We start from the raw sequence: 56,681 nt of genomic DNA on the forward strand, positions 1-56,681 counted from the left end.
CTGGTACTCGCAGAAGCTGCTCGACTCGCTCGACGCGAAGTACCCCGAGACCTGGGACGAGATGCTGGCCGTCTGCGAGAAGGCCAAGAAGAAGGGCATCGCGGGCTGGACGTACGCGGGCAAGCACCCGTACTACCTCCCCTTCTCGCTCTACCCGATGATCGGCAAGGTCGGCGGCCGCGAGGTCCTGGACGCCATCGACAACCTGGAGCCCAAGGCCTGGGAGCACCCCGCGGTCAAGGCCTGTTTCGAGGCCTACTACGAGCTCGTCCAGAAGGGCTACATCCTCAAGGGCACCCCCGGCCTCGACCACATCCAGTCGCAGACCGCCTGGACCGAGGGCAAGGCGCTGTTCATCCCGAACGGCTCCTGGGTCGAGAACGAGGCGGCGAAGACCATGCCGGCCGACTTCAACCTGGCCGTCTCCGCCCCGAGCGGCATCGACGCCTCCGACAAGATGCCCTTCGGCACGATGTGGGCGTCCGGCGGCGAGCCGTTCATCGTCCCGGCCAAGGCGGCGAACCCCGAGGGCGGCATGGAGCAGCTGCGCATCATGCTCAGCGAGGCCTCGTCCAAGAACTTCACGCAGTCCGTGAAGTCCCTCTCCGCGTACAACGGCGGCACCAGCGGCATCGAGCTGACGCCGGGCCTCAAGTCCGGTGTCGCGGCTCTGGAGAAGGCCGGCCAGAACGTCGTCAACCCGCGCCTCCAGGACTGGTACGTCGCCCTCCAGAAGGAGAAGATCGGCGTGGCGGGCATCGGCGAGATGATGGCCGGCCGTGCGACCCCGGCCGAGACGATCAAGAAGATCCAGAAGTACGCCGACGAAGCGGCCAAGGACTCCTCGATCAAGCACTACAAGCACCAGTGAGCAGTGCCGGGGCCCCTTCCCGCCGACCGGGAGCGGGCCCCGGCCCCTTGGCGCGCGGCACCCGCGGCGCGCCTCCGCGGGAAGATCGGGGTCGGTAGGAATGCAGCACGGCAAGTACCGTTTCATCGTGGGGTTCCTGGCGGCGCCCCTCGCGCTCTACGCGCTCTTCGTCATCTGGCCGTTCATCCAGTCCATCTACTACTCGCTCACGGACTGGACCGGGCTGAGCCCCGAATTCGGCTTCGTCGGATTCGACAATTACAGCAGAATGCTGGACGACGAGATCTTCTGGAAATCGCTCCAGCACAGTCTGACCCTCGCGGTGGTGCTGCCGCTGGTGACCGTCGGACTCGCGCTGTTCTTCGCGTTCATGCTCAATGTCGGCGGTCGGCGCCGTCGCGGAGCGGCCATCGCCGGCGTGCGCGGATCAGCCTTCTACAAGATCGTGTACTTCTTCCCGCAGGTGCTGTCGATCGCCATCGTCGCGCTGCTCTTCCAGTTCGCCTACAACCCGAATAGCGGAGCCATCAATTCCGCTCTGAAGCTCGTGGGTCTCGGCAGTATTCAGCCGGACTGGCTGGGCGATCCGGACCTCGCCCTCCTCTGCGTGATGGCGGTTCTCGTCTGGTCCACGGTCGGCTTCTTCGTCGTCCTCTTCTCGGCCGGCATGGCGTCCATTCCGAGGGACTTCTACGAGGCCGCCCTGCTCGACGGCGCCAACCGCTTCACGACCTTCTTCAAGATCACCCTGCCGCTGCTCTGGGACACCGTGCAGTCAGGCTGGATCTACATGGGCATCCTGGCGCTCGGCGCGGAGTCCTTCGCCGTCGTCCAGATCATGACCGTCGGCCCCAACGGCGGCGGGCCCGACTACTCCACCGTCGTCCTTCCGCTGTACGTGTACCAGAAGGCGTTCCGGGACGGTCAGGCCGCCTACGCAACGACCATCGGTGTCGCGCTCCTCCTCGTCACACTGGCCTTCGCGGCCATCGTGATGAAGCTGGGCCGGCGCGAGCGGCTGGAGTTCTGATGAAGACGACCGACACTGCCACCCCCGGCGTCGAGAGCTCCGGCTCCCCGGGCGGCTCGGGTCCCACGGTCATCAAGACGGTGGCGCCCGCGGCCCGCAAGGAGTCCAAGAGCGAGGGCGCGGTCCTCAACGTCTTCTCGCACGGTGTCCTGATCATCTGGGCGATCATGGTCGTCATGCCGCTGCTCTGGGCGGTCATGACCTCGTTCAAGACCGACCGGGCGATCTTCACCTCCCCGTGGTCGCTGCCCGACGGTCTGCACTTCGAGAACTGGTCGCGCGCCTGGTCCCAGGCACACATGAGCGACTACTTCCTGAACACGATCGTGGTCGTCGGCGGTTCCCTCATCGGCACGCTGCTCTTCGGCTCGATGGCGGCCTACGTGCTGGCCCGCTTCGACTTCCCCGGGAACCGCTTCATCTACTTCCTCTTCATCGGAGGGATGAGCTTCCCGATCATCCTGGCGCTCGTGCCGCTCTTCTACGTGATGCAGAACCTGGCCCTGCTCAACACCCCGCACGGTCTGATCCTCGTCTACATCGCGTACTCGCTGCCCTTCACCGTCTTCTTCCTCACGGCCTTCTTCCGCACGCTGCCGACCTCGGTGGCGGAAGCGGCCTTCGTGGACGGCGCGTCGCACACCAGGACCTTCTTCCAGGTGATGCTGCCGATGGCCAAGCCGGGCCTCATCAGCGTCGGCATCTTCAACTTCCTCGGCCAGTGGAACCAGTACCTGCTGCCCACCGTGCTCAACACCGAGCAGGACCAGAAGGTGCTCTCCCAGGGCCTGGTCCAGCTCGCCACGAGCCAGGGCTACAAGGGCGACTGGTCAGGTCTCTTCGCCGGTCTCGTGATGGCGATGCTCCCGGTGCTCGCCGCGTACATCATCTTCCAGCGGCAGGTGGTGGCCGGTCTGACCGCCGGCGCCGTGAAGTGACCCCCGGAGCCGTCGTCGGCTCCTCCCGCAGAGCCCGAAGGGCCCCCGGCGCGCACCACGCGCGGGGGCCCTTCGGCGCTCATCCACGCCGTGTGACGCGTACCTCCGCCACTCAAGGTCTTGACGGGGAGCAAGCCGAAAGCGTCCCCTTAGAGTTCACATGTTGGAGAAAACGGTGGGAGTGAGTGAGTCGATGGAGACTCCGGGGTCGCAGACGTCTCTGCACAGGGCCAATCTCGAACGGGTCGTCCGGGCGGTGCGCATGGCCGGCTCGCTCACCCAGGCGGAGATCGCCCGGGCGACGGGCCTGTCCGCCGCGACGGTCTCCAACATCGTCAGGGAGCTGAAGGACGGCGGCACCGTCGACGTCACGCCGACCTCCGCGGGCGGCCGCCGGGCCCGCAGCGTCTCCCTCTCCGGGGACGCCGGCATCGTGATCGGCGTGGATTTCGGCCACACCCATCTGCGGGTCGCCGTCGGCAACCTCGCCCACCAGGTGCTCGCCGAGGAGGCCGAGCCGCTCGATGTGGACGCCTCCGCCGCGGAGGGCTTCGACCGGGCGGAACAGCTGGTCAAGCGGCTGATCCGGGCCACCGGGATCGGCCCGGACAAGGTGATCGGCGTCGGGCTCGGCGTACCGGGCCCGATCGACGTCTCCTCCGGGACCCTCGGCTCGACCTCGATCCTGCCGGGCTGGAGCGGGATCAACCCCGCCGAGGAGCTCTCCGGGCGCCTCGGCGTCCCCGTGCACGTCGACAACGACGCCAACCTCGGCGCGCTCGGCGAACTGGTCTGGGGCAGCGGGCGGGGTGTCAAGGACCTGGCGTACATCAAGGTGGCGAGCGGCGTCGGCGCCGGTCTCGTCATCGACGGGCGGGTCTACCGGGGCCCGGGAGGCACCGCGGGCGAGATCGGGCACATCACGCTCGACGAGTCGGGCCCGGTCTGCCGCTGCGGCAACCGCGGCTGCCTGGAGACCTTCACGGCCGCCCGGTACGTGCTGCCGCTGCTGCAGCCCAGCCACGGCCCCGATCTGACCATGGAGCGGGTCGTCCAGCTGGCCCGGGAGGGCGATCCCGGCTGCCGCCGGGTGATCGCCGACGTCGGGCGTCACATCGGCAGTGGCATCGCCAACCTCTGCAACCTTCTGAACCCGAGCCGGGTGGTGCTCGGCGGCGACCTCGCGGAGGCCGGGGAGCTGGTCCTTGCGCCCATCAGGGACTCCGTGTCGCGGTACGCGATCCCCAGTGCCGCCCGGCAGCTCTCGCTGGCCCAGGGGGCCCTGGGAGGCCGCGCCGAGGTGCTCGGCGCCCTCGCTCTCGTCCTGAGTGAAATGGGCGATTCGACCCTGTTGGAGAGTGCGCTGCCTGCAGCTGCTCCGGTCTCCCGGCTTGCCTTCACTTAGATAACGAACACCACCGTTGTCATCTCGTTAAGAATTTACTTCTTGACGGCAACGTTGCGGCCGAGTTGACTTCGGGACACCTCGGCCGCAACGTCGCGGCCTCGTCAGGGAGGCAACCCCACATGAACGCAGTGACGCGTCGTGCCGTCATAGCAACGGCCGCGGTTTCGATGGCTCTCTCGCTCGCCGCCTGCGGCCAGGCCGGCGGCGGAGACAAGGAAGACAAGGGCAGCTCGACCAAGATCGGTCTGCTCCTTCCCGAGAACAAGACCTCGCGCTACGAGGCCCTCGACAAGCCCCAGTTCGAGAAGGCCGTCAAGGCCGCGTGCGGCGACTGCGAGGTCGTGTACAACAACGCCGTCTCCGACGTCGTCAAGCAGAAGCAGCAGTTCGACCAGCTGATCGCCGACGGCATCAAGGTCATCGCGCTCGACCCGGTGGACGCGACCAAGGCCGAGGGCTGGGTTGCGGAGGCCAAGGCCAAGGGCGTCAAGGTCGTCGCGTACGACCGCGCCGTCAAGGGTGCCGACGCCTACGTCAGCCACGACAACAACAAGGTCGGCGAGCTCCAGGGCCAGGCCCTCCTCGCCGCCCTCGGCGCCAAGGCCGCCACCGCCCAGGTCGTGATGATCAACGGCGACGAGAAGGACCCGAACGCCGGTCTGTTCAAGAAGGGCGCCCACGCCGCCCTCGACGGCAAGGTCGGCAAGATCGCCTACGAGGCGTCCGGCGAGTGGGACCCGAAGGTCGCCGGCGAGAAGATGTCCGCCGCGATCTCCTCGGTCGGCAAGGACAAGATCGGCGCCGTCTACTCCGCCAACGACGGCATGGCGGGCGGCATCATCACCTCCCTCGAGAACGCCGGCATCAAGAGCATCCCGGTCGGCGGTCAGGACGCCGAGGTCGCGGGCATCCAGCGCATCATCGCCGGTTCGCAGACCTTCACGATCTACAAGTCGCCGCTCCAGCTGGCCCCCGAGGCCGCCAAGTTCGCGGTGAACCTGCTCCAGGGCAAGGAGCTCGGCGCCCAGGGTGCGACCGACGGCGTGCCGTCGACGCTGTTCCCGCCGGTCGTCGTCGACAAGACCAACATCCAGACCACGGTGATCAAGGACGGCATCTACAAGGCCGCCGACCTCTGCACCTCGGACCTGGCCGCCAAGTGCACGGCCCTGGGCGTCAAGTAACCCCTGAGCCGAGCCCGCCGGGCCCCCCGAGGGCCCGGCACCACGGATCCCGCCACCGGCCCGCGTACAGAGAGTGAAGACCCCGCCGGAGTGTGACCCCCCGAGACGGAGGGTCCCCCCGACGGAGAGTTCGCCCCCGTACGACCCCGGCCCACCACCGCCGGATCCGTCCCCCCTGCCCGTCCGGCCCCCGGCCGACCCAGACCCCGCTGTCGGTCCGGGGGCCGGACGAGCTCAGCCCCCCCTCGAACTTTGGCGCTGCACCGGCGGCGCGACATGCCGCCGCCCGCGCGCGGCGAAGGAGTTGGTTCACGTGTCCCAGACGCCCGTGCTGGCGTTGCGCGGGATCTTCAAGCGATTCGGAGCGGTTCAGGTCCTCTCCGGTGTCGATCTCGAAGTCCACGCAGGAGAGGTCGTCGCGCTTGTCGGCGACAACGGAGCGGGAAAGTCCACGCTGGTCAAGACGATCGCCGGTGTGCACCCCATCGACGAGGGCGTCATCGAGTGGGAGGGCGAGCAGGTCGAGATCCAGCGCCCGCACGACTCCCAGAACCTCGGTGTCGCGACCGTCTACCAGGACCTCGCGCTCTGCGACAACCTCGACGTCGTCGCCAACCTGTTCCTCGGCCGCGAGATCAAGAAGGGCGGCGTCCTCGACGAGGTCGCCATGGAGAAGCGGGCCAAGGACCTGCTCTCCACCCTCTCCATCCGCATCCCCAGCGTCCGCATTCCCGTCGCCGCCCTCTCCGGCGGCCAGCGGCAGGTCGTCGCCATCGCGCGCGCCCTGGTCGGCGACCCCAAGATCGTGATCCTGGACGAGCCGACCGCCGCCCTCGGCGTCGAGCAGACCGCCCAGGTCCTCGACCTGGTCGAGCGGCTGCGCGAGCAGGGCCTCGGCGTCATCCTCATCAGCCACAACATGGCCGATGTGAAGGCCGTCGCCGACACCGTGGCCGTGCTCCGTCTGGGCCGCAACAACGGCACCTTCCCGGTGGCCACCACCACGCACGAAGAGATCATCGCCGCGATCACCGGTGCCACGGACAACGCCGTGACCCGCCGTCAGGCCCGCAACGCGGAGGTAGCGAAGTGAGCAACACCCCTCCCACCGCGAGCGAAGAGGCAGCGGTGCCCGAGCCCCGTACCACCGAAGAGACGACCCCGGTGAGCGAGGTCCCGGCCGCCGCCGCGATCCCCGCCGTCGACCCCCGCCTCCTCGTGCGCGAGCAGGGCTTCAAGGGTTACGTCGAGGAGTTCAAGCGCAAGATCCGCTCCGGTGAGATCGGCTCGCTGCCCGTCGTCGTCGGCCTGATCGTCATCGGCATCGTCTTCCAGGCCCTCACCGGCAACTTCATCACCTCGTACAACCTCGACCAGATCACGCTGTACGCGGTCGGCCCCGGCATCATGGCCGTCGGCATCGTCTTCGTGCTGCTGCTCGGCGAGATCGACCTCGCCGTCGGTTCCGTGGCGGGTCTGGCCGGCTCGGTCTGGGGCGTCCTCGGCACCGACATGCCCGACGGCCTCGCCATCCTCCTCGGCATCCTGTCCGGCACCCTGCTCGGCGCCTTCCACGGCCTGGTCTTCGCCAAGATCGGCGTGCCCGCCTTCGTCGTCACCCTGGCCGGCTTCCTCGGCTGGGCCGGCCTGCAGACCTGGGTGATGGGGGACAAGTCCACCATCCCCACCCCGATCGGCAGCTTCGTCGCCGACCTCACGAAGTACTACTTCTCCGACGTCGCCGCCGCCTACGGCCTCGCCGTGGTCGTCGTCGCCGCCTTCTACCTCGCCCAGCTGCGCGACTCCCGCCGCCGCAAGGCCGCCGAGCTGCCGCACCGCCCGCAGAGCGAGATCATCCTGCGCACCGCGATCCTCGCGGTCCTGGTCCTCGTCGCCGCCTACGGCTTCAACCAGGAGCAGGGCCTCCCGCTCTCCCTGGTGATCTTCCTGGTGATCCTGCTCGTCACCGACTTCGTGCTCCGCCGCACCACGTACGGCCGCCAGGTCTTCGCCGTCGGCGGTGGCATCGAGGCCGCCCGCCGCGCCGGCATCAACGTCTCGTGGATCCGGATCTCGGTGTTCATGATCTCCGGCACGATGGGCGCGATCGGCGGTCTGTTCCTCGCCTCCGCGACCGGCGGCGCCGACCGCTCCCTCGGCGGCGGCAACCAGCTCATGATGTGCATCGCCGCAGCGGTCATCGGCGGTACGTCCCTGTTCGGCGGACGCGGCAAGGTCTGGTCGGCGCTCCTCGGCATCCTGGTCATCCAGTCGATCGTCCAGGGCCTCAACCAGATGAACCTGTCCTCCAACGCGATCCAGTACATGATCACCGGAGCGGTCCTGCTCATCGCCGTGATCATCGACTCGGTCTCCCGCAAGACGCAGAAGACGGCAGGACGTGCCTAGGGACCCCGTCCCGCGCGCGTAACGCTCGCCACACCGCCCGGCGCCGTGAAACCGGCGCCGGGCACTGCTGCGTCCGGAGCAGTGCCCCGGCCCGTACAGAGCCGTACAGATCAGCGGCATGTAGGCCGTGAGGGTGACGCCTCACCCCCCGGCCCGATGCCCACGATCCAAGACGGAACATTAGACTCGACAAATCGGCAAGCTCGACCAGCTCAAACGCAAGGAGGCACGGGTGGCTCTGCTGACCCGTATCAGGGGACCGCGAGATCTGGACCGGCTCTCCCCGGAACAGCTGGACCAGCTGGCCGACGAGATCAGGACGTTCCTCGTGGACGCCGTCTCCAAGACCGGCGGGCACCTCGGGCCCAACCTCGGCGTGGTCGAGCTGACCATCGCCCTGCACCGCGTGTTCGACTCCCCGAAGGACAAGGTCCTCTGGGACACCGGCCACCAGAGCTACGTCCACAAGCTGCTCACGGGCCGCCAGGACTTCTCCAAGCTCAAGATGAAGGGCGGCCTGTCCGGCTACCCCTCGCAGGCCGAGTCCGAGCACGACGTCATCGAGAACTCGCACGCCTCGACGGTCCTCGGCTGGGCCGACGGCCTCGCCAAGGCCAACGAGGTCCTGCGCAAGGACGACCACGTCGTCGCCGTCATCGGCGACGGAGCCCTCACCGGCGGCATGGCCTGGGAGGCGCTGAACAACATCGCCGCCGCCAAGGACCGCCCGCTCGTCATCGTCGTCAACGACAACGAGCGCTCCTACGCGCCCACCATCGGCGGCCTCGCCAACCACCTGGCGACCCTGCGCACCACCGACGGCTACGAGCGCTTCCTCGCCCGCGGCAAGGACATCCTGGAGCGCACCCCCGTCGTCGGGAAGCCGCTCTACGAGACCCTGCACGGAGCCAAGAAGGGCCTCAAGGACTTCATCGCCCCGCAGGGCATGTTCGAGGACCTCGGCCTCAAGTACGTCGGCCCCATCGACGGCCACGACATCGAGGCCCTGGAGTCCGCCCTCACGCGCGCCAAGCGCTTCGGCGGCCCCGTGATCGTCCACTGCCTCACCGAGAAGGGCCGCGGCTACCAGCCGGCCCTCCAGGACGAGGCCGACCGCTTCCACGCCGTCGGCAAGATCCACCCCGACACGGGCCTGCCCATCGCCTCCTCCGGCGCCGACTGGACCTCGGTCTTCGGTGAGGAGATGGTGAAGCTCGGCAAGGAGCGCGCGGACATCGTCGCCATCACGGCGGCCATGCTGCAGCCCGTCGGCCTCGACAAGTTCGCCAAGGCCTTCCCCGAGCGGGTCTTCGACGTCGGCATCGCCGAGCAGCACGCCGCGGTCTCCGCGGCCGGCCTCGCCACCGGCGGCCTCCACCCGGTCTTCGCGGTCTACGCGACCTTCCTCAACCGTGCCTTCGACCAGGTCCTGATGGACGTGGCCCTGCACAAGTGTGGCGTCACCTTCGTCCTGGACCGGGCCGGCGTCACCGGCACCGACGGCGCCTCCCACAACGGCATGTGGGACATGTCGATCCTCCAGGTCGTCCCCGGCCTGCGGCTCGCCGCCCCGCGCGACGCCGACCAGGTCCGCGCCCAGCTGCGCGAGGCCGTCGAGGTCACCGACGCCCCCACCGTGGTCCGCTTCTCCAAGGGCGCGGTCGGCCCCGCCGTACCCGCCCTGCGCCGCGTCGGCGGCATGGACGTGCTCCGCGAGCCCGGCTCCGACCGGCCCGACGTCCTCCTGGTGTCCGTCGGCGCGCTCGCCCCGATGTGCCTGGAGATCGCCGACCTGCTCGACCGGCACGGCATCTCCACCACCGTCGTCGACCCCCGCTGGGTCAAGCCGGTCGACGAGGCCCTCGCCCCGCTCGCCGAGCAGCACCGGGTCGTCGTCACCGTCGAGGACAACAGCCGCGTCGGCGGCGTCGGTTCGGCCGTCGCCCAGGCGCTCCGCGACGCCGGCGTGGACGTGCCGCTGCGTGACTTCGGCATCCCGCCGCGCTTCCTGGACCACGCCTCCCGCGGCGAGGTCATGGCGGAGATCGGTCTGACCGCCCCGGACATCGCCCGCCAGGTCACCGGTCTGGTCTCGCGTCTGGACGGACGGTTCGAGAGCAGCGCGCAGGCCGTGGAGCCCGCCCGCGACTGACCCCCGACCCGGGGCAACGGTCACCTAGCGTCACCTTTGGGCCGGTCGGCTCACCCTCCCGGGTGCCGACCGGCCCTTTCGCGTGCATTCTGACTCTGTGTGGGCAGGCGTAACACAGCCACCCGACCGAGGTGGTCGAGAGCGACCGAGGTTCAAGCACGGCGCGGAGGTACCAGGGTGAGTACGGACCAACAGCCACGGGCCAACTCCGGAATGTTCCGGACCAAGTCGGTCGAGCAGTCGATCCGCGACACGGAGGAACCGGAGCACGCACTCCGGAAGTCCCTGTCCGCCTGGGATCTGATGGTGTTCGGCGTCGGCGTCATCATCGGAACCGGCATCTTCGTCCTCACGGGCAAGGTCGCCAAGGAGAACGCGGGCCCGGCCACGGCCCTCGCCTTCGTCGCGGCGGGCATCGTCTGCGCCCTCGCCGCCCTGTGCTACGCCGAGTTCGCCTCGACGGTGCCGGTGGCGGGATCGGCGTACACCTTCGCGTACGCCTCGATCGGCGAGCTGCCCGCCTGGATCATCGGCTGGGACCTCGTCCTGGAGTTCGCCCTCGGTACGGCGGTGGTCGCCGTCGGCTGGTCGGGCTACGTCCGCTCGCTCATGGACAACATCGACTGGCACCTACCCGCGGCGCTCGAAGGCCCGGACGTGCCGGGCGGCACCTTCGACATCCTGGCCTTCCTCCTCGTCCTGGTGCTGACCGTCGTCCTCGTCCTGGGCATGAAGCTCTCCGCCCGGATCACCGCGGTCGTCGTGGCGATCAAGGTGACCGTGGTGATGATCGTGATCATCGCCGGTCTGTTCTTCATCGTCGGCGACAACTACAAGCCCTTCATCCCGCCGGCCGTGACCCCCGAGGGCGGCGGCTCCAACTGGGACTCGCCGCTCGTCCAGCTGATCTTCGGGTACGAGCCGACCAACTTCGGCGTCATGGGCATCTTCACCGCCGCCTCCGTCGTGTTCTTCGCCTTCATCGGCTTCGACGTGGTGGCCACCGCCGCCGAGGAGACCAAGCTGCCGCAGCGGGACATGCCCCGGGGCATCCTCGGTTCGCTCTTCATCTGCACCGTGCTCTACGTGGCCGTCGCGCTGGTCGTCACCGGCATGCAGCACTACACGGAGCTGTCCGTCAGCGCCCCGCTCGCCGACGCCTTCAAGGCCGCCGGGCATCCCTTCTACGCGGGCGTGATCAGCTTCGGCGCCGCCGTCGGCCTCACCACGGTCTGTCTGATCCTGCTCCTCGGCCAGACCCGCGTGTTCTTCGCGATGAGCCGCGACGGCCTGCTGCCGCGCTTCTTCTCCGTGACGCACCCGCGGTTCAAGACCCCGTACCGCCCGACGATCCTGCTCGGTGTGATCATTGCCATCGTCGCCGGCTTCACCAGCATCAACGAGCTCGCGACCCTGGTGAACATCGGCACGCTCTTCGCCTTCGTCGTGGTGGCCGTCGGCGTCATGGTGCTCCGCCGCACCCGCCCCGACCTGCCGCGCGCCTTCCGCACCCCCTGGGTGCCGGTGCTGCCGATCCTCTCCATCGCCGCCTCGTTCTGGCTGATGCTCAACCTGCCCCTGGAGACCTGGTTCCGCTTCGGCGTGTGGATGGTGATCGGCATCGTCGTGTACTTCCTGTACGGGCGCAGTCACAGCCGGCTCGGGCAGGTAGGCCAGGACGCGAAGTACTGAGCGGGTCGATACGGCGGCCGATTCCGCAGGCGCGGAAGGGACCGTTCGGGAGGGCGACTACAGTCGGTTCGTACCCGAACTCCTTCCGACGACCGGAGTGCTGGATCCCCCCATGGCTAATCGATCCCAGGCCCCCACCGCCCCTTCCCACGGCTCCTCCACCGCCCCCCTGCTCCAGGGAGCCTGGCTGACCAGAGGGGCGGAGGGCCGGTTCAGCGCCTACCTGCCCAGGGACGGAGAGGTGGTGCGCTGGACCGAGCAGCCGGACGGGAGCTGGAGCGGACCCGTCTCGCTCGGCGGCGACGGCCTGACCCCGTTCCTCGCGGTCGGCCAGGGCGCCGACCGCTACGTCCACCTCGTCGGTCTGCGGCCCACGGACAGCGGCGACGACCACGTCGAACTGGTCCACAGCGTCCAGTTCCAGACGGGCCGCCCCGCGGTGGCCTGGCGCTCGATCGGGCACTCCAACGGCAAGGGGCCGTGGACCGGCAACCCGGCCGTCGCGGTGGACGGCCAGGGCCGCGTGTACGCCTTCATGCGCAACGGCGGCGGCGGGCTGAGCGTGCGGGCCCAGAAGGACGCCGGCGGCTGGCACCCCTGGTGGGACCTGATGGGTTCGAAGACCGACCCCTCGCCGGTCGCGGTCACCAACGGCTCCGGCTTCGTCGAGCTGTACAGCTCGCACGCCAAGGGCCTCGTCCGCTACGTGCAGCGCGAGTCCGGGGCCAAGCCGATCCGCGAGGAGCTGCTGCCCGCGTCGGTGACCATGGGCACCCTGGCGGCCACGACCGGCCCCTCCGGGCACGTCACCCTCTTCTACCTCGACCTGGACGGCCAGGTCCGCGCCTGGTCGCCGGAGCGCTCCCTGGAGCCGACGGTCCTCGGCAAGGCCGTCGGCACCGGGAGGCTCGCCGCCACCCGCTGCCTCATCGACGGCTTCGACTGCACGGTCCTCGCCCAGCAGTCCGCCGACGGCCGGCTCGCCCTCGCCGCCTACCCGAGCGAGCAGGAGACGGAGGGCATCCACTGGTCGGAGACCGGGGAGCGGCACGGCGAGCTCGCCACCGTCCTGACCCGCGGGCTCGACGGGCGCCTGGTCGCGATGGCCCGGATCGGCGCGGGCGCGCCGATCACCACCCGCCAGAAGGCGGCGGCGGAGGGTCTGCTCCTGGAGGGCTGGCGCTCCATAGGGTGACGCCCCGAGGAAGCTCGCAAGAGGCCGGTGGTCGTCACGGCGGGGGTGGAAGACACCCCGACAGGCTTCGGGCGGAAGACGGCGCGGCATGGTCTCACCAGGGAATCGGCCCGTCCTCGGCCAGAAGGGCGCCCGTCGGGCCGTCCTCGCCCGCCGTCGCCAGGTCGACCGCCACGGCCGCGCCCTCCTCCGCCGTGCGCATCCCGGTGTGGCGGTTGAGGTCGGTCGCGCAGTAGCCGGGACTCACCGCGTTGACCAGGATCCCTTCGGCGCGCAGTTCATTGGCGTAGAGCACGGTGATCGCGTTCAGCGCGCTCTTCGAGGTGCAGTAAGGGAGGAGGATCGAGGTGTAGGCGGACCACGGGCTGCCCGGGTCGGCCAGGTGGGTGAGGGAGCCCAGTTCGCTGGACATGTTGACGATGCGTGCGGCGGCGGAGCGGCGGAGCAGGGGGAGCATGGCGTGGGTCACCGCGATGACGCCGAACACGTTGGTCTCGTAGACCTGCCGGACGGCGGCGGCGGGGGTTTCACTCGGCTTTTGCGGTCCGGCGGCGATCGCGGCGTTGTTGACGAGGATGTCGAGGCGGCCGAACGTGGCGTCGATGTGCTGGGCGGCGGCCTGGACCGAGGTCTCGTCGGTGACGTCCAGTGGTACGAACCGTACGTCGGCGCCGTCCGCGCGAAGCTCCTCGGCCGCCGCCTCGCCACGCTCGGCGTTGCGGGCGCCGATCAGCACGGTGATGCCGAGGGCTGCGAGCCTGCGCGCCGTTTCCTTGCCGATGCCCTTGTTCGCGCCGGTGATCAGAGCAGTCTTCTGCGAAGTCGTCATGGCACCCAGCCTCCCCTCACCCACGGGCGGCAGGGAAAGACCAGAAGGCTCTGGATCTATAGTCCACAGATATGAGTGAGCTAGAGGTGCGGGAGCTGAGGTACTTCATCGCGGTCGCCGAGGAACTGAACTTCAGCCGGGCCGCGCAACGCCTGGGGATGGCGCAGCCCCCGCTGTCGAAGGCGATCGCTCAGATGGAGTCCCGGCTCGGGGTACGCCTGCTGGAGCGCACCACCCGGCAGGTGAGGCTGACCAACGCCGGTCAGGTGCTGATCGACCAGGCCCGGATCGCGGTCGACGCGGTGCACGCGGCGGCCCGGCGTGCACGCCGGGCCGGTCAGCCGACACCCCAGCTCGTCGTGGCGGTCAAACCGGGAGGCGATGCCGGGCTGCTGCGGGAGATCCTCGCCGCCTACCGGGGAACGGGTTCGCATCTGCCGCCGCCCGAAGTCGTCGTCGGCGGCAGCGGAGAGCCGGTCGCCATGCTGCGGGACGGCCGTGCCGACGTAGCGCTGCTGCGCAGCCCGTTCGACGGTCGAGGGCTGGATTCCCAGACGCTCGTGGTCGAGCCGCGCCTGGCCGTCCTCCCCGCCGCGCACCGCCTGGCCGGACGCCGGCGACTGCGGCTGACCGACCTCAAGGGCGAACCGATCCCGCGCTGGAAGGGGGCCGCCCCCTCCCACACCGCGTACTACACCGGATGTGACGGAGCGGAAGCAGGCGATGGCCACACAGGCCCGGCGCCGGCTGACACTCCTGAGGGGCCGCTCGTGGCCAGTGTCGAGCAACTCCTGGAGGTGGTCGCGCTGGGGCAGACGGTGGCGTTCCTGTCACGCTCCACCACCGAGCGGCACCAGCGCCCGGACATCGCATACCGGCCGGTCACCGGCCTCAGCCCCAGCGCGGTCATGGTCGCCTGGCCGGAGACCTCGCGATCCGCAGCCGTCGCCGCCTTCGTCCAAGCCGCCCACGACGTCGCCACCCACCACCCCGACCACATGACCGCTCTCGCCTGACCGGCGTACTCAACCCCTGGTCGCGCCGACCACGCGCCTCTTTCCTCGCCCCGACACCGGACAGCAACCGGCGCGAAGAACGGCCGGCCCCCACCCGTCACCGGCATGCGCATCCCCGAGGCCCGAGGAGCTCCCGACGAGCGTCTGGTGGTACGCGAACGGCCCCGGCACCTGGAGAAGGTGCCGGGGCCGTTCGCGTACGCCCTGGGGCGCGAGGCCGGTGTCGTTACGCCGGGACGCTCGCCACGCCCTGCGCCAGGAAACGCTTGCCGTTGACGCGCTCGGAGACGCCCTCACGGTCCAGGTACGGAGTGATGCCGCCCAGGTGGAAGGGCCAGCCCGCACCGGTGATCAGGCAGAGGTCGATGTCCTGCGCCTCGGCGACGACACCCTCCTCCAGCATGAGGCCGATCTCCTGCGCCACCGCGTCCAGGACGCGGTCGCGGACCTGCTCCTCGGTCAGGACGGAGTCGCCCTGGACGAGGAGAGCGGCGACCTCCGGGTCGAGCTCCGGCTTGAAGCCGTTCTCCGCGTTGTAGACGTAGAAGCCACGCTTGCCGGCCTCGACCACACGCTTGAGGTTCGGCGAGACGGTGAAGCGCTCCGGGAAGGAGCGGTTCAGGGTCTCGGAGACGTGCAGACCGATCGCCGGGCCGACGAGCTCCAGGAGGACCAGCGGCGACATCGGCAGACCGAGCGGCTCGATGGCCTTCTCGGCCGTCTCGACCGAGGTGCCCTCGTCGATGACGTTCTGGATCTCGCCCATGAAGCGGGTCAGGATGCGGTTCACGACGAACGCCGGGGCGTCCTTGGTGAGGACCGCGGTCTTCTTCAGCTTCTTCGCGACACCGAACGCGGTGGCGAGGGAGGCGTCGTCCGTCTTCTCGCCGCGCACGATCTCCAGGAGCGGGAGGATCGCGACCGGGTTGAAGAAGTGGAAGCCGACCACGCGCTCCGGGTGCTGGAGCTTGGAGGCCATCTCCGAGACGGACAGCGAGGAGGTGTTGGTGGCGAGGATCGCGTGCGCCGGAGCGACCGCCTCGACCTCCGCGAACACCTTCTGCTTGACGGACATCTCCTCGAACACGGCCTCGATGATGAAGTCCGCGTCCGCGAAGCCCGCGGCCTTGTCCAGGACACCGGAGACCAGGCCCTTGAGACGATTGGCCTTGTCCTGGTTGATGCGGCCCTTGCCGAGCAGCTTCTCGATCTCGGCGTGGACGTAGCCCACACCCTTGTCGACGCGCTCCTGGTCGATGTCGGTCAGGACGACCGGCACCTCGAGGCGGCGCAGGAAGAGCAGCGCGAGCTGGGAGGCCATCAGACCGGCGCCGACGACACCGACCTTGGTGACCGGGCGGGCCAGCGACTTGTCCGGGGCACCGGCGGGGCGCTTGCCGCGCTTCTGCACCAGGTTGAAGGCGTAGATGCCGGAGCGCAGCTCGCCGCCCATGATCAGGTCCGCGAGGGCCTGGTCCTCGGCGTCGAAGCCCTTCTGCAGGTCGCCGTCCTTGGCGGCCTCGATGATCTCAAGAGCGCGGTAGGCGGCCGGGGCGGCACCGTGCACCTTGGAGTCGGCGATGGCGCGGCCCTTGGCGACGGCCTGGTCCCAGGCCTCGCCGCGGTCGATCGCGGGGCGCTCGACGGTCACGGAGCCGTTGAGGACGGAGGCCGTCCAGATCAGCGACTGCTCCAGGAAGTCGGCGCCCTCGAACAGCGCGTCGGCGATGCCGAGGTCGAAGACCTGCTTGCCCTTGAGCTGACGGTTCTGGTTCAGCGAGTTCTCGATGATGACCGAGACGGCCTTCTCGGCACCGATCAGGTTCGGCAGGATCGCGCAGCCGCCCCAGCCGGGCACCAGACCGAGGAAGACCTCGGGCAGCGAGAAGGCCGGCAGGGCCTTCGACACGGTGCGGTAGGTGCAGTGCAGACCGACCTCGACGCCGCCGCCCATGGCCGCGCCGTTGTAGTACGCGAAGGTCGGCACGGCGAGCCCGGACAGACGCTTGAAGACGTCGTGGCCGCCCTTGCCGATGGCGAGCGCCTCGTCGTGCTTCTTGAGCAGCTCGACGCCCTTGAGGTCGGCGCCGACGGCGAAGATGAACGGCTTGCCGGTGATGCCGACGCCGATGATCTCACCGCTCGCGGCCTCGGCCTCGACCTGGTCGATCGCCGTGTTCAGGTTGGCGAGCGACTGCGGGCCGAAGGTGGTCGGCTTGGTGTGGTCGAAGCCGTTGTCCAGCGTGATCAGGGCGAACCGACCCGCACCCGCGGGCAGTTCGAAGTGCCGTACGTGGGCGCTGGTGACGACCTCGTCGGGGAAGAGCTCCGCGGCGCCCTTCAGAAGCTCGGCGGTGGTGCTCACTTGCCCTCCCAGTGGGGGTTTTCCCAGATGACCGTGGCGCCCATGCCGAAGCCGACGCACATCGTGTTGAGGCCGTAGCGGACCTGCGGGTTCTCCTCGAACTGGCGAGCCAGCTGCGTCATCAGACGGACGCCGGAGGAGGCGAGCGGGTGACCGTAGGCGATGGCGCCGCCGTACTGGTTGACGCGGGCGTCGTCGTCGGCGATGCCGTAGTGCTCCAGGAAGGCGAGGACCTGGACCGCGAAGGCCTCGTTGACCTCGAAGAGGTCGATGTCCTCGATGGACAGACCGGCCTTCGCGAGGGCCTTCTCGGTCGCCGGGATCGGGCCGTAGCCCATGACCTCGGGCTCGACGCCGGCGAAGGCGTACGAGACGAGGCGCATCTTCACCGGGAGGTCGTGCTCGCGGGCGAAGTCCTCGGAGGCGATGATCGAGGCGGTGGCGCCGTCGTTGAGACCGGCCGCGTTGCCCGCGGTGACGTTGCCGTGGACGCGGAACGGCGTCTTCAGGTTGGCCAGCGACTCCAGGGTGGTGCCCGGGCGCATCGGCTCGTCGGCGGTGACCAGGCCCCAGCCGGTCTCACCGGTGGAGGCGTCGGTGCGGCGGACCGAGATCGGCACCAGGTCCTGCTGGATCTTGCCGTCGGCGTACGCCTTGGCGGCCTTCTCCTGTGAGCGCACGGCGTACTCGTCGGCGCGCTGCTTGGTGATGCTCGGGTAGCGGTCGTGCAGGTTCTCGGCGGTCATGCCCATGAAGAGGGCGGACTCGTCGACGAGCTTCTCCGACACGAAGCGCGGGTTCGGGTCGACGCCCTCACCCATGGGGTGGCGGCCCATGTGCTCGACGCCACCGGCGATGACGGCGTCGTAGGCGCCGAAGGCGATGGAACCGGCGACGCTCGTGACGGCCGTGAGCGCACCGGCACACATGCGGTCGATGGAGTAGCCCGGCACCGACTGCGGCAGGCCGGCGAGGATGCCCGCCGTACGGCCGAGGGTCAGACCCTGGTCACCGATCTGCGTGGTCGCGGCGATGGCGACCTCGTCGATCTTCGCGGGGTCGAGGCCGGGGTTGCGGCGCAGCAGCTCCCGGATGGCCTTGACGACGAGATCGTCGGCGCGGGTCTCGTGGTAGATGCCCTTCGGGCCCGCCTTGCCGAACGGGGTGCGGACGCCGTCGACGAAGACGACGTCCCTGACGGTACGAGGCACGATGGCTCTCCTCCAGGGTGCGGGATGGCACTGCTGCACGGCGCACACCTAAGCGTGCGCTTGCTTCCCCCCATGCTACTTGCGGGTAACCAGGCTGCCCAGTCCCTGAGGCCCAAGCGGCGAAGGTCACATTCCGAGAATGCCACCGGGGCGACCGCGCGCGCCCCTCGCGCACGCCCGTCCGATCGGAGGGACCCGCAACCCGATGGGCCCAGGACGGCGGCCGTGTCGCGGCGCGAACGCCCGTCGGCGGGCGGAGGCTGGCACCGGCCGGGGCGCGAGGCCCCTGACCAGGCCCATGGAACGGACCACCATGCCGATCGTCACCACCGACCACAAGGTCACCCACAAATCCACCGTCCCCGCGAACAAGGACGAGGTCGTCAAGCTCTTCGTACGGGAGCGGAACGGCACGCCCCCGGGCCAGCCGCGCAGGCCGGTCCTCATGCTCCACGGCCGGAGCGTCCCCGTGCTCGCGGGCTTCGACCTCCCGTACAAGACGTACAACTGGGCGGAGACGCTGGCGAAGGCCGGATACGACGTCTTCATGATGGACCTCCAGGGCTCCGGGCTGTCCCCGCGGCCCAAGATGGACGACCCCCGCAACGTCAACCCCGCCCAGCAGAACCTGCTGACACCGCGGCCGCCGGGCTTCACGCCGGGCCCGCCGAACTACCCGTTCCAGCTGACCAACTCGAACAGCGACCGGGACGAGCTGAACACCGTCGTGGACTTCATCCGCGACGAGTGCGAGGTGGAGAAGGTCGCCTTCATCGGCTGGTCCGCCGCCGCGTTCACGATGGGACCGTACGCGGTCAAGAATCCCGCGAAGGTGGAGAGCCTGTTCCTGCTGGCACCGATCTTCCCGCCCAAGGGAACGTCGAGCCCGCCGGCCACGCTGCCGCGACCGGGCTTTCCGACCTTCCTCGGCACGAAGTCGGGATTCGACAGCGGCTGGAAGGGCGAGGTGCACTGCGACGGCCAGCGTGAGGACGCCGTCGTCGAGGCGGCGTGGGACGCGATCATGAAGAGCGACCCGGTCGGCAGCACCTGGGGACCGCCGACGGAGGGGCGCAACCGGATCAGGAACTTCTGGCGGTGGGGATGGAACAAGACCACCGCGGCACAGGGCGGGGTGCTCGGCGGAAGCATCCCCGTACTGATGGTCTACGGGGAGTACGACCGCCAGGTGAACACCTCGCCCCCCCACCCGGACCCGGAACTCGACTTCTCCGTGCCCGCCCTCTACGACGCCGTCACGGGCGCCCACAAGCTGATGGTCAAGCTCGCGTGTGCGGGGCATTCGGTGGTGTGGGAGATGCAGCACAAGAACGTCCACAACCTCTCGAAGCACTGGCTCAAGCACCTCAAGGTCGACGGCAAGACCCACGGCGTCTTCGACATGGACACCGACGGAAACCTCAGCCCGGCCCCCTAGAGGGCGTCTTGCCGATCATGCCGGGCTCGCGGCGTGATCGACGAGACACCCCCACGGGCACGGCGGAGCCCCTGGCGGTTCTCACCGTCCAGGGGCTCTCCAAGCATGACTACGCGGTCGCCGTCAGCGCCTTGACCAGGAGCGGGGTCACCAGGCCGACCTGCCAGGGCCGCGCGCCGTGGCCCGCGAGGGCGGCGGCGACGCCGTCCGCGTCCGCCGCGGCCGGCGGCTCCCAGCACACCCGTCGCACCGTGTCCGGCGTGATCAGGTTCTCCTGCGGCAGGTTCAGCTCCTCCGCGAGGGCCGAGACCGACGCGCGCGCCGCCGACAGGCGGGCCGCCGCGACCGGGTCCTTGTCCGCCCAGGCGCGCGGCGGGGGCGGGCCCGCCACCTGCTGGCCGGGCTGGGGAAGCTCGCTCTCCGGCAGGGCGCGGGCGCGGTCGACGGCCGCCTGCCACTGCTCCAGCTGACGGCGGCCCATCCGATGCCCGAAACCGGGCAGCGCCGAGAGTGCGGCCAGGTTCACCGGCACCGCGAGCGAGGCCTCCACGATCGCCGCGTCGCTCAGCACCTTGCCGGGGGAGACGTCCCGCCGCTGGGCGACCTTGTCGCGGGCCGTCCACAGCTCCCGTACGACCGCCATCTGGCGACGGCGGCGCACCTTGTGCATGCCGGAGGTCCGCCGCCACGGGTCCTTGCGCGGCGGGGCGGGCGGGGCGGAGGCGATCGCGTCGAACTCCTGGTGCGCCCACTCCAGCTTGCCCTGCCGGTCGAGTTCCTTCTCCAGGGCGTCCCGCAGGTCGACGAGGAGTTCCACGTCGAGCGCCGCGTACCGCAGCCAGGGCTCGGGCAGCGGCCTGGTGGACCAGTCCACGGCGGAGTGGCCCTTCTCCAGGGCGTAGCCGAGGACGGACTCGACCATCGCGCCGAGGCCGACGCGCGGGAAGCCCGCGAGCCGCCCGGCCAGCTCGGTGTCGAACAGCGAGGTCGGCAGCATGCCTATGTCACGCAGGCACGGAAGATCCTGGGTCGCGGCGTGCAGGATCCACTCGGTCCCGGCGAGCGCGTCGCCGAGTCCCGAGAGGTCGGGGCAGCCCACCGGGTCGATGAGCGCGGTGCCCGCGCCCTCGCGGCGGAGCTGCACGAGATAGGCGCGCTGGCCGTAGCGGTAGCCGGAGGCGCGCTCGGCGTCCACGGCGACGGGGCCGCGGCCCGCCGCGAAGGCGGCGATCACCTCGGCGAGGGCGTCCTCGGTCTCGACGACGGGCGGAATCCCCTCGCGGGGCTCCAGCAACGGGATCGGAAGCCCATTCGCAGGGACATCGTCGTCCGGGGGGCCGCCCCCGGTGGTGCGCAGTGCTGTGTCTGCTGCGGTCTCTTGGGCGTCGGTCACCTGTCAAGGGTATCGGTGAACGGCAAGCGCCTGTCGACGGAACGTTCCGTCGACAGGCGCCGGCTTCTCGTGGACCGGTCCGTCAGTGGATGATCCCCGTCCGCAGGGCCACCGCGACCATGCCGGCGCGGTCGCCGGTGCCCAGCTTGCGGGCGATGCGGGCGAGGTGGCTCTTCACGGTGAGGGCCGAGAGGCCCATGGAGACGCCGATCGCCTTGTTCGACTGGCCCTCCGCGACGAGCCGGAGCACCTCGACCTCACGGCCGGAGAGCTCGCGGTAGCCGCCCGGGTGGCTCGGGGCACCCGGGGGGCGGCGGTGGCCGAGCCGCGCGGCCGCGGCGCCGATGGGGGCGGCGCCGGGTCGGGTCGGGTGGCCGATGTTGGTACGGGTACCGGTGACTACATAGCCCTTCACGCCGCCCGCCAGGGCGTTTCGTACGGCGCCGATGTCATCGGCGGCCGAGAGGGCGAGGCCGTTGGGCCAGCCCGCGGCGCGGGTCTCGGACAGCAGGGTCAGGCCGCTGCCGTCGGGCAGGTGGACGTCGGCAACGCAGATGTCGCGCGGGTTGCCGACGCGGGGACGTGCCTCCGCGATGGAAGAAGCCTCGATCACGTCGCGTACTCCGAGGGCCCACAGGTGGCGGGTCACGGTGGAGCGGACGCGCGGGTCGGCCACGACGACCATGGCCGTCGGCTTGTTCGGGCGGTAGGCGACCAGGCTTGCGGGCTGCTCGAGGAGAACGGACACCAGGCCTCCTGGGGGGAAGGGTGCGGGACGGAGCCGGCTCGGGGAAGAAGCCGGGGGCGAACCCGTGCTGTGAAGGGGTCACTGGTTCCTTCGGCAGCTGGGCCGCCCGCCTTTAGGGAAAGATCACGATTTGGTGAGTAACAATTAGGGCAATTCGGACGCGTGATCGATCATCCTACGAGCGGGCCCCGCCCCGTCACCCCTGAGGGGGAGTGTCGGGGCCGTCGCTCGGACACTCCGAAGAGTGGCTTGATCCAGTCCCTCAGACCTGCTGCGGCCCCCGCCGCTGGGGCAACGAGACGACCCCCGCGCCCGACACCGTCCCCGTCGCCCCCGTCGCCCCCGTCGCCGGGTCGGCCGGCACGGGAGGCAGTCCCGCGATCTGGCAGAGCAGATCGCACCAGGCCGCCAGGTGCGCCCCGGTGTCCGGCACCCCGCCCAGACCCTCGCGTGGCGTCCAGGACGCCCGGATCTCGATCTGTGTCGCCGGCCTGCGGTCCGCGAGCCCGCCGAAGTAGTGCGAGCCCGCCATCGTGACGGTCCCGCTCGCCTCCCCGTACGCGAGGCCTCGGGCCTCCATGGCCCCCGTCAGCCAGGACCAGCACACCTCGGGCAGCAGCGGATCCGCCGCCATCTCCGGCTCCAGCTCCGCCCGGACGAGCGTCACAAGCCGGAACGTCCCCTTCCAGGCCTCATGGCCGTCCGGATCGTGCAGCAGCACGAGCCGCCCGTCCGCGAGGTCCTCCTCGCCGTCCACGACGGCCGCCTCCACCGCGTACGCGTAAGGGGCGAGGCGCTGCGGGGGCCTCGTCGGGTCGATCTCGATCTCGGGTCGCAGCCGCGCCGAGCGCAACGCCTCCACCGCCCGCCGGAACACGGGTGGAACCGGGTTCGCCTCCGTACTGTCCGCCGTTTCGTCCGTCCCTCGATCGCCGTCGGAATGATCGGAAAAATGTCCCTGAGCCGCAGCCATGCGGGGAAGAGTAGGCGGAACGGGGCCTCCGTGCAGGGAGGGACACCCTGCCCGGACGAGCGGCTTCCCGCCACATGCGAAGATTCTGGTCGTGAGCGCCAACGACCGCCCGACGGGCCAGCAGACGAAGCAGCAGTCGCGGACCTACGACTCCGCGTTCCTCAAGGCATGCCGGCGGGAGCCCGTGCCGCACACCCCCGTCTGGTTCATGCGGCAGGCCGGGCGCTCCCTCCCCGAGTACCTCAAGGTGCGCGAGGGCATCCCCATGCTCGAATCCTGCATGCGGCCCGAGCTGGTCACCGAGATCACCCTCCAGCCGGTCCGCCGCCACAAGGTCGACGCCGCCATCTACTTCAGCGACATCGTCGTCCCCCTCAAGGCCATCGGCCTCGACCTCGACATCAAGCCCGGCGTCGGCCCGGTCGTCGCCGACCCGATCCGCACCCGCGCCGACCTGGCCCGGCTGCGCGACCTGACCCCCGAGGACGTCCACTACGTCACCGAGGCCATCGGGATGCTCACCGGAGAGCTGGGCGACACCCCGCTCATCGGCTTCGCGGGCGCGCCTTTCACTCTCGCGAGCTACCTCGTCGAGGGCGGTCCGTCGCGCAGCCACGAGCGCACCAAGGCGATGATGTACGGCGACCCGCAGCTGTGGGCCGATCTGCTCGACCGTCTTGCCGAGATCACCTCGGCCTTCCTCAAGGTCCAGATCGAGGCCGGCGCCTCCGCCGTCCAGCTCTTCGACTCCTGGGTCGGCGCCCTCGCCCCGGCCGACTACCGCCGCTCGGTGATGCCCGCCTCGGTGAAGGTCTTCGACGCGGTCGCCGGCTACGGCGTCCCGCGCATCCACTTCGGTGTGGGTACGGGCGAGCTGCTCGGCCTCATGGGCGAGGCCGGCGCGGACGTCGTCGGTGTCGACTGGCGCGTCCCGCTCGACGAGGCCGCCCGCCGCGTCGGCCCCGGCAAGGCGCTCCAGGGCAACCTGGACCCGGCTGTGCTCTTCGCCGGGCGTGAGGTCGTCGAGGCCAAGACGGACGAGGTCCTGGCCGCCGCGAAGGACCTGGAGGGACACGTCTTCAACCTGGGCCACGGCGTCATGCCGTCGATGGACCCGGACGCCCTGACCGGTCTCGTGGAGTACGTGCACACGCGGACGGCGGTCTGAGGCGCACCCGACGCCTGTCCGACGGCCACCGGGGGAGACCCCCGGTGGCCGTCGCGCTTTCCTCAGACGGCCGCGCGGACCGCCGCCGTCGCCTTGCGGGCCGCGATCAGGACCGGGTCCCACACCGGTGAGAACGGCGGCGCGTACCCCAGGTCCAGGGCCGTCATCGACTCCACCGTCATCCCCGCCGTCAGCGCCACGGCCGCGATGTCCACCCGCTTCCCCGCGCCCTCCCGGCCCACGATCTGCACCCCGAGCAGCCGGCCCGTGCGCCGCTCGGCCAGCATCTTCACCGTCATCGGCGCGGCCCCCGGGTAGTAGCCCGCCCGGCTCGTCGACTCCACCGTCACCGTCACGTACCGCAGCCCCACCTCCCGGGCGTCCTTCTCCCGCAGGCCGGTCCGGGCGATCTCCAGGTCGCAGACCTTCGACACGGCCGTGCCCACGACCCCCGGGAACGTCGCGTAGTCACCGCCCACGTTCGCCCCGATGACCTGGCCGTGCTTGTTCGCGTGCGTCCCGAGCGGCACGTACCGCTCCCGGCCCGAGACCAGGTCCAGGACCTCGACGCAGTCGCCGCCCGCCCAGATGTTCGCGTGACCCCTGACCCGCATCGCCAGATCCGTGAGCAGCCCGCCGTACGCCCCCAGCGGCAGCCCCGCCGCCCGGGCGAGCGAGGTCTCCGGCACCACCCCCATGCCGAGGACCACGACGTCCGCCGGGTACTCGGCCTCCTCCGTCGCCACCGCCCGGACCCGGCCGTCCTCACCGGTCAGGATCTTCGTCGCCGCCGCCGAGGCGACCGTCGTGATCCCCAGGCCGTCCAGCGCCCGGTGCACCAGACGGCCCATGTCCGGATCCAGGGTCGCCATCGGCTGCTCGCCCCGGTGCAGGAGCGTCACCTCGTAGCCCCGGTTCAGGAGCGCCTCGGCCATCTCCACGCCGATGTAGCCCGCGCCGACCACGACCGCCCGCCGTCCGGGCGTCCCGTCGAGGGAGTCGAGCAGCGCCTGCCCGTCGTCCAGGGTCTGTACCCCGTGCACCCCCGGCGCGTCGATCCCCGGCAGCGCCGGGCGCTTCGGCCGGGCGCCCGTCGCGACCACCAGCTTGTCGAAGCCCGTCCAGGCCTCCGTGCCCGTCTCCAGGTCCCGTGCGAGGACCCGCTGCCCGGGCACGTCGACCGCCGTGACCTCCGTCCGCATCCGCAGGTCGATGGCGCGCGCCCGGTGCTCCTCGGGGGAGCGCGCGATCAGCTCGTCGCGCGTGGCGACGTCGCCGCCGACCCAGTACGGGATGCCGCAGGCCGAGTACGAGGAGAAGTGACCGCGCTCGAACGCGACGATCTCCAGCTCCTCCGGCCCCTTGAGCCTGCGCGCCTGCGACGCGGCGGACATCCCCGCCGCGTCGCCACCGATGACCACCAGTCGTTCGCTCATGGGGACAGCCTATTTTTCGGGCCCGTTCCCCGGCTCACTCGTCGTCGGGCGTCTCCGCGGGCACAGGGGCTCCGGCCGCGTTCCGCGCCGACCGGGGCTCCGGCAGGGCCGCCTGGCCGGCGGTCGTGCGCCCGGCGCGGCGGGGGCGTACGACGTGGCGCCAGACGAGGTGGACGATCAGGGCCACGGCCAGCCAGGGCGCCAGGGCCGCGAGCACGACGACCGCCCAGGAGACCGCGGCGACCAGGGCGTTCCAGCCGCCGCTCAGGGCGTCACCGAAACCGGGGCGGCTCTCCTCCTCGCGCTCGGCGGCCGGCGGCTTCTCCTTCTGCGCCAGTTCCAGGGTGATCGTCGCGAGCGACGTGCGGTCCTTCAGCGAGGACTGCTGGGCCAGCAGCGACTCCAGGTCCGCCTGGCGGCGGCTCAGCTCGCCCTCCAGGGTCACCACGTCCGTCAGTTTCTCGGCCCGTTCCATCAGCGCCCGCACCCGCGCCACGCTCGCGCGCTGGGTGGCGATCCGGCTCTCCACGTCCACCACCTGCTCGGTGACGTCCTTGGCGTCGGCCTTGCGGGCCAGCAGCTTCCCGGTACCCGTGAGCTCGGTGAGGACGGAGTCGTACCGCTCCTGCGGCACCCGCAGCACGATGCGGGAGGTGACGTACCCGTCGTCGATCCGCTCCGTCGTCTCGTTCTCGACGTGCCCGCCCGCTCCCGCCGTCACGTCGCGCGCCGTGGCCAGCGCCTTCGTCACGTCGACGACCTCGACCGACAGGGAGGCGGTACGGATGACGTGCTGCTGCTGGGCGGGACCCTTCGACGGGGCCGACGGCGCCGACGCGGCCGACGTGTCCTTCTCGGCGCCCGATCCGGAGTAGCCGTCGGCGGCGCCCTGGGCGTCCGCGGGCTTCGCCGCGCTCAGGTCCCGCTTGGCGTCCCCGGCCATGTCGCCGCCGCCCGCTCCGCAGCCGGTGAGGACCAGCGCGGCCGTGAGCAGGACGCCGCCCGCCGCCGCCCGCGTTCTTGCCGTCGTACGTGAGCTCCGCATCGAGTGCCCCCCAGGGGTGGTAGGTGTTGCCGGTTCGACGTATCAGCCCACCGAACGGGTTGCCCTCCGTCGGTAGCGATGCGGTCACGGTCCGGCCTCGGAACGGGAGCGGCGGGAAGAGACGGCCTCGTCACGGGAGCCGTGGGCGATTTGAGAGAGTGGTCCCATGAACGCGGACACCACGGGACTCCATGTCGTCGTCGCCGGAGGCGGTATCGCCGGACTCGCGGCCGCTCACCGGCTGGCCGTCGCCGGCCACCGCGTGACCCTCCTCGAAGCGGGGAGCCGGGTCGGCGGCAAGCTGCTCGCCGGGGAGATCGCGGGCGCCCCCGTCGACCTCGGTGCCGAGTCGCTGCTCGCGCGCCGCCCCGAGGCGGTCGCCCTCGCCCGGGCCGTCGGCCTCGGCGACCGGCTCCAGGCCCCCGGCACGACCACCGCGTCCGTCTGGTCCCGCGGCGAGCTCGTCCCCATGCCCAAGGGACACGTCATGGGCGTCCCGGGCGACGCCCACACCGTCGAAGGCCTCCTGTCCCGGGAGGGCGTGCGCCGGATCGGCCTCGACGGCGAGCTGCCCCCGACCGAGATCGGCGAGGACATCGCCATCGGCGAGTACGTCGCCGCGCGCATGGGCCACGAGGTCGTCGACCGGCTCGTGGAACCCCTCCTCGGCGGGGTGTACGCCGGTGACGCCTACCGCATCTCGATGAAGGCCGCCGTCCCCGCCCTCTTCGAGGCCGCCCGCGCCCACCCCACGCTCACCGCCGCCGTCCGCGCCGTCCAGCGGGCCGGGGCCGCCGTCCCCGCCGACGCGGCGGGCGCCGCCACCGGCCTCGGCGGCTCCGTCTTCCTCGGCGTCGAGGGCGGTGTCGGCACCCTGCCCGGAGCCGTCGCCGACGCGATCCGTGCCGCGGGCGGCGAGATCCACACCGGAACGTCCGTGACCGCCCTGCTCCGCACCGGCGCCGACGGCTGGCAGGTCGTGACCCGGCACCGGACGTTCGACGCCGACGCCGTCGTCCTCGCCACCCCCGCCGACATCGCCGCCGGACTCCTCGGCGGCCACGCCCCGGACGCCGCCGCCGAGCTCGACGAGATCGACTACGCCTCCATGGCCCTGGTCACCCTGGCCTTCCGCCGCACCGACCTGCCCGCCCCGGCGGGCTCGGGTCTCCCCGCCCTGCCGGGCTCGGGCTTCCTCGTGCCGCCCGTCGACGGCCACACGATCAAGGCCTCCACCTTCTCCTCGCAGAAGTGGCGCTGGGTCACCGACGGCGCCCCCGACCTGTTCGTGCTGCGCACCTCCGTGGGCCGCCACGGCGAGGAGGAGCAGGTCCACCGCGAGGACGCCGACCTCGTCGCCGCCTCCCTCAAGGACCTCGCCGCCGCCACCGGGCTCGCCGCCCGCCCCGTCGCCACCACGGTCACCCGCTGGACCGGCGGCCTGCCCCAGTACCCGGTCGGCCATCTCGCCCGGGTCGCCCGGGTCCGCGAGGCCGTCGCCGCCCTCCCCGGACTGCGGCTCGCGGGCGCCGCGTACGACGGTGTCGGCATCCCCGCCTGCATCGCGTCGGCCCATCGAGCGGCAGACGAGATCATCGCCACGTCGAAAAGGACCGACCCCGGTGCGGGGCACTCCCTGTGACGGGCGAGAATAGGCGTATGAGTGCGCCCGAAAAGATCCCGAACGCCGGTAAGAAGGCGAAGGACCTCAACGAGGTCATCCGCTACACCCTGTGGTCTGTCTTCAAGCTGCGCGACGTTCTCCCCGAGGACCGCGGCGGCTACGCCGACGAGGTCCAGGAGCTGTTCGACCAGCTCGCGGCCAAGGACATCACCGTCCGTGGCACGTACGACCTCTCCGGTCTGCGCGCCGACGCCGACGTGATGATCTGGTGGCACGCCGAGACGAGCGACGAGCTCCAGGAGGCGTACAACCTCTTCCGCCGCACCCGCCTGGGTCGCGCCCTGGAGCCGGTCTGGTCGAACATGGCGCTGCACCGCCCGGCCGAGTTCAACAAGTCGCACATCCCGGCCTTCCTGGCCGACGAGAACCCGCGCGACTACGTCTCGGTCTACCCCTTCGTGCGCTCCTACGACTGGTACCTGCTGCCGGACGAGGACCGCCGCCGGATGCTGGCCGACCACGGCAAGATGGCCCGTGGCTACCCGGACGTCCGCGCCAACACGGTCGCCTCCTTCTCGCTCGGCGACTACGAGTGGCTCCTCGCCTTCGAGGCCGACGAGCTGCACCGCATCGTGGACCTGATGCGTCACCTGCGCGCCTCCGAGGCGCGGATGCACGTCCGCGAAGAGGTCCCGTTCTACACCGGTCGCCGCAAGAGCGTCGCCGACCTGGTGGCGGGCCTGGCCTGACGGCCGTACGAAAACCTGGTGGTGGCCCGGCTCCCGGCCGGGCGCGCCGCCCCTTGACCCGGAAGATCAGACGGCAGGCGGAACATGGCCTGCCGCTCCAGCGACACCGGGTCCGGCTCCGGGTGCGGCGCGCATGACGCGCGCCGCACCGGCGTCATTTCCGGGGTCTTTCGGCCTCCGGGATCCTTTCTCTCTCAGCGCCGGCCGCGCAGAGCCGCTCTCAGCTCCGGCTCCAGGACCGCGGGCCCACGCGTCGCGAGGGCCGTCAGGGGATCGGTGGCCGAGAGCCCCGCGAGCAGCCGCTGTCCGGCCGGCGAGGCCCAGCGGGTGTGCGGGTAGACCTCGATCCGCCCGATCAGCAGACAGAGCCCCGACGCGAGCAGCGGCAGGGCGAACCCGGCGAGGACCGGGGCCCGTTCGGCGGCGGGCACGAGCAGCGCCGACGCCGTCCCGAGGGTGAGGCTCAGCAGGAAGCCCGCCCGCACCGCACCCAGCCCGGCGTCGACCTCCCGCCGGCCCGACGCGGGCACGGCGAGCCCCCGTTCGACCAGCCGCTCCGCGAGGAGGTGTACGGAGTCGGTGGCGGCGACCACCGGACGTACGGCGGGAATCGGCGCCTGTCCACCGGGCCCGAGCGCGCCGATCACGGCCCGCTCCAGTTCGTCCCCCGCGCAGGCGTCGGCGTTCACGACCGTCGCCCAGCCGGTGCGGGCGAGCAGCAGCCGCCGCGCCCGGTGCATCGACACGAGGGTCAGATCGGTGACCCGCAGCGGCCCGCCGGCGAGGTAGGCCGCCTCGCCGAGGGTGAGTTCGGGTGCGGCCCCGGCGGACGTGTCCCCGCGAGCGGGCCGGGCCGCCGCGAGCGTCGCCCGGCAGAGCCGCGCACAGCCGACGCCGGCCACGACACACGCCACGAGCAGCAGCGGAACCCAGACCATGTTCGATTTCTACGGGAGGCCGGGCGGGCCCGCCACCGGAAGAGTCGATCAGCTGCTTGAGCTGGAGCACGAACTCCCGCTGGAACTGGAGCTGGAGCACGAACTGGAGCTTGAGCTGGAGCACGAGCTTCCGCCCCCGCCCCCACCGCAGCCCGAGCCGCCCCCGGAACAGGACCCGGACGAGCACGACGACCCGGACCCGCCGCCGGAGCAGGAGCTGCCGCCCCCACCACCCCCGCCGCCGCAGGCGCTGGTTCCCGCGCACCACACGGCGGCCGCTCCGAAGTCGTCGCCCGCGTCCGTGCTGTCGTACCGGTACGGCGCGGGGCGCCTGCCTCCACCTCCGCGCCGCCGGGGCGGCCCGTAGATCCGGGCGGCGGCCAGGATCTGCTCCCGCAGCACCGGATCGGGGAGGGCCCGGAGCCCGTGCAGGGCCACCAGCAGGGCGGCGTCCGCGAGATGGGCGTGAGCCCGCCCGTACGCGAAGACCGCGCTCCGGCCGGCCGGGGTGACCTGCCGGGCGGCGAGCGACCCGCAGACGAGCGCCGTGAGACCGGCGGCGAGTATCACCGGCACCACCTTGAAGACGAACGGGAACGAGGGCCGGGGGGAGGCGGCGATGTCCACGGCCGTGAGGACGATCGACACCGGGAACAGCGCGAGGGCCGTGAGGCCGAGCACGGCGCACCACCGGAGCGTGGTGCGCCGGGTCGCCGGGTCGACGACGAGCCCGCGCGCCGCGAGCCCGTCGCCGATCTCCTGGACCGCCGGGTGCCGCATCACGGCCATGCGCAGGTGGTGCAGGGCCCCGTGCGGGGCGGTGGCGTGCGCCTGGAGCACGGCGCGCTCCACCGGGTCGTACGCGGTGGGGCGGACGACGGCCACGATGCCGGGGCCGCCGATCGCCAGCCTGCCGTCCGCGTGGAGGGCGGCGAGGGCGGTGTCGACGACCCTGGCGGGGCCGCCGTTGAGGAAGGCGGCCTCGTACCGGTCGTGGACGGGCCCGCCGGGTCCCCGGCGGGTCCGGACGACCCGGGTGACGAGCAGCGTGATGCCGGTGATGCCGGCGAGGTAGCAGAGCGCGGTCAGGACGTCCACGGGCACCTCATCTCCTTACCAGTGCGTGGCGGGCGGCCCGTACGAGCCGGGTGGCGCGGCCCGGCGGGCGGTTGCCGGAACGGTCCTGCCACCACTCCGTGAGCCGCCGCCGTGCCGCCGGATCCTCCGGCCGTCCGGCGACCAGCAGATGCTCGGCGAAGTCGAGCGCGTCCCGGCGGTAGCCGCCGGTCATGGGCCGGGATCTGGCGTACGCGAGGAAGGCGGGCCGGTAGCCCTTGCCCAGGATCTCGGGCAGCTCCGGTGCGACCTTCGCGACGACCCCGGCCCGCTTGGCCGCGAGCGCCCGGCTCTGTACGCCGAGCCGCCGGCTGTCGAAGCCCTCGGGCACGGGGGTCCCGGCGACCAGCGCCGACAGCAGGGCGGCCTGAGCGACGGCGACGCGCTGCCGGGCCCCGGACTGCGGGGCGGGCGCGGCCTCCGGTACGGCGTCGGGCACGTCGGGCACGTCGCGCGCGCCGCCGGGCATGAAACCGCCCGAGACGCGGGCGCCGGCGCCTATGAGGAGCGGCGCTTCGGGTGCGGGTCGCGAGGAACGGGCGCCGTGCTGGTGGGCTGTGCCCACCCGTTCCGCCCCGGCGGAACGTACGCCCACAGCGGCGGCGGTCGTCGCCCGGATCGCGCGCAGTTCGTCGGCCAACTCCTCCGCGGCAGGAAAGTCGTCGTCCCGCTCAAGCAGCACGCCCGGCGGCGCGACCCGGGACGCGAGGTCCGCCAGTACGTCGAGCACCGCCCGCGGCACGGGATGCGCGTGCGTGTCGTGCCAGACCCCGTCCCGCTCGACACCCCCCGCCACGTGCACATAGGCGATCGCCTCCACCGGCAGCTCCGACAGGGCCCCCGCCGGATCTTCGCCCCGGTTGACGTGGTTGGTGTGGAGATTGGCGACGTCGATGAGGAGCCGTACCCCCGTACGCTCCACCAGCTCCGCCAGGAACCGCCCCTCGCTCATCTCCTCGCCGGGCCACGAGACGAGCGCCGCGATGTTCTCCAGGGCGAGCGGCACGGGCAGCGCGTCCTGCGCGATCCGTACGTTCTCGCAGAGCACGTCGAGCGCGTCCCACGTCCTGGGCACGGGAAGCAGGTGGCCCGCTTCGAGCTGCGGGGTCGCCGTGAGCGGCCCCCCGGCCCGTACGAACGCGATGTGTTCCGTGACCAGCGGCGCTCCGAGCGCCACCGCCTTCTCGCCGAGCGCGGCGAGCCGCGCCGGGTCGGGCCGGTCGGCGCCCCCCAGCCCCAGCGAGACGCCGTGCGGCACGACCGTGACGCCGCGCTCGCGCAGCCGGGTCAGGGAGTCGGGCAGATGGTCCGCGCAGATGTTCTCCGCGACGACCTCCACCCAGTCGACGCCGGAAAGACCCTCCACCGCCTCAGCGATCTCGGGGCGCCAGCCGATGCCGATGCCGAGTTCCGTCATGTCCCCCTCCTTCGGTCCTCAGTCACCCACCTGATGGCCCCGCCGGAAACGTTCGAACCCCGAGAGGGCGACGTTCAGAGCTTGATTTGAGGTTCCATTTCAGTCACGCCGAACGGGGGGTGTCCCTCCGCAAGAGCGGGGGGCCGGCACCAGTGCGCCGGGCTGTGTGACGCACGAGGCTGAACGGGTCGTACAGGAAACCCACTTGGAGGACATCGTGGTCACGCGCTTATCGGTGCTGTGCTGCATTCTGCTGCTGGGAGGCCCGGCCGTGGCCGCTGCCGCCCCCGCGCCGCAGGCCCAGGTCCAGCTCCAGACGCGGCACGAGGAGCGAGCCCGCGGCACCCTGCTCTCCGCCGAGAAGCTGTACACGCTCGACTCCGCGCAGGCCGTGGCCGAGGAACTGGGCAGGGCCGGTTTCGACGGCGGCGTCGTCGAACACGGAGTGGTCGCCTACCGGCTGGTGTACCGGACGATCGACGCGCAGGGGCGGCCCACCACGGCGAGCGGCCTGCTCGCGCTGCCCCTGAGCGGTGAGCGGCGGCTGCGGGTGGTCTCCTTCACGCACGGCACCGGCAGCCACAAGGACGACTCCCCGTCGATGCGCCGGGGCGCGTTCGTCTCCGCGCCGGTGATCGCGCACGCGTCGGCGGGAGCGGCCGCCGTGGGACCCGACTACCTGGGGATGGGCGTGGGGCCCGGTCCGCACCCCTGGATGGACATCGAGTCCGAGACCACGGCCTCCCTGGACATGCTGAGGGCGGCCCGCAGCTTCGCGCCGCGCACCGGGCGCGTACTGGAACGCGAGGTGCAGGTCACCGGCTTCTCCCAGGGCGCGTCGGCGGCCCTGGGGCTCGGACGGGCTCTTCAGGCGGGCGAGGACCGCTGGTTCAGGCTGGGCGCGCTGGCCCCGGTCAGCGGCGCCTACGACTTCGGCGGCTCGGAACTGCCCGCGCTCCTCGCGGGCCGGCTCGAACCCAAGTCCGGCGTGCTGTACGCGGCCTACACCCTGGTGGCCTTCAACCGGCTCCACCCCGTCTACGACCGGCCCGACGAGGTCTTCAAGGCCCCGTACGCCGACACGGTCGAGGCCCTCTTCGACGGGGCGCACACGGGCGAGCAGCTGATGCGCGGCACCCCCGGCACGCTCGACGCCCTCCTGACCGCCCACGGCCGCGAGCTGCTCGCGCGTCCGACGGGCGGCCTGGCGGCGGCGCTCCGCGGCACCGACGCCGTGTGCCGGGACTGGGCTCCGCGCACACCGACCAGGCTCTACACGGCGACCGACGACGAGCAGGCCGTCACGGCCAACACCACGGTGTGCCGCACGGAGTTCCTGAAGCGCGGCGTGGACGTCCCCGTCGTCGACCTCGGCCCCGTCGAGTACCACGGATCCCGTCACCTGGGGTCGAACGTCGCGGCCACGACGGAGATCGTCCGCTGGTTCGAGCAGCTGCGCGAGCGCTGACGGAGAAGCGGGGGGCAGGGCCCGGCCGACCTCCGGCTCAGCCGGCCGGGCGGGGGAACGCGGACACCACCGTGCACGAGCCCGGGGCGATCTCCGTGAACCCCGCGTCCCGTACCACCGGAAGTCCGCTCGCCGTCAGCGCGGGCCAGTCCCCGGCCGCCGCGGTCCGGACCGCGAGCGGGAAGCCCGCCTCGCGCCAGGTCTTCCGGTCGGCGTCCGTCATCGCCCACCACAGCAGCTGCGCGCCGTGCCCGGCCTGCGCCATCGCCTTGCCCGCCGACATGTCCAGCTCGGGGTTGAGCCACAGCACGGCCGCCCCCTCCGGTACGGGACCGGGCGCGGCCGGGTCGTCGAGATCGGTGCCCGAGACCTGGAGCTTGGCCAACTCCTTGGGCCAGCCGTCGAGCGGGACCGGCGGGAAGACCCGTACCTCCGCCTCGGTACCGGTGACGGTGATTCCCGGGAGCGCGCCCGCGCGCCGCCACTCCGCGCCGCGCGCCCGGCGCACCACCTTGCGGATCCGGGCGTCCTGCCAGTCGGTCATCACCTGGGCCCACTCGCCCTCGCCGAGGGAGCGGTCGTCGGTGAGGATCTCCAGGACGGCCCGCGCGGCGGTCTCCAGGGCGTCGGTACGGGACGGCGGCGCGTCCCGTTCGATCCGCACGACCAACGGCAGGACGAACTGGGGGTTCTCATCGCGGAGATCGGTCTCGTTGCTGCTCACCGGGCAAGTCTGCCACTGCCATCACGGGTGATTCTTGTGGGAACGGGTAGTTCCGGGCCAGGATGCCCCTCATGAAGAGTGATCTTTTCACCGGCGAACACCTCGCCGAGACCGCAGACTTTCCGGGGATGACCCTCCAGAACGCCAAATCCGTCAAATACACCGTCAACGGCGAGATGCACGCCCGCCAGGGATCGATGATCGCCTTTCGCGGCGACCTCCAGTTCGAGCGCAAGGGCCAGGGCATCGGCGGCCTGCTCAAGCGCGCCGTCACCGGCGAGGGCCTGGCGCTGATGGCCGTACGCGGCCAGGGCGAGGCCTGGTTCGCCCACGAGGCGCAGAACTGCTTCATCGTCGAGATCGAGCAGGGCGACGCGTTCTCGGTCAACGGCCGCAACGTGCTCTGCTTCGACTCCACCCTCCACTACGAGATCAAGACGGTGAAGGGCGCCGGGATGACCGGGGGCGGCCTCTTCAACTCCGTCTTCTCCGGCTACGGCAACGTCGCCCTGATCTGCGAGGGCAACCCGATCGTCATCCCCGTCACCCCGCAGGCCCCGGTCTTCGTCGACACCGACGCCGTCGTCGGCTGGAGCGAGCAGCTGCGCACCTCGCTGCACCGCTCGCAGTCCGTCGGTTCGATGATCCGCGGCGGCTCGGGCGAGGCGGTGCAGCTGAAGCTGGAGGGCCAGGGCTTCGTGGTCGTCCGTCCCAGCGAGCTGACCCCGCAGAAGACCTCGAATTGAGGCTGGAGCGGGTCGGGCGCCGGCACGGCCTCCGGGGGCCGTGGGTCCTCCGTGAGGTCGGTCTCGACCTGCCCGGCGGGACCCTCGTCCGGGTCGTGGGCGCCAACGGCACCGGCAAGTCGACCCTGCTCCGGATCGTCGCCGGCGTCGACGCGCCCACCGAGGGCCGCGTCACCGGCCGCCCGCCCCGCACGGCGTACGTCCCCGAGCGCTTCCCGGTCGCGCTGCCCTTCACGGCCACCGACTATCTGGTCCACCTCGGGCGGATCCAGGGCCTCGGCGGGGCCGCGGCGCGGGCACGGGCGGGGGAGTGGCTGGAGCGCTTCGGGGCGGGCGGGCACGCCCGTACGGCCATGGCGGAGCTCTCCAAGGGCACCAGCCAGAAGGTCGCCGTGGCCCAGGCCCTGCTCGCCGACCCGTCCCTCCTCGTCCTCGACGAGGCCTGGACCGGCCTCGACACGGGCGCGCGTGCGGAACTGGACGCGGCGGTCCGCGAACGCCGGGCGGCCGGCGCGACGGTCGTCTTCGTCGACCACGACCCACGACGGCTGGCAGGGGAGCCGGACGCGGTCCACGAGGTGAGGGAGGGGCGGGTGCGGGAGGCCGCGTACCCGGTCCACGCGGACTCCGGGCCGGCCGCGCCCCGCGTCCGGATCACCGTCTCCGGGGGCCGCCGCCCGCTCCCGGACCACCTCCCGGGAAACCCCGTCACCTCACCCGGTTCCGAGGACGCCCCCACCGGCCTCACAGTCCTCACCGTCGACGCGGCGCACTCCGACGCGCTTCTGAGCGCGCTCCTCGCCGCCTCCTGGCACATCCACCACCTCGGCACCGAAGGCGTACGGGTATGACGGCGCTCCTGAGCTACCAGACCGGGCTGCTGCTCCGCTCCCAGCGCTGGCTCGCACCGCTGCTCCTGTACGCGGCGTTCCTCGGTGTCGGCGTCAACGTCGGCGAACCCGTCCTCGGCGCGCTCGGCTTCACCGCCGCCGCGCTCCTTCCGGTGACCGCCTGGACCGTGCGGATCTGCCTCACGCAGGAGCCGCCCGCCGCCCGGAACGTGGTCGCGGCGGCGGCCGGCCGGGGCCGCGCGCATCTCGCGGCGCTCGTGACGGGCACCGTACTGCCGGTGCTCGTCGGCGCGGTCGCCGTGCTCGTGGTGACGGCGACCGGCGACCGGCGGGGCGTCACCGCGCTCGCCGCCACGACCACCGGGCTCCTGGCGGCCCTCGCCTGCGCCCTCACGGGCGCCGCCGTCGGCACGCTGGCCTCCCGCCCCTTCGTCCGGGCCCCCGGCTGGTCCCTCGCGGCCGTGGTCCTGGGCTCGCTGCTCGCCCTGGTGACCACCGGCTCCCCGGCCAAGCACGCGATGACGGCCCTGATCACCGGGGCGCGCACGGCGACCGCGGACCCGCCGTGGCTCGCCTGCGCGGGCGCCGTGCTCCTCGCGGCGGCGTGCGCGGCCCTCGCCTGCCGGGCCACGGCACGCCTGGAGTGAGTAGGCTCGAAGGCATGAGCGAGTCCATGTCGTACTGCGCCCCGGAGCCCGCCCCGAAGCCCGAACCGGCGACCGAGGGCCCGTTCGCCGCGTGCGTGCTGTGCCAGGAGCCGACCGAGTACCCGGAGTCGACGAAGGGCATCACTCTGTGTCCGGTCTGCGAATGGCAGGAGGCCCAGCGCACGGCCTGCTCCGGCTGACCGGGCCCTTACCCGCCCATCAGCTCCGAGACCTTCACGAAGCGGTAGCCGCGGGCGCGGAGTTCCGGGACGATGCGGCGGATCGCCTGCTCCGTGACCGGGGCCGCGCTGCGCGTGCAGTGCATGACGACGAGGGAGCCGGGCTTCACGCCGTCGAGGACCTGCTCGGCCACCGCGTCCCCGTCCTTGGCGAAGGCGTCGCCGCTGACCACGTCCCACTGGACGGCCGTCACTCCCGCCGGGGCGAGCGCGCGGAGGGCCGCGTCGTCGTAGCAGCCGCCGGGGAAGCGGAAGTAGGGGACGACGTTCACGGCCCCGGCGTCGCGGAACGCGTCGAAGGCCCGCTGCACGTCCGATGCCATGTCCGGTCCGGCGACCGTCGGAAGGCCGTAGCAGGGGGACGCGAAGGCGTAGTGGCTGTAGGAGTGGTTCGCGATCTCGAAGCGCGGGTCGCCGCCGATGGACTTGGCCTGGTCCGGGTACTCCTCCGCCCAGCGGCCCGTCATGAACACCGTCGCGTCCACCTTGAGCCGGCGCAGGGTCGCGATGAGCGGGGGGTTGTCGAAGTGTTCGCCCCGCGCGGCCCGGGGCCCCTGATCGGCCGTCATGTCGGCGTCGAAGGTGAGCGCGACGACCTTCTCCGCGCCCTTCGTCCGGCGCGTGTACACGGGGGTGAGACCGCCGGGCCCCGGCGCCATGGTGGGCGGCGCCGCGCGTTCGGCCGCGGGCTTGGGCCCGGCCGCGGCGCTCGCCCGGGGCGAGGGGCTGTGGGTGACGGCGGGTCGCGGCGCCGCCGGTTCCTTCGCCGGGGAGGTCTCGGCGGCGTCCCGGCCACAGCCGACGAGGACGGCGCCCAGAAGACCGAGCGCCGCCAAGTTTCGTACAGAAATGTTCACGATCGGAAGTTAACTGATCAAAGTGTCTAACGCTCGCGACTCGACAGCAGCAGCACCCGAGTCCACGCACTGAGCTGACGCACCATCGCGTCGGCATGCGCGGCCCGCTCACGGCGGAAGGGGAGCACCAGCAGGGCGGGCACGAAGGCGAGCGTCACGAGCAGCAGGGGCAGGGTCGCGACGAGGACGATGAGGGCACGCTGGGCCCAGCGGAGAGTACGCATGCGGGTTCCTTCGGTTCCTTCGGTTCGGGGATGAGCGAGCCCCCACCGTCGGACCCGTCCGGTACGTTGCGAAAGCCGCAACCGTTGCCGTCGCGGCGTCAACACCGCGGGGGGAGAGGCACCATGACCGAAGTCGCCCGTACGCAGGGCAGCTCGTCGGAGATCGAGCGCGGAGGGGTCGCCGAAGTTGCGGCCCTCGGCAACGTGTTGACCGGACTGTTCAACCGGCTCGGCATCAACCGGACCCAGTACGCCCACCGCGTCCACCTCGACAAGTCCGCCGTCTCCCGCTACCTGAGCGGCCGCCGGCTCGCGCCCCAGGAGTTCGTCGACCGGCTGGTGAGAGAGGTGGAGGAGCACGTCGGCGCGCCCCTCCAGCCGGAGGCGAAGGAGGCCCTCCGGAACCAGCGGCTCGACGCCCTGCGCGTCTGCAACCCGGACGAGTTCCAGCTGGAGAGCCTGCGGGGAGAACTGGCCCGCTCGCGCCGGGACACCCAGCGCGCCGAGCGCAACATCGAGGCGCTGCACACCCTCCTGGAGAGGAAGGAGGACGAGGTCCGTCGCCTCGCCGACGACCTCACCCGCCTCCGCCTGGACTGGGGCGCCGAGCGCGCCGACCCCGCCCGCACCTACGACCTGCTGCGCGAGATCGCGCAGCTCCGCGAGGACCTCGGCGACGCCGAACGCCTCCGCTCCGACGCGGAGCGCCACGGCGAGGGGTTACGGGACCGGGTGCTGAGTCTGGAGGAGGAGCTGTCGCGGCGGCGCCCCTCGACCGGGGACGTGCCCCTGGAGGCGCTCAAGGCCCAGCTGGTGGAGCTGTGGGAGGAGGAGAGCTTCCCCGAGGCGAGCCGTGACCTGACGGAGGCGGCGTGGTCGCGTCCCCTGGACGAGCTGGGTGGGTTCCTGGACTGGGTGAAGGAGACGGCGGGGCTCACCCCGGCGGTGACGTTCGTCGCCGATGTCGCACGGCTCAGGCCGTTGGAGGACGTGCTGGCCTTCGCCCCGGAGGTGGCATGGCAGGGGCGGTCCCGGATCCAGGAGTCGTGGACCTCCGCGGTGGCCGCTCGGGTCACCTCTCGCAACGCGGCCGCCGTCTTCCAGGGGCTGCGGAAGACCGAGACCCGGTCCGACTCCGAGAGCGACCGTGTGCTCGCCGAGGCGGTGTCCCGGGTGCGGAGCGACGCGCAGGCCGTCGCGCTCGTCTCGGCCGCACTGTCCGGTACCGCGGCGCCGGGGCCGCTGAAGCGGGTGGCGGCGACGCTGGCCTGGAGGCGCCGGGCGGATCGGTTCGGACTGCGGGTCGCGGTCGGGCTCGCGGAAGCCGGCAGGTACGACGTGGCGGCCCTCGTGCTCGACGCCGCCTGTCTGGGCGAGACCGCCGTGCACAACGACGACCTGATGCTTGAGGAGTACCTCCCGACCGAGGCCTTCCTGGGGCTCAGCGCGGCCGTCCGGGAGATGGGCGATACCCGGATCGGCGTCCTGTTCGATCTGGTGACGTGGCTGGACGACACGTACGTCATGACCGCCTTCGCCGTGTGGCTGGCCCACGACGACGAGCCGCACCTCTTCGACCGGCTGCTCGCCACGATGGCGGATCAGGGCCGGCTGGGCGTTCTCGACCTCCGGATGTCCGGGACGCTGAGGGCGGGCGTCAGGGACTGGCGGCGCCGCTCACGTGGCCAGTAGCCTCCGCCGGCACTCGGCCACGTCGAAGTCCCCCGGCGGGTACGCCGGATCCAGCGCCTCCAGGTGTTCGAGCAGCAGCTTGCTGATCGCCCAGTTGCGGTACCACTTGCGGTCCGCCGGGACCAGGTACCAGGGGGCCCCGTCCGTCGAGCAGCGTTCCAGGGCGATCTCGTACGCCTCCCGGTACGCCGGCCACAGCGCGCGGTCCTCGATGTCGCCCACGTTGAACTTCCAGTGCTTCTCCGGGTTGTCCAGGCGCTCCAGGAGACGGCCGCGCTGTTCCTCGTACGAGATGTGGAGGAAGACCTTGACGATCGTCACGCCGTCGTCGGCGAGGGACTGCTCGAAGCGGTCGATCTGGCCGTAGCGGCGGCCGAGCCGGGAGCGCGGGACCAGCTCGCGCACGCGGGCGATGAGCACGTCCTCGTAGTGCGAGCGGTCGAAGATGCCGATCTCGCCCGGACGGGGGAGCGCCTTCATGATCCGCCAGAGGAAGGGGTGGTTCTGCTCCTCCGGGGTCGGGGCCTTGAAAGCGTGGATACGGCAGCCGGACGGGTTGAAGAGGCCGATGACGTGCTTGACCGTGCCGCCCTTGCCACTGGTGTCCATCCCCTGGAGGACCAGGAGCACGCGTCGGCGGTCACCGGCCGTGCTCGCCGCGTACAGGCGTTCCTGGAGGTCGGCGAGGCGCGGCGCGAGGGCGGCGGTGGCGGCCACACCGGCCGCCTTGTCGACGGGGCCGGCCGGGGTCGCGGAGGCGTCGTACGAGGTGAGGTCGACGCGCTCGCCCTCGGGGACGCGGAGCAGCTCGCGCAGGGACGCTTCCCGATGCTTCCGCTTCTTCTTGCCGTCCGGCTTCCCGTCCTTCTTCGCCACCTCGTGCTCCTTCCGCCGCGCCGCGAGTCCTCCCCCGATCCTGCGACGGAACCCGGCCGCCCGCGAGTGCGGGCGACCGGGTCCGGTCCCTCAGCTCAGCACCACGGGCCCGTCACCGCGAACGTCGTTCCCGGCGTGTAGCAGTTGACGTACATGGTTCCCCGGTCGGGCGAGAAGGTGACGCCCGCGAACTCGCCCCACTCCGGCGCCTCGGGCGTGCCGATGTTCTGCGCGCCCCGGGCGATCGCGTACACCTCGCCCTTCTCGCTCACCCCGAAGACGTGCTGCGCGCCGTCGCCGTCCTCGCTGACCATCAGGCCCCCGCTCGGCGCCAGACAGATGTTGTCCGGTGACTCGCCGGGGAGCTGGATGTCGGTGTCCGGGCCGAAGACGACGACGAGGGTGAGCCGGCGCCGGTGCGGCTCGTACTTCCAGACCTGGCCGAAGTGGGTCGCGCCGGAGCCGTCCTTGGCGCGCGCGAAGGAGGACACGAAGTACACGGCGCGGCCGCCCCAGTAGCAGCCCTCCAGCTTCTGTGCGTGCGTGATCCCCTTGGGGCCGAAGTCCTGGAGCCTGATGGGGGTTTCCGCCGCCTGCGGATCCGGTACGGGGACCCACTCGACGCCCTCGAAGCGGGTGCCGGTCTCCTGGATCACCGAGAGGTCGGGCACGCCCGGCACCCGCATGGCCTCCAGGGCGCCGCCCGCGCGCAGCGAACCGGTGCCGCCGAGCGGCTTGTGGGGGAGGAAGCGGTAGAAGAGGCCGAAGGGACGCTCGAAGGCGTCCTCCGTCTCGTACACGACTCCGCTCGTCGGGTCGATCGCGATCGCCTCGTGCTGGAACCGGCCCATCGCGGTGAGCGGGACGGCGCCGGTGCGGTGCGGGTCGGCGCCGTCGACCTCGAAGATGAAGCCGTGGTCCTTGGTGTAGCCGTTGGTGCCGGCCCTGTCCTCGGTCTCCTCGCAGGTCAGCCAGGTGCGCCAGGGGGTGGGTCCGCCCGCGCAGTTGACGGCGGTTCCGGCGATGGCGACCCGCTCGCCGAGGACGTTGTTGCGGCCGTCGAGTTCCAGGGCCGTACAGCCGCCCTTGGCGGCCGGGTCGTACGTCAGGCCGGGGACGGTCGGGACGGCGATCTTGCCGGTGACCCGGTTCTCGTGGTTACGGACGAGGTGCACGCGGCCGCGACGGCCGGCGAAGGCGCCCATGCCGTCGTGGTTGCTGGGGACGAGGCCCTCGCCGGAGCGGAGCGGATCGCCCTGCCGGGAGAGGACCTTGTAGCGGAAGCCGGCCGGGAGGTCGAGCAGGCCCGCGGGGTCGGGGACGAGGGGGCCGTAGCCGGCCCGCCCCGTATGGCCGCCGGTCGCGGCGCTCGCGCTGCCGGCGAAGAGTTCGGAGAGGGCGCCGGCGAAGGCGATCCCGGCGACGGAGGCGCCGGTGCGGGACAGGATCTGACGTCGAGTCGCGGAGGACATGAGGCAACAACTCCCTGCTGGCGGACAGGTGTGTGACGCGTGACCCGCATGTGTGTACCACGCACTGTGCTGACACGTGAACCATGCGGGCCACAACTGCCTCGTGTGGCGCGTGTTCTGACCGGAGGTCAGATGGCTCCGGGGATCAGACGAGCTTGGCCGTGAGGGTGATCTTCGTGCCCGTGAGTGCCTGGCTGACCGGGCAGTTCTTCTTCGCGTCCTCCGCGAGCTCCTGGAACTTGTCCGCGTCCAGACCCGGGACCTCACCCTGCACGGTCAGGTGGATGCCGGTGATGCCCTCACCCGGCTGGAAGGTGACGTCGGCCTTGGTCTCCAGGCGGGCCGGCGGGCTGCCCGCCTTGGCCAGACCGTTGGAGAAGGCCATCGAGAAGCAGGAGGAGTGCGCGGCCGCGATGAGCTCCTCGGGGCTGGTCTTCCCGTTGGGCTCCTCGGAGCGGGCCGGCCAGGAGACGTCGTACGAGCCGACACCGGAAGAGTCGAGGGTGACGACACCGGAACCCTTGAGGAGGTCGCCCTGCCAGACGGTGTGGGCGTGACGCACGGTGGCCATGGTGGATCCCTTTCGATCGGGTATGGCCTCCAACCTACTGCGCCACAAGCCCCTTGGCGTCGCGGGCGAGCGCGGTGAGCCGGGAGATCGCCCGGAAGTACTTCTTGCGGTATCCGCCGTTCAGCATCTCGTCGCTGAACAGCCGGTCGAAGGGCAGTCCGGAGGCGAGGACGGGTATCTCGCGGTCGTAGAGCCGGTCGGCCAGGACGACGAGCCGCAGGGCCGTCGACTGGTCGGGGACGGGCTGGACGTCGGTGAGGCAGACGGCGGTGAGGTCGTCGGTGAGCGCGCCGTACCGGCTGGGGTGAACCCTGGCCAGGTGTTCGAGCAGGTGCGGGAAGTCGTCGAGGGAGGCGCCCGGCGTCGCGTACGCGGTCTCCGTGACGACCTGGTCGGAGTAAGGGGCCGGGGCCTCGGGCAGACCGCGGTGGCGGTAGTCCTCGCCGTCGATCCGCAGCGGCATGAAGTGGGAGGAGAGGCCCTGGATCTCGCGGAGGAAGTCGGCGGCGGCGAAGCGGCCCTCGCCGAGCTTGCCCGGGAGCGTGTTGGAGGTGGCGGCGAGCGCCACGCCGGATTCGACCAGCTTGCCGAGCAGGCTGGAGACGAGGACGGTGTCGCCCGGGTCGTCGAGCTCGAACTCGTCGATGCAGAGGAGACGGTGCTCGCCGAGGGTCTTCACCGTCTGCTGGAAGCCGAGCGCGCCGACCAGGTTGGTCAGCTCGACGAAGGTGCCGAACGCCTTCAGCGCGGGATCGGCGGGGGTCGCGTGCCAGAGCGAGGCGAGCAGGTGGGTCTTGCCGACGCCGTACCCGCCGTCCAGGTAGACCCCGCGCGGCCCGGCGGGGGCGGCCGGCTTCCGGGCGAACCAGCGGCGCTTCCCGGCACCGGAGGCATGCGCTCCGCCCAGGCCCTCGGCGAAGGAGCTCAGTGCCTTGACGGCGTCCGTCTGGCTGGGCTGGTTCGGGTCCGGGAGGTACGTGTCGAACCGTACGGAGTCGAAGCGTGGCGGCGGCACCATCTCCGCGACGAGCCGGTCGGCGGGGACGTGGGGCTCTCGGGAGCAGAGCGAGAGCGGGGCCGCCGGGGTGGCAGCGGCTTCGGTGAGGGCACGGGTCGACACAGTTCCCCACTGTAAGCGCCATGTCAGACTCGAAGGATGCGACGACTGCTCCCTGTGACGGACATGACAGCACCCGGGACCGAAGCCGGTTCCGAGGCCGGTTCCGCGGCCGGGCAGGTGGCCCCCTCCGGGCGGGACTGGTCCCTGGACGAGCTCGCCGACGCCTATGCGTATCCGGACGAGGACGGTGTGTGGCTGCGTGCCAACATGGTCTCCTCGCTCGACGGGGCCGGGCAGCACGACGGGCGCTCCCAGCCGCTCTCCTCCGAGGCGGACATGCGGATCTTCGGCACCCTGCGGGGCCTCGCCGACGTGGTCGTCGTCGGTGCGGAAACGGTACGCCTGGAGGGCTACCGCCCGGCACGCGCGCGTGAGGCCTTCGCGGCCCGCCGCGCCGCCGCCGGACAGGGCCCGGCCCCCGTGATCGCCGTGGTCAGTGCCTCCCTCAACCTGGACTTCTCGCTTCCGCTCTTCACCGAGCCGCTGGCGCCGACCCTGATCCTCACGGGGGCCGCCGCGCCCGCCGAGCGGGTCCGGGCCGCCCGGGAGGCGGGCGCCGAGGTGCTGACGGCCGGAGACGGGGCCGGGGTCGACCCGGCCCGCGCGAAGGCGGCGCTCGCGGAGCGCGGGCTCCGGCTGCAGCTGACCGAGGGTGGGCCCCGGCTGCTGGGCCAGTTCGTGGCGGCGGGGGTACTCGACGAGCTGTGTCTGACGGTCTCGCCGACGATGACGGCGGGTGACGCCCAGCGGATCGCCGGAGGCCCTTCGGTGGCCGTCCCGACACGCTTCGCCGTGGCTTCCGTGCTGGAGCAGGACGGCTTCCTCTTCACCCGCTACCGTCGGATCTGACAATCGGCGGAATTTGTCGTTCCGCTTACCGTCCGCTGGGCACACTTACTGTCGCAGACCCCGTGCGGGCACGGGGAAGGATGGTTTCCGCAGAAGGGCTCCTGAGGTGTTCACAAGCGTTCTGATGATCGAGAAGCCCCTGACGTCCGTCGACGTGGAATTCGTCACCACCCTGCACGGCGACGAGGACGTTTCCTTCATCGTCCTGATGCAGCCGCGTGGTGACCAGGCCGATGTACTGCTGCGTGCCATCGACGACGTGGCCATGGGCGAACTGAAGGAAGCCGCCCGTGAGGGCGACGAACCGGAGGGCAAGGAGGCCAGGGTCCCCGCCGAGCAGGCCCTGGAGTACTCGCTCCAGGCCCTGAGAAACGCCGGTTGCGAAGCGGTCGGCCAGGTCGTCGAGGACCACCCGCTCGACAAGATGAAGGCGGTGGTCGACGAGTCGGAGGCGGACGAGGTGATCGTGCTCACCGCCCCGCACTACGTGGAGGAGTTCTTCCACCGGGACTGGGCCTCCCGGGCCCGCCACAAGGTGGGGGTCCCCGTGCTCAAGCTCTTCGCCCACAGCCAGGAAGCGGCGCAGTAACCGCCCGGTGACCGCAGGCCAGGGCCCGCGCCCCGTGCAGGGGGCGCGGACCCGGGGCCCGTACGGCTCCCGGACCCGGCTCCCGGACACGGGTCCGGCGCCCGCCGGGCCCACCCGGCGCGAGCCACTAGGCTGGGGGCTTCCACGCACGACGCACCCAGGGGAGAGATCCGCATGGCACCCGCCATCCCTGCCGCCATGGAACGGCCGCACTTCATCGGCATCGGCGGTGCCGGAATGTCGGGCATCGCGAAGATCCTCGCCCAGCGCGGCGCCAAGGTCGCCGGCAGCGACGCCAAGGAGTCGGCGACCGCCGAGTCCCTGCGCGCCCTGGGCGCCACCGTGCACATCGGCCACGCCGCCGAGCACCTCGCCGACGACGCCTCCGCCGTCGTCGTCTCCAGCGCCATCCGCGCCGACAACCCCGAGCTGGCCCGCGCCGCCGAGCTGGGCATCCCCGTCGTCCACCGCTCCGACGCGCTCGCCTCCCTGATGGACGGCCTGCGCGCGATCGCGGTCGCCGGCACGCACGGCAAGACGACGACGACCTCCATGCTGGCCGTCGCGCTCACCGAGCTCGGTCTGGACCCCTCGTACGCCATCGGCGGCGACCTGGCGGGCCCCGGCACCAACGCCCTGCACGGCGCCGGCGAGGTCTTCGTCGCCGAGGCCGACGAGAGCGACCGGAGCTTCCAGAAGTACGACCCCGAGGTCGCGATCGTCCTCAACGTCGAGCTGGACCACCACGCGAACTACGCCTCCATGGACGAGATCTACGAGTCCTTCGAGGCCTTCACCGCCAAGATCCGCCCCGGCGGCACCCTGGTCGTCGGCGAGCACGCGGGCGCGCGCGAGCTGGCCCGCCGGGTCGCGGACCGCGAGGGTCTGCACATCGTCACGGTCGGTGAGACCGAGGACTCCGACGCCCGCATCCTGAAGATCGTCCCGAACGGGATGAAGAGCGAGGTGACGGTCGCCCTCGACGGCGCCGAGCACACCTTCACCGTCTCCGTCCCCGGTCGCCACTACGCCCACAACGCCGCCGCGGCCCTCGCCGCCGGCGCCCGCGTCGGCATCGACCCGGCCGAGCTCGCCCAGGCCCTCACCGCCTACACCGGCGTCGGCCGCCGCCTCCAGCTCAAGGGCGAGACCAAGGGCGTCCAGGTCATCGACTCGTACGCGCACCACCCCACCGAGATGACCGCCGACCTGGAGGCCATGCGCGGCGCCGCCGGAGCCTCCCGCCTCCTGGTCGTCTTCCAGCCCCACCTCTTCTCCCGCACCCAGGAACTGGGCAAGGAGATGGGCGACGCGCTGGCCCTCGCCGACGCGTCCGTCGTCCTCGACATCTACCCCGCCCGCGAGGACCCGATCCCGGGCATCACCAGCGAGCTGATCATCGCCGCCGCGCGGCAGGCGGGCGCCGACGTGACGCCCGTCCACGACAAGGCCGCGGTGCCCGAGGTCGTGGCGGGAATGGCCGGACCCGGCGATCTCGTTCTCACCATGGGGGCGGGCGACGTCACGGACCTCGGCCCGCTGATCCTGGACCACCTGTCGAAGTAGCACCGGCCGAAGCGACGCCGGTCGAAGCAGCAGAGGGAGCGAGCTCATGGCGTACGACGTCGAGAAGCCGGACGAGCAGTGGCGTGCGGAGCTGACCCCGGCGGAGTACCAGGTGCTGCGCCAGGCGGGCACCGAGCCCGCGTTCCGGGGTGAGTACACCGACACCACCACCAAGGGCGTGTACTCCTGCCGGGCCTGCGGCGCGGAGCTGTTCACGTCGAACGAGAAGTTCGAGTCGCACTGCGGCTGGCCGTCCTTCTTCGACCCGAAGGACAGCTCCGCCGTCGAGCTGATCGACGACCGCTCCCACGGCATGGTCCGCACCGAGGTCCGCTGCTCCCGCTGCGGCTCCCACCTCGGCCATGTCTTCGAAGGCGAGGGCTACCCCACTCCGACGGACCAGCGGTACTGCATCAACTCGATCTCGCTGCGGCTGGAGCCCGGCGAGAGCTGACCGGTCGAGCAAAGCGACGGCGGCAAGGGATCCTTCCCTTGCCGCCGTCGTGCTGTTCCACCAGGGAACCTCGGACCCACCGTCAGGCGTCCCCTGTGGTAGGACTGTTGCTCATTGCAAAGAAGCATCAACGGGGGTGGGGATCGTGGCTGTCACGGTGCCGGGCTGGGCGGACACGCTGCTCGATCTGATCGGAGTGGCCTGGCCGAACGTCGACGAGGACGCGTACCGCGAGATGGCGGACGCGTTGCGGGAGTTCGCGGAGGACCTGGAGGACGACGGCCAGCTCGCGAACAACCACTTCGAGCGGCTGCTGTCCTCGGGGCAGGGCGAGTCGATGGACGCGCTCAACGAGCACTGGTCGAAGGTCAAGACCAAGCACATCAAGGACATCGCCGGTGCGGCGCGCACCATCGCGGGCGGTCTGGACACGGCGGCCGGTGCGATCGAGGGCATGAAGCTCGCGGCACTCGTCCAGCTCGGCTACCTGGCCGCCGAGGCGGGCATCGCGCTGTCCCTCATCCCGGTGACCGGTGGTCTGTCCGCCCTGATCGGCGCGGGCGCGATGCGCGCCACGCAGGAGGTCGTCAAGCGGCTGATCAAGGAGTGCGTGGAGGAGGCCGTCGGATACGTTGTCGCCGCGATGACCGAGCCGGCCGTGGCGGCCCTGGAGGGCATGGCGGCCGACCTCGTCGTCCAGCTCGGCGCGATGGCGATCGGACTCCAGGACGGCGTCGACCTCGATCAGACGAAGAACGCGGGCAAGGACGGCTTCGACGAGGGCGTCCAGTCCGGCAAGGAGGCCATGAACCTGGCCTCCGCCGGCGGTGGTGGCGGCGGCTCGAAGGGCAGCGGGTTGAAGAACCTGCACATCGAGCACTCCGAGCACACCCACGCCTCCACCCAGCTGAACGGCGTGAGTGCCGGCATCCACGGCAAGACGGCCGGCAAGCTCACGAAGGCGAAGACCGCGCACGGCCGGGCCCGGGGCCGCGACTCGATCGCCGACGCGATCGATCCGGTCGCCGACAAGGCCCTGGAAGCCCTCACCAAGGCCGCCAAGAGCATGGGCGACCACGTCGGCCAGACCCTGCCCAAGGTCGTCAAGCAGATCTCCGTCGACCACAAGAACACCGACGACGACCTCCGCGACCGCTTCGCCCGCCAGCGCAAGGGCGACGACGACAGCGGCGGCAAGGGCGGCGGTGGAGGCGGTGGCGGAGGCGGTGGCGGTGGTGGCGGCGGGAACGGCGGCTCCGGCAACAACCCCGGCGGCAACCGCATGACCCCGCCCCCGCCGTGGCACGGCAGCTCCGCCGGTAACATGAGGCACCACCGGACGGACCCGCTCGACGTCAGCCACCTCACTCCCGAGCAGCAGCGCGAGGCGCTCGTCCAGGAGGCCCGCGACCTCGCGAACAAGGCGCGCAAGGCCGACCCCGACAACCCGAACGACCCCAAGCACAAGATCGACTTGGCCAAGACCCACTTCCCGCCCGGCACGAACCTCCTCGACGGATCGTGCTCCGGCAGCCTCCTGCACGACGGAGTCGTCACCAGCCACTCCAGCGCCACCAAGGGGGCTGGCCAGAAGACCCCGGACCTCCACCCCGCCATGCAGTCGATCTACGACGACGTCGAACGGCAGATCAAGGCCGACGGAGGTTTCCCCGGCGCGGGTCACGGAAAGTGCGCCGAGGCGAACCTCGTCTCGGACCGGCTCCGGCAGCTGGACCCCGACGGCACCGGGATCTCCTCGGCCGACCACGTCCGCGACGCCATGCGCGGATCGCAGGTCTACAGCGTGCAGATCGGCGAACAGATCAAACCTCACCCCCTCGGTCACGGCGAGTACAAGCCGCCGTGCCGGTCCTGCGCGATCGCCATGGACATGGCCGGTGTCACGGCGTACGCCGGATAAGGAGCACACATGCCGCACTTGAACACCCCGGAGGACGTCGACACCTGGTTCCGGGACCACGGATGGTTCCCGGGACGGGACGTGGCCGGCACCGTGCCGGCGATGGTCGAGGAGATCACCGGGCAGTACCGGGAGGCGGGGTTCCCGGTGGAGCCCTTCGAGGCCGCGACCGCCTTCCTCGCCGAGCACGGCGGACTGCGTCTCACCCTCGACGCCGCGCGAGAGGACTACCTCTACTTCACCCCCTACCTCGGCTTCCGGTCCGCCCCGGCGGAGGTCGCCGAACTGAGCCGCGAACTCGGCGTCCGGCTCTTCCCGGTCGGCCTCGACGGCTCGGAGGGCTCGCCCGTGCTCATCGACGAACGGGGCCGGTTCTTCTTCGTGCACCACACCGGCGCCTACTACATGGGCGCCGACAAGCACGAGGCGATGATCAGTCTCGCCCACGCCCCGATGCAGGACGCGGAGGACTTCTATGTCTGACCTGATTCCCGGAACGGCGGCCTCGCTGCTCATCCACGGCACCATCACCAGCCACACCAACCTCACCGGCGACGGCGAGCCCCACCTCCACCCCGCCGTGCGGGAGTTCTTCGACGGGCTCCCGCCCGCCCTGCGCGTGTCCTTCGTCGGCTACTGCGCCGAGTCCGCCCTCGTCTCCGACGAGCTCTTCGGCCTCGACCGGCAGCGGGGCGACGACCGGACGGTCACCCTGGACGAGGCGGCATCGCACTTCGCGGGTGCCGCGCTCGTCGCCCGCAAGATCCGCCCGCACGGCGACCCCGAGCACGGCACCGAGGCCGACGTCTGCCGCTCGTGCGCGGCGCTCCTCGACCGGCTGGGGATCTCGATCCTCCACGATCAGACATGACGGGCGTCCTGACGGAGGCGGGCTGGCGGCCCGGCCGTGACACGGGGGACGCCGCCATGCTGGCCGTCCTCATCACGGTGACGGTCGGCGCGGAACTGTTCCCGGCCGCCGAACGGGCCCTGCGCGAGTTCCACGGCCTGCACATCCACCCCGCCGCCGACGGCGGCCGGGAGGTCGCCGCGATCGGCAGCGTCGTCGACCCCCGCGAGGCTCGCCTCGACGTCCCGTCCCTGAACCGGCTCGCCGACTCCCTCGGCGTACGGCTCTTCCCCTTCGGCCGTACGGACACGGACGCGCCGCTCGCGGTCGACGCACACGGCCGGCTCCTCATGCTCGGCCCCGGCGGGCCCTGGCTCCTCGGCGAGACGGTCCACGACGGTCTGTCGGCGCTCGCCACCGGGATCGCGCCGGTACGGCTCCGGGCCCCTCGGTGGCGCTTCCCGCTGCCCGGTCTTCCGGCCGACCTCGACGCGGCGGTACGGGCCGCGCTCGTCGCCGTGTTCGTCCTGCACAGCACGGGTGTCTTCAGCGCCCGCCGGGTACGCCTGCGGGCGACGACCCTGCGGGGGATCGGCGTCGTCGCGGTGGACGAGGAATTCAAGCTGGGCCGGGGATCGTTGGAGAGCAACGCGGAACCGCTGACGGAGGCGATGACCGCCCGGCTCGACGCTGCCGGCGTGCGCGCGGGCGGCTGCGAGCTGGTCCTGTCGATTCCGGTCCCCTCCGGTACGGAGGGGCCGCCCGCCACGGTGGAGTGCGCCGTGACGGTGGGCAGTTCGGCCGATGGCCCCGCCCTGACGCTGTCCGCCGGCCGGTCCGCGTCCTTCGACCCCACGGCGAAGATCCTGGACACCTGCGCCCAGGCCCTCGCCGACTGGTCCGGAACGCCGACCGACGCCGCTCACTGACGCGCACCGGCGGGACGCACCCGCCGGTCGCGGACTCAGTGGACGGAGAAGCCGCCGTCCACGAAGAGGGACTGGCCCGTCACGTACGCGGAGGACGGGCTCGCCAGGAAGACGGCCGCACCCGCGAAGTCCTCGGCGAGGCCGTTGCGGCCGGTCATCGTGCGGGCGGCGAGCGCGGCCACCTTCTCCGGGTCGGAGGACAGGCGCTGGTTGAGCGCGGTCATCACGAAGCCGGGGACCAGGGTGTTGGCCGTGACGCCGTACGGGGACCAGGCCTCCGCCTGCGAACGGGCCAGCGACTCCAGGGCGCCCTTGGACACCCCGTACGCACCGCTCTGCACGAACGCGCGGTGCGCCTGCTGGGACGTGATGTGGATGATCCGGCCGAAGCCGCGCTCCGCCATCCCCGGGCCGAACCGCTGACCCAGGAGGAACGGAGCCTCCAGGTTCACCGTCATCGTCGTGTCCCAGACCTCGTCGCTCAGCTCGCTCAGCGGCGGACGGAGATTGATGCCCGCCGAGTTGACCAGGACGTCCGGCTCACCGAAGACCGCCGCTGCCTGCTCGGCCCCGGCCCTGATCCCCGCGCGCGTGCTCAGGTCGGCGCTGACCCAGGCCGCCCGGCAGCCGTCGGCCGTCAGCTCGTCGACGGTCGCGACCAGCTCCGCCTCCTTGCGCGCCACCACGACCACGCTCGCCCCGGCACGGGCCAGCGCCCCGGCGATGGCCCGGCCGATGCCGGAACTGCCGCCCGTGACGAGGGCGGTACGCCCTTCGAGGGAGAAGAGGCCGGAGAGGTAACCGCCGGGGGTGGTGCTCATGGATGTCGCTCCTCGCGTCGCACGGCACCGGCCTCTCCGCGTGCGGTGGAGGGCCGGTACACGCATCCTGGCACACGCGTTCTCAGGCCAGGCGGGCGAGGAACTCCGTCCAGGCGGCGGGAGCCGGCGCGAGCCGGGGGCCGGTGGGACACCGGGCCCCCTCGACGAGGGCGGCCGGGGCCTGCTTCCGGTCGATGCGCCGGCGACCCGGTGGGCCGTGCTCGACCGCGTACCGATCGGGAAGACGGTACGGGCCGAGCCCTGTCCGGCCTGAGTTGCACGGAGCCGGGGCCCGGCCAGCCGTCGAGCATCCGCGGCCCGTCGGACGCGCCGAGGCACGTGAAGACGAGCGCGTCTCCGGGACCGTTGGAGCGGAGCCAGCGGGTGCCCGTGAACGGCAGGTCGGTGTTCTTCACGAGCTGGACGGAGGTTGGCCCTGCTCCGCCACTCGTGCAACTTGTGTGGTGGGCACGCTCCTTGACGGTTCAAGGAGCGTGCCAGGACGGATCTACGGGGCCGGGACGTAACCCGCCGGGCGGGTCGTGAACGTGCCCCGGCCCTGGGTGCGGCCGCGCAGGCGGGACGCGTAGCCGAAGAGTTCGGCCAGCGGCACCGTCGCCTCCACCACTGCCGTACCGGAGCGGGTCGTCTGGTCCGTGACCCGGCCACGGCGGGCCGCGAGGTCGCCGAGGACCGAGCCGACGGACTCCGCGGGGACGGTGACCGTCACGTCGGTCACCGGCTCCAGGAGGGTCATCACGCTCGCGCGGAGCGCCTCGCGCAGCGCGAAGCGGCCCGCCGTGCGGAACGCCATCTCCGAGGAGTCCTTGGCGTGCGTGGCACCGTCTGTGAGCGTGACCCGGACACCTGTCACCGGGTGGCCGCCGAGGGGACCCTCGACGAGCGCGTCCCGGCAGCCGGCCTCGACCGCGCGGACGTACTCCTGCGGGACGCGGCCGCCCGTGACCGTCGAGGAGAACGCGAACTCCTCCCCGTCGGCCGACGGTTCGACGTCGATGACGACATGGGCGAACTGGCCCGCGCCGCCGTCCTGTTTGACATGGCGGTACAGCAGACCGGTGACGCCCTTCGCCACCGTCTCCCGGTACGCGACCTGCGGGCGGCCGACCGTGACCTCAAGGCCCCGGTCGCGCCGCAGCTTCTCCACCGCGACCTCCAGGTGCAGTTCGCCGAGACCCGACAGGACGGTCTGACCCGTCTCCGGGTCGGACCGCACGACGAGCGACGGGTCCTCCTCGGAGAGCCGGGCGAGGGCCGTCGCCAGGCGGCCGGTGTCCGTGCTGCGGCGGGCCTCCACCGCGACCGAGACCACGGGGTCGGCGGTCGTCGGAGGTTCGAGGACGATCGGCGCGCCGGGGGCGCACAGGGTCGCCCCGGCGCGGGCGCCCTTCGGGCCCACGACGGCGACGATGTCCCCGGCGCGCGCCACGTCGACCTCGGTCGCCCGGTCGGCCTGGACCCGCAGGATCCGGGCGATCCGCTCGGTGCGGCCGCTGACGGTGTCGAGCACGGTGTCGCCCTTTCCGATCGTGCCCGCGTAGACGCGGACGTAGGTCATCCGGCCGGTGGCCGTCGCGCTCACCTTGAACGCGAGCGCGGTGAACGGCGCCTCCGGGTCCGCCGGGACCTCCCCGCGTACCGGAGGCATGTCCGACGGGGCCGGGAGGTACGCGACGACCGCGTCGAGCAGCGGTTCGACACCCCGGTTGCGGTACGCCGAGCCGCACAGCACGACCACTGCCTCGCCGGTGAGGGTCAGGTCGCGGAGCGCGCCCGTCAGCGTCCCCTCGGAGAGTTCCGTGTCCGCGCAGAACTCCTCCAGGGCGCCGGGATGCAGCTCCGCCACCGCTTCCTCCAGGCGTCGCCTGCGGTGCCGGGCCTCGTCCAGGAGCGCGTCCGGGACCGGCTCGTCGGCGTACGTGTCGGCGCCGTCGGCCCATACGTATGCCCGCATCCTGACCAGGTCGACGACGCCGGTGAAGCCGTCCTCGCGCCCGATCGGCAGCTGTACGGGCAGCGGGACGGTGCCCAGGCGCGTACGGATCGACTCCACGGCACTGTCGAGCTCCGCGCCCGCGCGGTCCAGCTTGTTGACGAACGCGATGCGCGGAACGCCGTGCCGGTCGGCCTGGCGCCACACCGTCTCGCTCTGCGGCTCGACGCCCGCGACGGCGTCGAAGACGGCGACGGCGCCGTCGAGGACGCGCAGCGAACGCTCGACCTCGTCGGAGAAGTCGACGTGCCCCGGAGTGTCGATCAGGTTGATCCGGTGCCCGGCCCAGTCGCAGCTGACGGCCGCGGCGAAGATCGTGATGCCCCGGTCCCGCTCCTGCGGATCGAAGTCGGTGACGGTGGTGCCGTCGTGGACCTCGCCGCGCTTGTGGGTGGCACCGGTGAGGTAGAGGAACCGCTCGGTGACGGTGGTCTTGCCGGCGTCGACGTGGGCGAGGATGCCGAGGTTACGGACGCGGTCGACGAGGTGGGTACGCACGGTGTCGTGCCTTTCGCTGCTGCTGGGTGAAGACGGGGCAGCGCGATTCCCGGACGACGGGCCGTCAGACGGACGGGTGGGACGTCACGGGGCGGCGATGGCGGGCGCGCAGCCGCCACCGGCCGGAGGGAGAGGCGAGGATCACGTCGTACCGGGCACGGGCGGACGACACGGCGGCGGCGTTACGGCAACGCACGGTCGTCTCCCCTCGGTCGGACGTCTGGCGGCGCATCGGTCGGTGCGCCGCGAGACGTGAGTGTAGGGAGGGGAGCGGGCGGCGCGACAGTGGTTTTCCACGGGGCTCGCCCGCCGCCGACGGTGCGCGGGGACGTCGGGAAGGCCCCAGGGAAGGGCTCCGGGAGCTGCGGCCCCACTGCACCCCGGAGCAGCCCCGGACCGTCGAAGACGCCCTGCCCGAACTCACTCCCGACCGCGGCGCCCTGCGACAGCGCGGCCTCGTCCTGGCATCCGTCGCGCAGGTCGCCGCCGCAGCCGGTCCGGTGGGTCAGTCGGTCGTCGGCGCGGTGGGGCAGCTGATCGACCTGCCCTGGCCCCCCCTACGCCGCCGGCTGGAGGAGATCCCAGCGGTTGCCGTACAGGTCCTCGAAGACGGCGACCGAGCCGTACGGCTCGTGGCGCGGCTCCTCCAGGAACTTGACGCCCGCCGCTGTCATGCGCGTGTGGTCGCGGGCGAAGTCCTCGGTGTGCAGGAAGAAGCCGACCCGGCCTCCCGTCTGGTTGCCGACGGAGGCCTGCTCGGCGTCGTTCTTGGCGCGGGCCAGGAGCAGGCCCGCGTTCCCGAGGCCGCCGACCCCGGCCGCACCGGGCGGGCGGACGACGACCCAGCGGTTGCCGCCGCCCCGGTCGGTGTCCTCGACCAGGTCGAATCCGAGGGCGTCGGTATAGAAGGCGATGGCCTCGTCATAGTCACGGACGACAAGGGTCACAAGTGCGATGGACGGCATTACCCCAACGTAATACGCGGAAGCGGTAGCAATCTACCCGCGTCAACCCGTGTCGACGCGGGCGCGACCCTCGCCGATTGCAGGGTGCGAACGAGGGTCCTGGGAGGGGCGGGCGAGGGTCGGGGGCCGGGGCGGCGGGCGCGGAGGGCCGCGCGCCCGCACGCGGTGCGAGAATGCCCCGCATGGACGCGCAGCAGTTCGACCGCCTCGCCGCCCGGGCGCGGGCCCTCGCCGAGCGCCCCGGGGACGGCCGCCCGCCCCGCCGCGTCCTCGGGCTGGCCGGCGCGCCCGGTGCCGGGAAGTCGACCCTCGCCGCGCGGCTCGTCGCACGCCTCGACGGGCTCGCCGTCCTCGTCCCCATGGACGGCTTCCACCTGGCCCAGGCCGAACTGGAACGCCTCGGCCGGGCCGGCAGGAAGGGCGCGCCCGACACCTTCGACGCCGCCGGGTACACCGCGCTCCTCTCCCGGCTGCGCACCCCCGTCCCCGGCACCACCGTCTACGCGCCCGCCTTCGACCGCTCCCTGGAGGAGCCGATCGCCGGGGCGATACCCGTCGGCCCCGAGGTCCCGCTGGTGATCACCGAGGGCAACTACCTGCTGCACGGCGAGGGCGCCTGGGCCGGTGTCCTGCCCCTCCTCGACGAGGCCTGGTACCTCCACCTGGACGCCCGGCGCCGCGTCCCCCGGCTCGTCGACCGCCATGTCCGCTTCGGCAAGGACCGCGCCCACGCCGAACGCTGGGTCCACGACTCGGACGAGGCGAACGCCCGCCTGGTGGCCCGCGGCCGCGACCGCGCCCACCTCGTCGTGCCGATGGCCTGATCGGCAAGACACCCCCTAGGGGCCGGAGCCTCCCGGCGTCACCAGGCCCGATTCGTAGGCCAGGACGACGAGCTGAGCGCGGTCGCGGGCGTCGAGCTTGGTCATGGCACGGTTGACGTGGGTCTTCGCGGTCAGCGGGCTGATCACCATATGGCCGGCGATCTCGTCGTTGGACAGGCCGCCCGCGACCAGGGCGACGGCCTCGCGTTCACGGTTGGTCAGCTGCGTCAATCGGTTCCGGACACTCGCGGGCGGTGGCTGGGTGACGTACCGGTCGATCAGCTTGCGGGTGATCGACGGCGCGAGCAGGGCGTCGCCACGCGCGGCGACCCGTACCGCGTGCAGGAAGTCCTCCGGGAGGATGTCCTTGACGAGGAATCCGGCCGCGCCGGCGCGCAGCGCGTCGAAGACGTACTCGTCCATTCCGTAGTTGGTCAGGACGACGACGTGCACCCCGGCCAGGTCGGGGTCCGCGACGATGCGCCGGGTCGTCTCGATGCCGTCGACGACCGGCATCTGGATGTCGACGAGCGCGATGTCGGGCAGGTGCTCCCTGGCCAGGGCCAGGC

At 71.7% G+C, this 56,681-nt stretch carries 52 protein-coding genes and 1 pseudogene (2 of these 53 only partly in view); 30 read left to right on the plus strand and 23 right to left on the minus strand.

The window, feature by feature from the left end; genetic code table 11:
- From ngcE to OG514_RS23555, 10 genes are all read left to right on the plus strand, one after another.
- A protein-coding gene (ngcE, locus tag OG514_RS23510) for an N-acetylglucosamine/diacetylchitobiose ABC transporter substrate-binding protein (RefSeq protein ID WP_266897910.1) crosses the window boundary here: on the plus strand, positions 1-871 show its 3' portion. 575 nt of this gene lie to the left of the window's left edge; 871 of the gene's 1,446 nt are visible here — the last part of the coding sequence; its start codon lies beyond the left edge, outside the window; the stop codon is at positions 869-871.
- Between the two features lie 100 nt (positions 872-971).
- Complete coding sequence (locus OG514_RS23515) at positions 972-1,901, plus strand: carbohydrate ABC transporter permease (protein ID WP_266897912.1); 930 nt, start codon at positions 972-974, stop codon at positions 1,899-1,901.
- On the plus strand, positions 1,901-2,839 hold the full coding sequence (locus OG514_RS23520; RefSeq protein WP_266897914.1) for a carbohydrate ABC transporter permease: 939 nt from the start codon (positions 1,901-1,903) through the stop codon (positions 2,837-2,839). Before OG514_RS23515 ends, OG514_RS23520 begins: the two co-directional genes overlap by 1 nt.
- A 193-nt stretch (positions 2,840-3,032) precedes the next feature.
- The gene (locus OG514_RS23525) at positions 3,033-4,244 is read left to right on the plus strand and encodes an ROK family transcriptional regulator (RefSeq protein ID WP_190106770.1); all 1,212 of its coding nucleotides are present in this window, start codon (positions 3,033-3,035) and stop codon (positions 4,242-4,244) included.
- 122 nt (positions 4,245-4,366) lie between these two features.
- A complete protein-coding gene (locus tag OG514_RS23530; RefSeq protein ID WP_266897920.1) occupies positions 4,367-5,431 on the plus strand; it encodes a sugar ABC transporter substrate-binding protein in 1,065 nt (354 codons plus the stop codon).
- A gap of 304 nt (positions 5,432-5,735) precedes the next feature.
- Positions 5,736-6,524: an ATP-binding cassette domain-containing protein gene (locus tag OG514_RS23535; protein WP_167348157.1), complete on the plus strand. Its 789-nt coding sequence runs from the start codon at positions 5,736-5,738 to the stop codon at positions 6,522-6,524.
- On the plus strand, positions 6,521-7,840 hold the full coding sequence (locus OG514_RS23540; RefSeq protein WP_266897924.1) for a sugar ABC transporter permease: 1,320 nt from the start codon (positions 6,521-6,523) through the stop codon (positions 7,838-7,840). The genes OG514_RS23535 and OG514_RS23540 overlap by 4 nt, the downstream gene beginning before the upstream one ends.
- Before the next feature lie 232 nt (positions 7,841-8,072).
- Complete coding sequence (gene dxs / locus OG514_RS23545) at positions 8,073-9,992, plus strand: 1-deoxy-D-xylulose-5-phosphate synthase (RefSeq protein ID WP_266897926.1); 1,920 nt, start codon at positions 8,073-8,075, stop codon at positions 9,990-9,992.
- A gap of 213 nt (positions 9,993-10,205) precedes the next feature.
- Complete coding sequence (locus OG514_RS23550; protein WP_266900935.1) at positions 10,206-11,684, plus strand: amino acid permease; 1,479 nt, start codon at positions 10,206-10,208, stop codon at positions 11,682-11,684.
- Between the two features lie 112 nt (positions 11,685-11,796).
- Positions 11,797-12,879 (plus strand): hypothetical protein, encoded by a 1,083-nt coding sequence (locus OG514_RS23555; protein WP_266897928.1) that lies wholly within the window; start codon positions 11,797-11,799, stop codon positions 12,877-12,879.
- Positions 12,880-12,973: 94 nt separating this feature from the next.
- On the opposite strand, the gene OG514_RS23560 is transcribed toward OG514_RS23555, so the two are convergent.
- Entirely contained in the window at positions 12,974-13,708 is a 735-nt protein-coding gene (locus OG514_RS23560; RefSeq protein WP_266897930.1) for an SDR family oxidoreductase, read from the minus strand.
- Positions 13,709-13,779: 71 nt separating this feature from the next.
- On the opposite strand from OG514_RS23560, the gene OG514_RS23565 reads away from it, so the two are divergent.
- On the plus strand, positions 13,780-14,724 hold the full coding sequence (locus tag OG514_RS23565) for a LysR family transcriptional regulator (RefSeq protein WP_266897932.1): 945 nt from the start codon (positions 13,780-13,782) through the stop codon (positions 14,722-14,724).
- Positions 14,725-14,950: 226 nt separating this feature from the next.
- Here OG514_RS23565 and OG514_RS23570 read toward each other — a convergent pair whose 3' ends face one another.
- Both OG514_RS23570 and OG514_RS23575 read right to left on the minus strand, forming a co-directional pair.
- Positions 14,951-17,089 carry a 3-hydroxyacyl-CoA dehydrogenase NAD-binding domain-containing protein gene (locus tag OG514_RS23570; RefSeq protein ID WP_266897934.1) on the minus strand — a complete coding sequence of 713 codons (2,139 nt, stop codon included), beginning with the start codon at positions 17,087-17,089 and terminating at the stop codon, positions 14,951-14,953.
- On the minus strand, positions 17,086-18,300 hold the full coding sequence (locus OG514_RS23575) for an acetyl-CoA C-acyltransferase (RefSeq protein ID WP_189835818.1): 1,215 nt from the start codon (positions 18,298-18,300) through the stop codon (positions 17,086-17,088). Before OG514_RS23575 ends, OG514_RS23570 begins: the two co-directional genes overlap by 4 nt.
- Positions 18,301-18,613: 313 nt before the next feature.
- Between OG514_RS23575 and OG514_RS23580 the strand changes: the two genes are divergently transcribed.
- Positions 18,614-19,738: an alpha/beta fold hydrolase gene (locus tag OG514_RS23580; RefSeq protein WP_266897937.1), complete on the plus strand. Its 1,125-nt coding sequence runs from the start codon at positions 18,614-18,616 to the stop codon at positions 19,736-19,738.
- Between the two features lie 109 nt (positions 19,739-19,847).
- Here the strand turns inward: OG514_RS23580 and OG514_RS23585 are convergent, their stop codons facing one another.
- The 3 genes from OG514_RS23585 to OG514_RS23595 all read right to left on the minus strand — a co-directional run bounded on the left by OG514_RS23585 (position 19,848) and on the right by OG514_RS23595 (position 22,852).
- Entirely contained in the window at positions 19,848-21,131 is a 1,284-nt protein-coding gene (locus OG514_RS23585; protein ID WP_266897939.1) for a ribonuclease D, read from the minus strand.
- Between the two features lie 82 nt (positions 21,132-21,213).
- Positions 21,214-21,879, minus strand: a complete 666-nt coding sequence (locus tag OG514_RS23590) for a response regulator transcription factor (protein ID WP_015037008.1) — start codon at positions 21,877-21,879, stop codon at positions 21,214-21,216.
- Positions 21,880-22,141: 262 nt separating this feature from the next.
- Positions 22,142-22,852 (minus strand): DUF3000 domain-containing protein, encoded by a 711-nt coding sequence (locus tag OG514_RS23595; RefSeq protein ID WP_266897950.1) that lies wholly within the window; start codon positions 22,850-22,852, stop codon positions 22,142-22,144.
- A gap of 91 nt (positions 22,853-22,943) precedes the next feature.
- Between OG514_RS23595 and hemE the strand changes: the two genes are divergently transcribed.
- Positions 22,944-24,020, plus strand: coding sequence for a uroporphyrinogen decarboxylase (gene hemE / locus OG514_RS23600; RefSeq protein ID WP_266897952.1), 1,077 nt, complete (start codon positions 22,944-22,946; stop codon positions 24,018-24,020).
- Positions 24,021-24,082: 62 nt separating this feature from the next.
- Here hemE and OG514_RS23605 read toward each other — a convergent pair whose 3' ends face one another.
- A complete protein-coding gene (locus OG514_RS23605; protein ID WP_266897954.1) occupies positions 24,083-25,456 on the minus strand; it encodes an FAD-dependent oxidoreductase in 1,374 nt (457 codons plus the stop codon).
- A gap of 34 nt (positions 25,457-25,490) precedes the next feature.
- On the minus strand, positions 25,491-26,501 hold the full coding sequence (locus OG514_RS23610) for a DUF4349 domain-containing protein (protein ID WP_266897956.1): 1,011 nt from the start codon (positions 26,499-26,501) through the stop codon (positions 25,491-25,493).
- Between the two features lie 166 nt (positions 26,502-26,667).
- Between OG514_RS23610 and hemG the strand changes: the two genes are divergently transcribed.
- A complete protein-coding gene (gene hemG, locus OG514_RS23615; RefSeq protein ID WP_266897958.1) occupies positions 26,668-28,143 on the plus strand; it encodes a protoporphyrinogen oxidase in 1,476 nt (491 codons plus the stop codon).
- Between the two features lie 17 nt (positions 28,144-28,160).
- Entirely contained in the window at positions 28,161-28,874 is a 714-nt protein-coding gene (hemQ, locus tag OG514_RS23620; RefSeq protein WP_229313113.1) for a hydrogen peroxide-dependent heme synthase, read from the plus strand.
- A gap of 194 nt (positions 28,875-29,068) precedes the next feature.
- On the opposite strand, the gene OG514_RS23625 is transcribed toward hemQ, so the two are convergent.
- Genes OG514_RS23625 through OG514_RS23635 form a run of 3 tightly spaced genes read right to left on the minus strand, consistent with a single transcriptional unit; the run spans position 29,069 to position 32,345 of the window.
- On the minus strand, positions 29,069-29,812 hold the full coding sequence (locus OG514_RS23625) for a TIGR04222 domain-containing membrane protein (RefSeq protein ID WP_266897963.1): 744 nt from the start codon (positions 29,810-29,812) through the stop codon (positions 29,069-29,071).
- 48 nt (positions 29,813-29,860) lie between these two features.
- A complete protein-coding gene (locus OG514_RS23630) occupies positions 29,861-30,916 on the minus strand; it encodes a TIGR04222 domain-containing membrane protein (protein ID WP_266897965.1) in 1,056 nt (351 codons plus the stop codon).
- A gap of 1 nt (position 30,917) precedes the next feature.
- Positions 30,918-32,345 (minus strand): DUF692 domain-containing protein, encoded by a 1,428-nt coding sequence (locus OG514_RS23635; RefSeq protein WP_266897967.1) that lies wholly within the window; start codon positions 32,343-32,345, stop codon positions 30,918-30,920.
- A gap of 271 nt (positions 32,346-32,616) precedes the next feature.
- Between OG514_RS23635 and OG514_RS23640 the strand changes: the two genes are divergently transcribed.
- The gene (locus OG514_RS23640) at positions 32,617-33,813 is read left to right on the plus strand and encodes a lipase (protein WP_266897969.1); all 1,197 of its coding nucleotides are present in this window, start codon (positions 32,617-32,619) and stop codon (positions 33,811-33,813) included.
- Positions 33,814-33,850: 37 nt separating this feature from the next.
- Here OG514_RS23640 and OG514_RS23645 read toward each other — a convergent pair whose 3' ends face one another.
- On the minus strand, positions 33,851-34,537 hold the full coding sequence (locus OG514_RS23645) for a peptidyl-tRNA hydrolase (RefSeq protein ID WP_266897971.1): 687 nt from the start codon (positions 34,535-34,537) through the stop codon (positions 33,851-33,853).
- 71 nt (positions 34,538-34,608) lie between these two features.
- Between OG514_RS23645 and OG514_RS23650 the strand changes: the two genes are divergently transcribed.
- Genes OG514_RS23650 through OG514_RS23665 form a run of 4 tightly spaced genes read left to right on the plus strand, consistent with a single transcriptional unit; the run spans position 34,609 to position 36,981 of the window.
- Positions 34,609-35,283, plus strand: coding sequence for an AIM24 family protein (locus OG514_RS23650; RefSeq protein ID WP_266897973.1), 675 nt, complete (start codon positions 34,609-34,611; stop codon positions 35,281-35,283).
- Positions 35,280-36,134, plus strand: a complete 855-nt coding sequence (locus OG514_RS23655) for an ATP-binding cassette domain-containing protein (RefSeq protein ID WP_266897975.1) — start codon at positions 35,280-35,282, stop codon at positions 36,132-36,134. Before OG514_RS23650 ends, OG514_RS23655 begins: the two co-directional genes overlap by 4 nt.
- Positions 36,131-36,781 carry an ABC transporter gene (locus OG514_RS23660; RefSeq protein WP_266897977.1) on the plus strand — a complete coding sequence of 217 codons (651 nt, stop codon included), beginning with the start codon at positions 36,131-36,133 and terminating at the stop codon, positions 36,779-36,781. The genes OG514_RS23655 and OG514_RS23660 overlap by 4 nt, the downstream gene beginning before the upstream one ends.
- 14 nt (positions 36,782-36,795) lie before the next feature.
- Positions 36,796-36,981 (plus strand): hypothetical protein, encoded by a 186-nt coding sequence (locus tag OG514_RS23665; RefSeq protein ID WP_266901035.1) that lies wholly within the window; start codon positions 36,796-36,798, stop codon positions 36,979-36,981.
- Between the two features lie 8 nt (positions 36,982-36,989).
- On the opposite strand, the gene OG514_RS23670 is transcribed toward OG514_RS23665, so the two are convergent.
- Together OG514_RS23670 and OG514_RS23675 are read right to left on the minus strand one after the other, a co-directional pair.
- Positions 36,990-37,877, minus strand: a complete 888-nt coding sequence (locus tag OG514_RS23670; protein ID WP_266897979.1) for a polysaccharide deacetylase family protein — start codon at positions 37,875-37,877, stop codon at positions 36,990-36,992.
- Between the two features lie 26 nt (positions 37,878-37,903).
- The gene (locus OG514_RS23675) at positions 37,904-38,101 is read right to left on the minus strand and encodes a hypothetical protein (protein ID WP_055601762.1); all 198 of its coding nucleotides are present in this window, start codon (positions 38,099-38,101) and stop codon (positions 37,904-37,906) included.
- A gap of 123 nt (positions 38,102-38,224) precedes the next feature.
- Between OG514_RS23675 and OG514_RS23680 the strand changes: the two genes are divergently transcribed.
- Positions 38,225-39,793, plus strand: a complete 1,569-nt coding sequence (locus tag OG514_RS23680; protein WP_266897982.1) for a hypothetical protein — start codon at positions 38,225-38,227, stop codon at positions 39,791-39,793.
- Here the strand turns inward: OG514_RS23680 and OG514_RS23685 are convergent.
- The 4 genes from OG514_RS23685 to zapE form a co-directional block, all read right to left on the minus strand.
- Positions 39,779-40,669, minus strand: coding sequence for a PPK2 family polyphosphate kinase (locus OG514_RS23685; RefSeq protein ID WP_266897984.1), 891 nt, complete (start codon positions 40,667-40,669; stop codon positions 39,779-39,781). The two genes, OG514_RS23680 and OG514_RS23685, sit on opposite strands and share 15 nt — an antisense overlap.
- A gap of 95 nt (positions 40,670-40,764) precedes the next feature.
- The gene (locus OG514_RS23690; RefSeq protein WP_266897986.1) at positions 40,765-42,141 is read right to left on the minus strand and encodes an alkaline phosphatase PhoX; all 1,377 of its coding nucleotides are present in this window, start codon (positions 42,139-42,141) and stop codon (positions 40,765-40,767) included.
- 145 nt (positions 42,142-42,286) lie between these two features.
- Positions 42,287-42,712, minus strand: coding sequence for an OsmC family protein (locus tag OG514_RS23695; RefSeq protein ID WP_266897988.1), 426 nt, complete (start codon positions 42,710-42,712; stop codon positions 42,287-42,289).
- Positions 42,713-42,746: 34 nt separating this feature from the next.
- Positions 42,747-43,832, minus strand: a complete 1,086-nt coding sequence (gene zapE / locus OG514_RS23700; RefSeq protein WP_266897990.1) for a cell division protein ZapE — start codon at positions 43,830-43,832, stop codon at positions 42,747-42,749.
- A 36-nt stretch (positions 43,833-43,868) separates the two neighbouring features.
- Between zapE and OG514_RS23705 the strand changes: the two genes are divergently transcribed.
- The 8 genes and pseudogenes from OG514_RS23705 to OG514_RS23745 all read left to right on the plus strand — a co-directional run bounded on the left by OG514_RS23705 (position 43,869) and on the right by OG514_RS23745 (position 50,990).
- Entirely contained in the window at positions 43,869-44,681 is an 813-nt protein-coding gene (locus OG514_RS23705; RefSeq protein WP_266897992.1) for a pyrimidine reductase family protein, read from the plus strand.
- Positions 44,682-44,787: 106 nt separating this feature from the next.
- Positions 44,788-45,270: an indole-3-glycerol phosphate synthase gene (locus OG514_RS23710; RefSeq protein ID WP_266897994.1), complete on the plus strand. Its 483-nt coding sequence runs from the start codon at positions 44,788-44,790 to the stop codon at positions 45,268-45,270.
- A 174-nt stretch (positions 45,271-45,444) separates the two neighbouring features.
- Positions 45,445-46,836, plus strand: a complete 1,392-nt coding sequence (gene murC / locus OG514_RS23715; RefSeq protein WP_266897996.1) for a UDP-N-acetylmuramate--L-alanine ligase — start codon at positions 45,445-45,447, stop codon at positions 46,834-46,836.
- Positions 46,837-46,882: 46 nt separating this feature from the next.
- Complete coding sequence (gene msrB, locus OG514_RS23720) at positions 46,883-47,290, plus strand: peptide-methionine (R)-S-oxide reductase MsrB (RefSeq protein WP_266897998.1); 408 nt, start codon at positions 46,883-46,885, stop codon at positions 47,288-47,290.
- Between the two features lie 145 nt (positions 47,291-47,435).
- Positions 47,436-49,157: pseudogene (locus OG514_RS39390) on the plus strand (YwqJ-related putative deaminase); the annotation flags it as partial.
- A gap of 63 nt (positions 49,158-49,220) precedes the next feature.
- On the plus strand, positions 49,221-49,694 hold the full coding sequence (locus tag OG514_RS23735) for an SUKH-3 domain-containing protein (protein ID WP_266898000.1): 474 nt from the start codon (positions 49,221-49,223) through the stop codon (positions 49,692-49,694).
- Entirely contained in the window at positions 49,687-50,082 is a 396-nt protein-coding gene (locus tag OG514_RS23740; protein ID WP_266898002.1) for a YwqJ-related putative deaminase, read from the plus strand. The genes OG514_RS23735 and OG514_RS23740 overlap by 8 nt, the downstream gene beginning before the upstream one ends.
- Complete coding sequence (locus OG514_RS23745; RefSeq protein ID WP_266898004.1) at positions 50,079-50,990, plus strand: SUKH-3 domain-containing protein; 912 nt, start codon at positions 50,079-50,081, stop codon at positions 50,988-50,990. The genes OG514_RS23740 and OG514_RS23745 overlap by 4 nt, the downstream gene beginning before the upstream one ends.
- A 35-nt stretch (positions 50,991-51,025) precedes the next feature.
- On the opposite strand, the gene OG514_RS23750 is transcribed toward OG514_RS23745, so the two are convergent.
- From OG514_RS23750 to OG514_RS23765, 4 genes are all read right to left on the minus strand, one after another.
- Entirely contained in the window at positions 51,026-51,811 is a 786-nt protein-coding gene (locus tag OG514_RS23750; protein ID WP_266898006.1) for an SDR family NAD(P)-dependent oxidoreductase, read from the minus strand.
- Between the two features lie 508 nt (positions 51,812-52,319).
- Complete coding sequence (gene fusA / locus OG514_RS23755; RefSeq protein WP_266898008.1) at positions 52,320-54,323, minus strand: elongation factor G; 2,004 nt, start codon at positions 54,321-54,323, stop codon at positions 52,320-52,322.
- Between the two features lie 64 nt (positions 54,324-54,387).
- On the minus strand, positions 54,388-54,519 hold the full coding sequence (locus OG514_RS23760; protein ID WP_266898010.1) for a hypothetical protein: 132 nt from the start codon (positions 54,517-54,519) through the stop codon (positions 54,388-54,390).
- A 361-nt stretch (positions 54,520-54,880) separates the two neighbouring features.
- Positions 54,881-55,288, minus strand: a complete 408-nt coding sequence (locus tag OG514_RS23765) for a VOC family protein (protein WP_266898011.1) — start codon at positions 55,286-55,288, stop codon at positions 54,881-54,883.
- A 173-nt stretch (positions 55,289-55,461) separates the two neighbouring features.
- Here OG514_RS23765 and OG514_RS23770 point away from each other — a divergent pair, with 173 nt between their 5' ends.
- A complete protein-coding gene (locus OG514_RS23770) occupies positions 55,462-56,112 on the plus strand; it encodes a nucleoside/nucleotide kinase family protein (protein WP_266898013.1) in 651 nt (216 codons plus the stop codon).
- Between the two features lie 15 nt (positions 56,113-56,127).
- On the opposite strand, the gene OG514_RS23775 is transcribed toward OG514_RS23770, so the two are convergent.
- Positions 56,128-56,681, minus strand: partial view of a response regulator transcription factor gene (locus tag OG514_RS23775; protein ID WP_266898015.1) — the 3' portion only. Its footprint extends 115 nt past the window's final position; 554 of the gene's 669 nt are visible here — the last part of the coding sequence; its start codon lies beyond the right edge, outside the window — the gene reads right to left on this strand; the stop codon is at positions 56,128-56,130.

Origin of the sequence: Streptomyces sp. NBC_00572, from assembly GCF_026341815.1 — a bacterium.
Lineage (GTDB): Bacteria > Actinomycetota > Actinomycetes > Streptomycetales > Streptomycetaceae > Streptomyces.

Bases quoted from the DNA above. Each gene is read 5' to 3' on its own strand.
- OG514_RS23750 (WP_266898006.1), bottom strand. From the start codon at position 51,811: ATGAGCACCACCCCCGGCGGTTACCTCTCCGGCCTCTTCTCCCTCGAA.
- OG514_RS23660 (WP_266897977.1), top strand. From the start codon at position 36,131: ATGACGGCGCTCCTGAGCTACCAGACCGGGCTGCTGCTCCGCTCCCAG.
- OG514_RS23625 (WP_266897963.1), bottom strand. From the start codon at position 29,812: ATGGTCTGGGTTCCGCTGCTGCTCGTGGCGTGTGTCGTGGCCGGCGTC.
- OG514_RS23550 (WP_266900935.1), top strand. From the start codon at position 10,206: ATGTTCCGGACCAAGTCGGTCGAGCAGTCGATCCGCGACACGGAGGAA.
- OG514_RS23520 (WP_266897914.1), top strand. From the start codon at position 1,901: ATGAAGACGACCGACACTGCCACCCCCGGCGTCGAGAGCTCCGGCTCC.
- OG514_RS23555 (WP_266897928.1), top strand. From the start codon at position 11,797: ATGGCTAATCGATCCCAGGCCCCCACCGCCCCTTCCCACGGCTCCTCC.
- hemG (WP_266897958.1), top strand. From the start codon at position 26,668: ATGAACGCGGACACCACGGGACTCCATGTCGTCGTCGCCGGAGGCGGT.
- OG514_RS23595 (WP_266897950.1), bottom strand. From the start codon at position 22,852: ATGGCTGCGGCTCAGGGACATTTTTCCGATCATTCCGACGGCGATCGA.
- OG514_RS23560 (WP_266897930.1), bottom strand. From the start codon at position 13,708: ATGACGACTTCGCAGAAGACTGCTCTGATCACCGGCGCGAACAAGGGC.
- OG514_RS23695 (WP_266897988.1), bottom strand. From the start codon at position 42,712: ATGGCCACCGTGCGTCACGCCCACACCGTCTGGCAGGGCGACCTCCTC.
- hemQ (WP_229313113.1), top strand. From the start codon at position 28,161: ATGAGTGCGCCCGAAAAGATCCCGAACGCCGGTAAGAAGGCGAAGGAC.
- OG514_RS23530 (WP_266897920.1), top strand. From the start codon at position 4,367: ATGAACGCAGTGACGCGTCGTGCCGTCATAGCAACGGCCGCGGTTTCG.
- OG514_RS23735 (WP_266898000.1), top strand. From the start codon at position 49,221: ATGCCGCACTTGAACACCCCGGAGGACGTCGACACCTGGTTCCGGGAC.
- OG514_RS23745 (WP_266898004.1), top strand. From the start codon at position 50,079: ATGACGGGCGTCCTGACGGAGGCGGGCTGGCGGCCCGGCCGTGACACG.
- OG514_RS23690 (WP_266897986.1), bottom strand. From the start codon at position 42,141: ATGTCCTCCGCGACTCGACGTCAGATCCTGTCCCGCACCGGCGCCTCC.
- OG514_RS23635 (WP_266897967.1), bottom strand. From the start codon at position 32,345: ATGACGGAACTCGGCATCGGCATCGGCTGGCGCCCCGAGATCGCTGAG.
- OG514_RS23665 (WP_266901035.1), top strand. From the start codon at position 36,796: ATGAGCGAGTCCATGTCGTACTGCGCCCCGGAGCCCGCCCCGAAGCCC.
- murC (WP_266897996.1), top strand. From the start codon at position 45,445: ATGGCACCCGCCATCCCTGCCGCCATGGAACGGCCGCACTTCATCGGC.
- OG514_RS23705 (WP_266897992.1), top strand. From the start codon at position 43,869: ATGCGACGACTGCTCCCTGTGACGGACATGACAGCACCCGGGACCGAA.
- OG514_RS23525 (WP_190106770.1), top strand. From the start codon at position 3,033: ATGGAGACTCCGGGGTCGCAGACGTCTCTGCACAGGGCCAATCTCGAA.
- OG514_RS23650 (WP_266897973.1), top strand. From the start codon at position 34,609: ATGAAGAGTGATCTTTTCACCGGCGAACACCTCGCCGAGACCGCAGAC.
- OG514_RS23515 (WP_266897912.1), top strand. From the start codon at position 972: ATGCAGCACGGCAAGTACCGTTTCATCGTGGGGTTCCTGGCGGCGCCC.
- msrB (WP_266897998.1), top strand. From the start codon at position 46,883: ATGGCGTACGACGTCGAGAAGCCGGACGAGCAGTGGCGTGCGGAGCTG.
- OG514_RS23675 (WP_055601762.1), bottom strand. From the start codon at position 38,101: ATGCGTACTCTCCGCTGGGCCCAGCGTGCCCTCATCGTCCTCGTCGCG.
- OG514_RS23605 (WP_266897954.1), bottom strand. From the start codon at position 25,456: ATGAGCGAACGACTGGTGGTCATCGGTGGCGACGCGGCGGGGATGTCC.
- OG514_RS23580 (WP_266897937.1), top strand. From the start codon at position 18,614: ATGCCGATCGTCACCACCGACCACAAGGTCACCCACAAATCCACCGTC.
- OG514_RS23765 (WP_266898011.1), bottom strand. From the start codon at position 55,288: ATGCCGTCCATCGCACTTGTGACCCTTGTCGTCCGTGACTATGACGAG.
- OG514_RS23770 (WP_266898013.1), top strand. From the start codon at position 55,462: ATGCCCCGCATGGACGCGCAGCAGTTCGACCGCCTCGCCGCCCGGGCG.
- OG514_RS23680 (WP_266897982.1), top strand. From the start codon at position 38,225: ATGACCGAAGTCGCCCGTACGCAGGGCAGCTCGTCGGAGATCGAGCGC.
- OG514_RS23610 (WP_266897956.1), bottom strand. From the start codon at position 26,501: ATGCGGAGCTCACGTACGACGGCAAGAACGCGGGCGGCGGCGGGCGGC.
- OG514_RS23740 (WP_266898002.1), top strand. From the start codon at position 49,687: ATGTCTGACCTGATTCCCGGAACGGCGGCCTCGCTGCTCATCCACGGC.
- OG514_RS23565 (WP_266897932.1), top strand. From the start codon at position 13,780: ATGAGTGAGCTAGAGGTGCGGGAGCTGAGGTACTTCATCGCGGTCGCC.